This window comes from Paracoccaceae bacterium (genome assembly GCA_019454225.1).
Taxonomy (GTDB): domain Bacteria; phylum Pseudomonadota; class Alphaproteobacteria; order Rhodobacterales; family Rhodobacteraceae.
This window is the reverse complement of the sequence record CP075370.1, coordinates 4037855-4093708: the sequence shown is the minus strand read 5'-3', so window position 1 is coordinate 4093708 and position 55854 is coordinate 4037855. Positions and strand designations below refer to the sequence as shown.

Annotated in this window: 57 protein-coding genes (2 of these 57 only partly in view); 34 read left to right on the top strand and 23 right to left on the bottom strand. The window is 70.0% G+C overall.

Features of this window, described 5'->3' with window-relative positions; genetic code table 11:
* The 5 genes in view from KF887_19540 to KF887_19520 are tightly spaced (at most 53 nt apart) and all read right to left on the bottom strand, a layout consistent with a single transcriptional unit that may run on beyond the window.
* Positions 1-277, bottom strand: the 5' portion of a protein-coding gene (locus tag KF887_19540; protein ID QYK41520.1) for a PTS fructose transporter subunit IIA. It extends 125 nt beyond the left edge of the window; the window shows 277 of its 402 coding nt (coding positions 1-277); it begins with the start codon at positions 275-277; its stop codon lies beyond the left edge, outside the window.
* Between the two features lie 7 nt (positions 278-284).
* Positions 285-1178, bottom strand: coding sequence for an RNase adapter RapZ (gene rapZ, locus KF887_19535; GenBank protein ID QYK41519.1), 894 nt, complete (start codon positions 1176-1178; stop codon positions 285-287).
* A gap of 14 nt (positions 1179-1192) precedes the next feature.
* Entirely contained in the window at positions 1193-1624 is a 432-nt protein-coding gene (locus KF887_19530; GenBank protein ID QYK43670.1) for a serine kinase, read from the bottom strand.
* Positions 1625-1677: 53 nt separating this feature from the next.
* Positions 1678-3360 carry a sensor histidine kinase gene (locus KF887_19525; GenBank protein ID QYK41518.1) on the bottom strand — a complete coding sequence of 561 codons (1683 nt, stop codon included), beginning with the start codon at positions 3358-3360 and terminating at the stop codon, positions 1678-1680.
* Positions 3361-3366: 6 nt separating this feature from the next.
* Positions 3367-4068, bottom strand: a complete 702-nt coding sequence (locus tag KF887_19520) for a response regulator transcription factor (GenBank protein QYK43669.1) — start codon at positions 4066-4068, stop codon at positions 3367-3369.
* A 361-nt stretch (positions 4069-4429) separates the two neighbouring features.
* Between KF887_19520 and KF887_19515 the strand changes: the two genes are divergently transcribed.
* Complete coding sequence (locus KF887_19515) at positions 4430-6028, top strand: phosphoenolpyruvate carboxykinase (protein QYK41517.1); 1599 nt, start codon at positions 4430-4432, stop codon at positions 6026-6028.
* 42 nt (positions 6029-6070) lie between these two features.
* On the opposite strand, the gene KF887_19510 is transcribed toward KF887_19515, so the two are convergent.
* Positions 6071-6829, bottom strand: a complete 759-nt coding sequence (locus tag KF887_19510; GenBank protein QYK43668.1) for a sulfite exporter TauE/SafE family protein — start codon at positions 6827-6829, stop codon at positions 6071-6073.
* Between the two features lie 171 nt (positions 6830-7000).
* Between KF887_19510 and KF887_19505 the strand changes: the two genes are divergently transcribed.
* Positions 7001-8665 carry an acyl-CoA/acyl-ACP dehydrogenase gene (locus KF887_19505; protein ID QYK41516.1) on the top strand — a complete coding sequence of 555 codons (1665 nt, stop codon included), beginning with the start codon at positions 7001-7003 and terminating at the stop codon, positions 8663-8665.
* Positions 8666-8887: 222 nt separating this feature from the next.
* Here the strand turns inward: KF887_19505 and KF887_19500 are convergent, their stop codons facing one another.
* The 4 genes from KF887_19500 to KF887_19485 all read right to left on the bottom strand — a co-directional run bounded on the left by KF887_19500 (position 8888) and on the right by KF887_19485 (position 12808).
* Positions 8888-9547: a hypothetical protein gene (locus KF887_19500; GenBank protein QYK41515.1), complete on the bottom strand. Its 660-nt coding sequence runs from the start codon at positions 9545-9547 to the stop codon at positions 8888-8890.
* Positions 9548-9593: 46 nt separating this feature from the next.
* Positions 9594-10832 (bottom strand): MFS transporter, encoded by a 1239-nt coding sequence (locus KF887_19495; GenBank protein QYK41514.1) that lies wholly within the window; start codon positions 10830-10832, stop codon positions 9594-9596.
* Between the two features lie 90 nt (positions 10833-10922).
* Positions 10923-11891, bottom strand: a complete 969-nt coding sequence (locus KF887_19490; GenBank protein ID QYK41513.1) for a cobalamin biosynthesis protein — start codon at positions 11889-11891, stop codon at positions 10923-10925.
* Positions 11828-12808 carry a pyridoxal phosphate-dependent class II aminotransferase gene (locus KF887_19485; protein ID QYK43667.1) on the bottom strand — a complete coding sequence of 327 codons (981 nt, stop codon included), beginning with the start codon at positions 12806-12808 and terminating at the stop codon, positions 11828-11830. Before KF887_19485 ends, KF887_19490 begins: the two co-directional genes overlap by 64 nt.
* Before the next feature lie 172 nt (positions 12809-12980).
* Between KF887_19485 and KF887_19480 the strand changes: the two genes are divergently transcribed.
* Both KF887_19480 and KF887_19475 read left to right on the top strand, forming a co-directional pair.
* Positions 12981-13331 (top strand): hypothetical protein, encoded by a 351-nt coding sequence (locus tag KF887_19480; protein QYK41512.1) that lies wholly within the window; start codon positions 12981-12983, stop codon positions 13329-13331.
* A complete protein-coding gene (locus KF887_19475; protein ID QYK41511.1) occupies positions 13300-13845 on the top strand; it encodes a hypothetical protein in 546 nt (181 codons plus the stop codon). The genes KF887_19480 and KF887_19475 overlap by 32 nt, the downstream gene beginning before the upstream one ends.
* A 7-nt stretch (positions 13846-13852) precedes the next feature.
* Here the strand turns inward: KF887_19475 and KF887_19470 are convergent, their stop codons facing one another.
* Positions 13853-15025 carry a pyridoxal phosphate-dependent aminotransferase gene (locus KF887_19470; protein ID QYK41510.1) on the bottom strand — a complete coding sequence of 391 codons (1173 nt, stop codon included), beginning with the start codon at positions 15023-15025 and terminating at the stop codon, positions 13853-13855.
* A 221-nt stretch (positions 15026-15246) separates the two neighbouring features.
* Here KF887_19470 and def (KF887_19465) point away from each other — a divergent pair, with 221 nt between their 5' ends.
* The 3 genes from def (KF887_19465) to def (KF887_19455) are packed head-to-tail and all read left to right on the top strand — an operon-like array spanning position 15247 to position 16756.
* Positions 15247-15771 carry a peptide deformylase gene (gene def / locus KF887_19465; GenBank protein ID QYK41509.1) on the top strand — a complete coding sequence of 175 codons (525 nt, stop codon included), beginning with the start codon at positions 15247-15249 and terminating at the stop codon, positions 15769-15771.
* The gene (def, locus tag KF887_19460) at positions 15768-16259 is read left to right on the top strand and encodes a peptide deformylase (protein ID QYK41508.1); all 492 of its coding nucleotides are present in this window, start codon (positions 15768-15770) and stop codon (positions 16257-16259) included. Before def (KF887_19465) ends, def (KF887_19460) begins: the two co-directional genes overlap by 4 nt.
* A complete protein-coding gene (gene def, locus KF887_19455) occupies positions 16256-16756 on the top strand; it encodes a peptide deformylase (GenBank protein ID QYK41507.1) in 501 nt (166 codons plus the stop codon). Before def (KF887_19460) ends, def (KF887_19455) begins: the two co-directional genes overlap by 4 nt.
* Here def (KF887_19455) and KF887_19450 read toward each other — a convergent pair whose 3' ends face one another.
* Positions 16757-17011, bottom strand: a complete 255-nt coding sequence (locus KF887_19450; protein QYK41506.1) for a hypothetical protein — start codon at positions 17009-17011, stop codon at positions 16757-16759. It lies immediately after the preceding gene.
* Between the two features lie 105 nt (positions 17012-17116).
* Between KF887_19450 and fmt the strand changes: the two genes are divergently transcribed.
* Positions 17117-18019, top strand: a complete 903-nt coding sequence (gene fmt, locus KF887_19445) for a methionyl-tRNA formyltransferase (protein QYK41505.1) — start codon at positions 17117-17119, stop codon at positions 18017-18019.
* 61 nt (positions 18020-18080) lie between these two features.
* The gene (locus KF887_19440; protein ID QYK41504.1) at positions 18081-18329 is read left to right on the top strand and encodes a GlsB/YeaQ/YmgE family stress response membrane protein; all 249 of its coding nucleotides are present in this window, start codon (positions 18081-18083) and stop codon (positions 18327-18329) included.
* 2 nt (positions 18330-18331) lie between these two features.
* On the opposite strand, the gene KF887_19435 is transcribed toward KF887_19440, so the two are convergent.
* The 7 genes from KF887_19435 to KF887_19405 form a co-directional block, all read right to left on the bottom strand.
* Positions 18332-18847: a TetR family transcriptional regulator gene (locus tag KF887_19435; GenBank protein QYK41503.1), complete on the bottom strand. Its 516-nt coding sequence runs from the start codon at positions 18845-18847 to the stop codon at positions 18332-18334.
* A gap of 73 nt (positions 18848-18920) precedes the next feature.
* The gene (locus KF887_19430; GenBank protein ID QYK43666.1) at positions 18921-19583 is read right to left on the bottom strand and encodes a TRIC cation channel family protein; all 663 of its coding nucleotides are present in this window, start codon (positions 19581-19583) and stop codon (positions 18921-18923) included.
* Between the two features lie 8 nt (positions 19584-19591).
* Positions 19592-20059: a ribonuclease HI gene (gene rnhA, locus KF887_19425; GenBank protein QYK41502.1), complete on the bottom strand. Its 468-nt coding sequence runs from the start codon at positions 20057-20059 to the stop codon at positions 19592-19594.
* Between the two features lie 44 nt (positions 20060-20103).
* Entirely contained in the window at positions 20104-22260 is a 2157-nt protein-coding gene (locus tag KF887_19420; protein ID QYK41501.1) for a caspase family protein, read from the bottom strand.
* A 220-nt stretch (positions 22261-22480) separates the two neighbouring features.
* Complete coding sequence (locus KF887_19415) at positions 22481-22969, bottom strand: hypothetical protein (GenBank protein QYK41500.1); 489 nt, start codon at positions 22967-22969, stop codon at positions 22481-22483.
* Positions 22970-23030: 61 nt separating this feature from the next.
* On the bottom strand, positions 23031-23984 hold the full coding sequence (gene ispH, locus KF887_19410; GenBank protein QYK41499.1) for a 4-hydroxy-3-methylbut-2-enyl diphosphate reductase: 954 nt from the start codon (positions 23982-23984) through the stop codon (positions 23031-23033).
* A 136-nt stretch (positions 23985-24120) separates the two neighbouring features.
* Positions 24121-24729, bottom strand: coding sequence for an NYN domain-containing protein (locus KF887_19405; GenBank protein ID QYK41498.1), 609 nt, complete (start codon positions 24727-24729; stop codon positions 24121-24123).
* 135 nt (positions 24730-24864) lie between these two features.
* On the opposite strand from KF887_19405, the gene folK reads away from it, so the two are divergent.
* From folK to KF887_19350, 11 genes are all read left to right on the top strand, one after another.
* Positions 24865-26007, top strand: a complete 1143-nt coding sequence (gene folK, locus KF887_19400) for a 2-amino-4-hydroxy-6-hydroxymethyldihydropteridine diphosphokinase (protein QYK41497.1) — start codon at positions 24865-24867, stop codon at positions 26005-26007.
* Positions 26008-26015: 8 nt separating this feature from the next.
* Positions 26016-26927 (top strand): hypothetical protein, encoded by a 912-nt coding sequence (locus KF887_19395; protein QYK41496.1) that lies wholly within the window; start codon positions 26016-26018, stop codon positions 26925-26927.
* Positions 26928-27011: 84 nt separating this feature from the next.
* Positions 27012-27365 carry a DNA-directed RNA polymerase subunit omega gene (gene rpoZ, locus KF887_19390; protein QYK41495.1) on the top strand — a complete coding sequence of 118 codons (354 nt, stop codon included), beginning with the start codon at positions 27012-27014 and terminating at the stop codon, positions 27363-27365.
* Between the two features lie 31 nt (positions 27366-27396).
* Positions 27397-29514, top strand: a complete 2118-nt coding sequence (locus KF887_19385; protein ID QYK41494.1) for a bifunctional (p)ppGpp synthetase/guanosine-3',5'-bis(diphosphate) 3'-pyrophosphohydrolase — start codon at positions 27397-27399, stop codon at positions 29512-29514.
* Between the two features lie 15 nt (positions 29515-29529).
* On the top strand, positions 29530-30210 hold the full coding sequence (locus KF887_19380) for a DUF2062 domain-containing protein (GenBank protein ID QYK41493.1): 681 nt from the start codon (positions 29530-29532) through the stop codon (positions 30208-30210).
* Positions 30211-30263: 53 nt separating this feature from the next.
* A complete protein-coding gene (locus tag KF887_19375; GenBank protein ID QYK41492.1) occupies positions 30264-31022 on the top strand; it encodes a pyridoxine 5'-phosphate synthase in 759 nt (252 codons plus the stop codon).
* Positions 31023-31161: 139 nt separating this feature from the next.
* Entirely contained in the window at positions 31162-31584 is a 423-nt protein-coding gene (gene acpS / locus KF887_19370) for a holo-ACP synthase (protein QYK41491.1), read from the top strand.
* Positions 31585-31640: 56 nt separating this feature from the next.
* A complete protein-coding gene (gene lepB / locus KF887_19365) occupies positions 31641-32429 on the top strand; it encodes a signal peptidase I (GenBank protein QYK41490.1) in 789 nt (262 codons plus the stop codon).
* Positions 32430-32437: 8 nt separating this feature from the next.
* Entirely contained in the window at positions 32438-33136 is a 699-nt protein-coding gene (rnc, locus tag KF887_19360) for a ribonuclease III (GenBank protein QYK41489.1), read from the top strand.
* The gene (gene era, locus KF887_19355; protein QYK41488.1) at positions 33120-34052 is read left to right on the top strand and encodes a GTPase Era; all 933 of its coding nucleotides are present in this window, start codon (positions 33120-33122) and stop codon (positions 34050-34052) included. Before rnc ends, era begins: the two co-directional genes overlap by 17 nt.
* Before the next feature lie 192 nt (positions 34053-34244).
* Positions 34245-34577 carry a DUF1491 family protein gene (locus KF887_19350; protein QYK41487.1) on the top strand — a complete coding sequence of 111 codons (333 nt, stop codon included), beginning with the start codon at positions 34245-34247 and terminating at the stop codon, positions 34575-34577.
* Here the strand turns inward: KF887_19350 and KF887_19345 are convergent.
* Entirely contained in the window at positions 34548-35162 is a 615-nt protein-coding gene (locus KF887_19345) for a Pr6Pr family membrane protein (protein QYK41486.1), read from the bottom strand. The genes KF887_19350 and KF887_19345 overlap by 30 nt on opposite strands.
* 114 nt (positions 35163-35276) lie before the next feature.
* Between KF887_19345 and recO the strand changes: the two genes are divergently transcribed.
* The 5 genes from recO to KF887_19320 all read left to right on the top strand — a co-directional run bounded on the left by recO (position 35277) and on the right by KF887_19320 (position 40060).
* Positions 35277-35996 (top strand): DNA repair protein RecO, encoded by a 720-nt coding sequence (gene recO, locus KF887_19340; protein QYK41485.1) that lies wholly within the window; start codon positions 35277-35279, stop codon positions 35994-35996.
* 96 nt (positions 35997-36092) lie between these two features.
* Positions 36093-37262: a lytic murein transglycosylase gene (locus KF887_19335; protein QYK41484.1), complete on the top strand. Its 1170-nt coding sequence runs from the start codon at positions 36093-36095 to the stop codon at positions 37260-37262.
* Entirely contained in the window at positions 37259-38161 is a 903-nt protein-coding gene (locus tag KF887_19330; GenBank protein QYK41483.1) for a glycosyltransferase family 2 protein, read from the top strand. Before KF887_19335 ends, KF887_19330 begins: the two co-directional genes overlap by 4 nt.
* A gap of 68 nt (positions 38162-38229) precedes the next feature.
* The gene (locus KF887_19325) at positions 38230-39498 is read left to right on the top strand and encodes a calcium-binding protein (protein ID QYK41482.1); all 1269 of its coding nucleotides are present in this window, start codon (positions 38230-38232) and stop codon (positions 39496-39498) included.
* Positions 39499-39505: 7 nt separating this feature from the next.
* Positions 39506-40060, top strand: coding sequence for a hypothetical protein (locus tag KF887_19320; protein ID QYK41481.1), 555 nt, complete (start codon positions 39506-39508; stop codon positions 40058-40060).
* A 130-nt stretch (positions 40061-40190) separates the two neighbouring features.
* On the opposite strand, the gene smc is transcribed toward KF887_19320, so the two are convergent.
* The gene (gene smc, locus KF887_19315; protein QYK41480.1) at positions 40191-43646 is read right to left on the bottom strand and encodes a chromosome segregation protein SMC; all 3456 of its coding nucleotides are present in this window, start codon (positions 43644-43646) and stop codon (positions 40191-40193) included.
* A 210-nt stretch (positions 43647-43856) separates the two neighbouring features.
* On the opposite strand from smc, the gene KF887_19310 reads away from it, so the two are divergent.
* Together KF887_19310 and KF887_19305 are read left to right on the top strand one after the other, a co-directional pair.
* Complete coding sequence (locus KF887_19310; protein ID QYK43665.1) at positions 43857-45068, top strand: hypothetical protein; 1212 nt, start codon at positions 43857-43859, stop codon at positions 45066-45068.
* Positions 45069-45134: 66 nt separating this feature from the next.
* Positions 45135-45593, top strand: a complete 459-nt coding sequence (locus KF887_19305; protein QYK41479.1) for a GNAT family N-acetyltransferase — start codon at positions 45135-45137, stop codon at positions 45591-45593.
* Between the two features lie 37 nt (positions 45594-45630).
* On the opposite strand, the gene KF887_19300 is transcribed toward KF887_19305, so the two are convergent.
* Entirely contained in the window at positions 45631-46128 is a 498-nt protein-coding gene (locus tag KF887_19300) for an SH3 domain-containing protein (GenBank protein QYK41478.1), read from the bottom strand.
* Between the two features lie 281 nt (positions 46129-46409).
* Here KF887_19300 and KF887_19295 point away from each other — a divergent pair, with 281 nt between their 5' ends.
* A complete protein-coding gene (locus tag KF887_19295; GenBank protein QYK41477.1) occupies positions 46410-48791 on the top strand; it encodes a DNA topoisomerase IV subunit A in 2382 nt (793 codons plus the stop codon).
* A 5-nt stretch (positions 48792-48796) separates the two neighbouring features.
* Here the strand turns inward: KF887_19295 and KF887_19290 are convergent, their stop codons facing one another.
* Positions 48797-49339 (bottom strand): cytochrome b/b6 domain-containing protein, encoded by a 543-nt coding sequence (locus KF887_19290; GenBank protein QYK43664.1) that lies wholly within the window; start codon positions 49337-49339, stop codon positions 48797-48799.
* Between the two features lie 91 nt (positions 49340-49430).
* Between KF887_19290 and KF887_19285 the strand changes: the two genes are divergently transcribed.
* The 6 genes from KF887_19285 to KF887_19260 form a co-directional block, all read left to right on the top strand.
* The gene (locus KF887_19285) at positions 49431-50153 is read left to right on the top strand and encodes a CDP-alcohol phosphatidyltransferase family protein (GenBank protein ID QYK41476.1); all 723 of its coding nucleotides are present in this window, start codon (positions 49431-49433) and stop codon (positions 50151-50153) included.
* A gap of 2 nt (positions 50154-50155) precedes the next feature.
* Positions 50156-51745: a sulfatase-like hydrolase/transferase gene (locus tag KF887_19280; protein ID QYK43663.1), complete on the top strand. Its 1590-nt coding sequence runs from the start codon at positions 50156-50158 to the stop codon at positions 51743-51745.
* 71 nt (positions 51746-51816) lie between these two features.
* Complete coding sequence (locus KF887_19275; protein QYK41475.1) at positions 51817-52803, top strand: ABC transporter substrate-binding protein; 987 nt, start codon at positions 51817-51819, stop codon at positions 52801-52803.
* Complete coding sequence (locus KF887_19270) at positions 52745-53599, top strand: ABC transporter ATP-binding protein (protein QYK41474.1); 855 nt, start codon at positions 52745-52747, stop codon at positions 53597-53599. Before KF887_19275 ends, KF887_19270 begins: the two co-directional genes overlap by 59 nt.
* A complete protein-coding gene (locus KF887_19265; protein QYK41473.1) occupies positions 53596-55164 on the top strand; it encodes an ABC transporter permease subunit in 1569 nt (522 codons plus the stop codon). Before KF887_19270 ends, KF887_19265 begins: the two co-directional genes overlap by 4 nt.
* 4 nt (positions 55165-55168) lie before the next feature.
* Positions 55169-55854, top strand: the 5' portion of a protein-coding gene (locus KF887_19260) for a glycosyltransferase family 4 protein (protein QYK41472.1). 346 nt of this gene lie beyond the right edge of the window; the window shows 686 of its 1032 coding nt (coding positions 1-686); its start codon is at positions 55169-55171; its stop codon lies off the right edge, out of view.

Here is a 55854-nt window from a genome sequence, read left to right as displayed (position 1 = left end):
GGTTTGCCCCGTACAGGATGCGCCGTCCGCGACCGACACAGGCCGGCAGCGACAAGTTCGACGGGCTTCCGCCGAACATGTCGGTGACGATCAGCACGCCGTCGCCCTGATCCACCGCATCGGCGGCATCGCAGATCTCGCCCTGCTTGCGCATACGGTCATGGTCTTCCTCGATGGCGATGGCGACCATGCCCTTCTGTCGCCCGACCACGTGTTCGACGGCGGACAGGTATTCCCGCGCGAGGCCGCCATGGGCCACGATGACGATACCGATCACGCCGCGATCATCCTGTCTGCGTGGGGGGGTGGGCAACCGCCCTGCGTTCGAGTTCACGGTGCCGTTTTGACACCGGCCAGCCCGTCTCTGCAAGCCGATAGGCCAGTGTTTCGACCATCATCACCGAGCGGTGTTGCCCTCCGGTGCATCCGAAACCGATGGACAGATGCGCCTTTCCTTCCTCCAGTTGTGCGGGCAGAAGGAATTGCACCATATCGGCGAGCTTCTCGAAGAATGCGGGGAACCGGGGGTCGGCTTTCACATGTTCGGCAACGGGCGCATCCCGGCCGTCCAGATCGCGCAGCGCGGGCAGCCAGTGCGGATTCGACAGGAAACGGCAGTCGAACACCATGTCCAGCCCGCGCGGCAGACCCCGCTTGTACGAGAATGACTGCAGCGACACCGTCAGGCGCGGCCCGGCATCGGCCCCGAACCAGCGGCCGAGGTCGGCCTTCAGGTCGTGCGGCGACATCTCGGTGGTGTCGATCAGGTGGTCGGCGCGCACCCGGATCGGCGCCAGCAGGTCGACCTCGCGCGCGATGCCGTCCTCCGGCGTGTCCGACAGTGCCATGGGATGACGGCGGCGCGTCTGGCTGTAGCGGCGGACAAGCTCGCTCGCGGCGCAGTCGAGATACAGCACCTCGACCGTCACGCGGGGATCGCGCGTCAGCCGGTCGATCAGTTCGATGATCGCCGAGGCCGCGAAATCGCGGTTGCGCACGTCGAGCCCCAATGCCACGGGCCGGTCGAGCGGTGGCCCGTCCATCAGGCGCGGAACCAGGCTCAGGGGCAGGTTGTCGATGACCTCGTATCCCATGTCCTCCAGCGCGTGAATCGCGGTGGACCGCCCGGCGCCGGAGGGGCCGGTGACAAGGACGATGCGGTGTTCTGTCTGGTCCACGACTCGAGTGCCTGTCACGCCTGACGCCCGCCCCTGAGATACTGGATGAGCGCATGGGGAAAATGAGGTGTCGCGGCGCCCTGCACAAGGTCGATTTCGCAACCGCAGAACACGATGCGGCGACGCGGCGGAAGACGCTCAGCCTCGGTCGCGTCAAGGTCGGCGGCCAGCACCACCCGTGCCCGCGCCATCGGGTCTGCCCGCAGGATCCCCACCCCCCGCGCCTCAATCAGCCCCGATATCTCCGCCGGCGCCGCGGCGATCAGGGCGTCACCCTCCCGTCCCAGGATCGTGCGGTCATCGGCCACCAGCCGTGCGCCCAGACCCATCAGCATCAGGGCCAGCGACGACTTCCCCGCCCCCGAGGCGCCCAGCAGCAGCAGGCCCGTCCGCGGCGTCAGCGCGACGCAGGTCGCGTGAACGGTGGTCCGGTCGGCGAGTGGCACGGCCGGGGCGGCGGCGGGCGGGGTCGTGGCGGGCTTGCCGGCCACCCGCGGCGCTAGACCGGCAGGCCCACGACAAAGCGCGCGCCCAGCGGTTCCGAGGTGGCGTCGGCGGTCGTGGGCTGGATGTTCTCGGCCCAGATCACCCCGCCATGCGCCTCGACGATCTGTTTCGAGATGGCAAGCCCCAGGCCCGAATGGTTGCCGAACTGCCCCGGCGGCCGTTCGGAATAGAACCGCTTGAACACCTTCTGCAGTGCCGCGTCGGGGATGCCCGGGCCGGTATCCTCGACCACCACGAGCACGCGGTTCTCGCGCTTGCGGGCCCAGACGCGCACCGCGTCACCCTCCTCGCAGAACGAGATCGCATTGGTGATCAGGTTCACGAACACCTGCGCCAGCCGCGCCTCGAGGCCCCGGATCCGGATCGGTTCCGGCGGCAGGTCGGTGATGAAGTCCACGCCCTTCTCGCCGGCCTGCTTGCCCAGGTATTCCGACAGGTTCGACAGGGTCTTGAGAAGGTCGAATTCCTCTTCCTCCTCCTTGACCAGTTCGCTGTCCAGCCGCGAGGCGTTCGAGATGTCCGATACCAGCCGGTCCAGGCGCCGCACGTCGTGCTCGATCACGTCCAGCAGCTTCTCGCGGTGTTCTTCCTTCTTGACGAAGCGCAGCGATCCGACCGCCGAGCGCAGGCTGGCCAGCGGGTTCTTGATCTCGTGCGACACGTCCGCGGCGAACTGTTCGTTGGCGTCGATCCGGTCGTAGAGCGCGGCAACCATGCCCCGCATCGCCACCGACAGGCGCCCGATCTCGTCGGGCCGGGCGGTCAGGTCGGGGATGCGCACGCGGCCCGGGGCCATCCGCCGGGCGTCGCGGTCGCGGCCAAGCTCGGCGGCGGCGGCAAGGTCCGACAGCGGGTTGGCGATGGTCGAGGCCAGCACCAGCGACAGGCCGATCGACACCAGCAGGGCGATCACGAACATCTGCAGGACCTGCTCGCGCTCGTTGCGCACCAGCCGGTCGATCTCGCCGGCGGCAGAGGTCAGCGCCACCGCACCGGCCACCCGCCCGTCGCGCAGGATCGGCGTCGCGACCGAGAACAGCGCCCCGCCCTGCGCGTCGCGGCCGGTGTTCACCGCCGTCTCGCCCGACTGCGCCGCGGCCAGCAGCGCGCGCGCCATGCCCTCGGCATCGGCCTCGGCGCCGCCGTCCTGGCCGCTGGCCATGATGCCCGACACGCCGTCCCAGATCGCATTCAGGAAATCGGTGATGACGGTGGACCGCCCCGCATCCGGCGCAGTGATCGCGCCGCCCGCACCCCGCGCCACGAGCGTGCCCGCGGCATCGAACACGAACACCTCGACCCCCGGCGCCAGCGTCAGCGCGGACAGGATGCGCGCGGCATCCGCCACCGGGGCCGCATCGGGGCTGCCCGCCGCCTCGAACACGTCGGCGACCAGCTTGGCCTCGGTCACCAGCCCCTGCTCGCGCTGCAGCACAAGGCTGTCGCGGAACGGGTTCATGAACAGGACGCCCGCCACCAGGATCACCAGCGCAAGCAGGTTGAACACGATGATCTTGCGCGCCAGCGGCGACCGGTTCAGCGATACGAGCCCGCGCCGGCCGCGATGGTCGCGCAGCTCGGGTTCGGCGACGTCGGGCGCCACCCAGTCCTCGCCCAGCAGCACCTCGCCGCGGCGGGGCGTCTCGGGGACCGAAAGACGCGGCAGAGCGGTCATCGGCGATTACTCTTCGTTGTAGCGGTAACCGATGCCGTAGAGCGTTTCGATGGCCGAGAAATCGGGGTCGGCGCTGCGCATCTTCTTGCGCAGGCGCTTGATGTGGCTGTCGATCGTGCGGTCGTCCACATAGACCTGATCGTCATAGGCCACATCCATCAGCTGGTCGCGGCTCTTGACGAAGCCCGGGCGCTGCGCCAGCGCCTGAAGCAGCAGGAATTCGGTCACGGTCAGCGATACGTCCTGGCCCTTCCAGGCCACGGCATGACGCAGCGGGTCCATCTTCAGATGCCCCCGCTCCATGATCTTGTTCTCCTCGGTCACCGCGACCTCGCCCGACACGATGGCGTCCTGGCGGCGCAGCAGCGCGCGGATCCGCTCGACCAGCAGGCGCTGCGAGAAGGGCTTCTTCACATAGTCGTCCGCGCCCATCCGCAGGCCCAGAACCTCGTCGATCTCGTCGTCCTTCGACGTCAGAAAGATGATGGGCATCGTCGTCTTCTGCCGCAGGCGCTGCAGCAGGTCCATGCCGTCCATCCGGGGCATCTTGATATCCAGCACCGCCATGTCGGGCAGCCGACGGTTGAAGGCGTCGAGCGCCGTCTGTCCGTCGTTGTAGGTTTCGACCTCGAACCCCTCGGCCTCAAGGGTCATCGAAACGGACGTCAGGATGTTCCTGTCATCGTCCACGAGCGCGATACGCGACATGGTGGGCTTCCCTATACTGCTCATGTTCTTGTCGTTTTCCGCATCATCCCGTTTTGGGGCCGCAGAATCAATCGCTAACTGCGAATCGGCCCGGCTGACGGACTCAGGACAAGTCAAATTTCCGAAGGAATGACTAATTTGCCTCAGTTGTGGCAATCCTCGGCAAAGAACCGCGACCGTTTGCGCTATCGGCAAGTTGGTTGCGCTAACACCGAAAAGCGTCCTGTTCTATCGCAAAAACGTCATTATATAGCGGGCTTAGGCGCAACCTGCAGGGATGCGCAGACGTCACCGCGACGGGCGTGCAGTGACGGATCGTCAACCATCGAGGGATCGCGCGACGCGGTCAGGGAGCCTGCACATGGACCATGGACGCGTCAATCCGGCATTCCGGCTGGAAGATCAGGGCATCGCGGGGCTGGGTTCCGTGCATTACAACCTGATCGAACCCGCGCTGGTCGAGGCTGCGGTGGCGCGTGGCGAGGGCAGGCTGGGCATCGGCGGGGCGTTCCTGTGCTCGACCGGGCAGTTCACCGGCCGCTCTCCCAAGGACAAGTTCGTGGTCCGCACGCCATCGGTCGAAAAGACGATCTGGTGGGAAAACAATGCGCCGATGACCCCCGAGGGCTTCGCGCGCCTCAAGGCCGACATGCTGGCCCACATGAAGGGCCGCGACTACTTCGTGCAGGATCTCTACGCCGGTGCCGATCCGGCGCACCGCCTGGACGTGCGCGTGGTGACGGAACTCGCCTGGCACGGCCTGTTCATCCGCCACCTGCTGCGCCGCCCCGCGCGGGCCGAGCTTGACGGGTTCGTCCCCGGCTGGACGATCATCAACTGCCCGTCCTTCAAGGCCGATCCGGCCCGTCACGGCTGCCGCACCGAAACCGCGATCGTGCTGAACTTCGACGAAAGGGTGATCCTGATCGCCAACACGGCCTATGCGGGCGAGAACAAGAAATCGGTGTTCACGCTGCTGAACTACCTGCTGCCGGAAAAGGGCGTGATGCCCATGCACTGCTCGGCCAATCACGCCGTCGGCGACACCGGCGAGGCTGCGGTGTTCTTCGGCCTGTCGGGCACCGGCAAGACCACGCTGTCCGCCGACCCCGCGCGCATCCTGATCGGGGATGACGAACACGGCTGGTCGGACACGGGCTCGTTCAACTTCGAGGGCGGCTGCTACGCCAAGACGATCAACCTCGATCCGCAGGCAGAGCCCGAAATCCACGCCACCACCTCGCGTTTCGCCTCGGTGGTCGAGAACATGGTCTATGACCCCGAGACGCTGGAACTCGACTTCGATGACGACAGCCTGACGGCGAACACCCGCGTGGCCTATCCGCTCGATGCGATCTCGAACGCCTCGGCCACCGGCCTGGCCGGGCATCCGAAGAACGTCATCATGCTGACCTGCGATGCCTTCGGCGTGCTGCCGCCCATCGCCCGGCTGACGCCCGCACAGGCGATGTATCACTTCCTGTCGGGATTCACCTCCAAGGTCGCGGGCACCGAACGCGGCGTGACCGAACCGCAGCCCACCTTCTCGACCTGTTTCGGCGCCCCCTTCATGCCGCGCCGCCCCGAGGTCTATGGCAAGCTCCTTCAGGCCAAGATCGCCCGCCACGGCGCGACCTGCTGGCTGGTCAACACCGGATGGACCGGCGGCGCCTATGGAACCGGACGGCGGATGCCGATCCGGGCCACCCGCGCACTGCTGACCGCGGCACTGGACGGATCGCTTGCCGGCGGGGCGTTCCGCCGCGATCCGAACTTCGGCTTCGAGGTGCCGGTTGCGGTTCCCGGCGTCGACAGCCAGCTTCTCGACCCGCGCGGCACCTGGGGCGACGCCACCGCCTATGACCGGCAGGCCGCCCGACTGGTGCAGATGTTCGCCGACAACTTCGGCCAGTACGCACCCTACATCGATGACGAGGTGAGGGCCGCCGCCATCGGCTGACGGCCCCGGGGGCGCCGGTTTCCCGCGGGAAACCGGTCCGCCTCAGGCCGCCAGCGCGCTTCGCACCAGGTTCAGCCCCGTCACCACCAGAAGCACCTGCGTCCACCAGCGGAACCGCGCCTGATCCAGCCTGCGCCCGGCCCACTGGCCCAACGCCAGACCCGCCATCGCCGGAACCGCCAGCGCCGCCGAGAACGGCACGGTGTCCGCGTTCATGATGCCGGATGTCAGATGCGCCGACAGCAGCACGATCGCCCCGATCAGGAACACCACGCCCTGCACCCGCAGGGTTTCCGATTTGGGCGCGCCGATCGACAGCAGGTAGACGATCAGCGGCGGCCCCCAGACACCCGAGATCCCGCCGTAAAGCCCGCCGATCACCCCGGCCACCCATTCCGCCCGGCTGCGGTGTTCCAGCCGCAGCGCCAGCGGGCGGCCCGACAGCTGCAGCAGCGCGAAGGCCGTGATCGGCACGCCCAGCAGCAGCAGGAACAGCGTCTGCGGAATCACCGTCACGAACTGGGCGCTGATCACGATGAACACCACCGTCCCGGCCAGGAACCGCCGGTAGCTGCGCGCGCTGTCGAAGGCGGCGGCGGGCCCGTCGCGGAACGCCTGCGCGACATTGGTGACCAACGTGGGCAGGATCAGGCCCGCCAGCGCCACCTGCGGCGGCAGGAAGGCCGAGAATGCCCCGATCATGATCAGCGGCATGGCAAAGCCCACCGCCCCCTTCACGAAGCCCGCGAACACTGTGACGGACACGGCAGCCCAGAACGCCGCCGCCCCCTGTCCGGCCATCAGGAATTCCATCCTGCCCCCCGTTTTGCTCTCCCTTATCGCGGTCGCCGGGGGACTGCACGACCCAATCGTCCGCGACATTTTACGTCGCCCTGTGCTGCGGTTGCGAATTAATATTGCGCTGCACCTGCAAACATCCTAACTGCTTCCGCCAAGCAAAGGAGAGATTCCATGCCCCATGACGGCCAGACCCCGCCCTCCGCCGCAGCCATCCCCGATGTCCTGTCGCTGGCCGCCGCGACCCTGCCCGAGCTTGCCGCGCTCGAGTCGCGGGCGATCGACACCCTGCGCGGGCGGGTCACGCTGGGCGGCAAGGTCAGCGCCGGCCTGATCGACGCTGACCAGCACGCCGCGCATGCCGTTGCCTGGCTGGCGACCTATGCCCAGGCGATGCGCCAGCTTTGCGCATGGGCCGGGCGCCTGGACGAGGCCGGTCGCCTTGGCGCGATGGAAGGGCTGATCCTGCAGATCGGGTTTGGCGAATACCTCGCGCAGATCGCGGGCGGCATCCCGATGAGCCAGGGGGAAATCGCGCGCCTGTCCGACATCGGCTGCACCTGGAACCCGGGGCCCGAGGCCGCCCGACTGATCGCGCAGGGCAATACGCCGGCCGCGCGGGCCCAGCTTGTCGCGCTGATGCGGCAGAACCAGGGGCGGGCCACCTTCGGGGCCACCGGCCTCGATGACGAACTCGAAATGATCCGCGACCAGTTCCGCCGCTTCTCGGACGAAGAGGTGATCCCCTTCGCCCATGACTGGCACCTGAAGGACGAACTGATCCCGATGGACCTGATCGCCAGGCTCGCCGACATGGGCGTTTTCGGCCTGACCATCCCCGAGCAATGGGGCGGCCTCGGCCTCTCGAAGGCCAGCATGGTCGTGGTGTCCGAGGAACTGTCGCGCGGATACATCGGTGTCGGCAGTCTCGGCACGCGGTCCGAAATCGCGGCCGAACTGATCCTCTGCGGCGGAACCGACGCGCAAAAGGCGAAATGGCTGCCCGGACTGGCCAGCGGCGACATCCTGCCCACGGCGGTCTTCACCGAACCCAACACCGGCTCCGACCTCGGCAGCCTGCGCACTCGCGCCCGCAAGGCAGGCGACGGCTGGTCGATCACCGGCAACAAGACCTGGATCACCCATGCCGCCCGGACCCATGTGATGACCGTGCTGGCCCGGTCGGTCGAGGGCACGACCGATTATCGGGGCCTGTCGATGTTCCTGGCGGAAAAGACGCCGGGAACCGACGCGCAGCCCTTTGTCGACCCCGGCCTCTCCGGCGGCGAGATCGAGGTTCTGGGCTATCGCGGCATGAAGGAATACACGGTCAACTTCGACGACTTCCCGGTTGCCGCCGACAACCTTCTGGGCGGGGTCGAGGGGCAGGGGTTCAAGCAGCTCATGCAGACCTTCGAATCCGCCCGCATCCAGACCGCCGCCCGGGCGGTTGGTGTGGCGCAGTCGGCGCTGGAAACCGGCATGCAATACGCCGAAGACCGCAAGCAGTTCGGCCGCGCGCTGATCGAGTTTCCCCGGGTGGCAGGGAAACTGGCGATGATGGCGGTCGAGATCATGATCGCCCGCCAGCTCACCTACTTCAGCGCCTGGCAGAAGGATCACGACCGGCGCTGCGACCTCGAGGCCGGCATGGCCAAGCTTCTGGGTGCCCGCGTCGCCTGGGCTGCGGCGGACAACGCGCTGCAGATCCACGGCGGCAACGGATTTGCGCTGGAATACCGCATCAGCCGTATCCTTTGCGACGCCCGCATCCTGAACATCTTCGAAGGTGCCGCCGAGATTCAGGCCCAGGTCATCGCAAGGCGGCTGCTGGACTAGGGGCGCTGCGGGCCCGGGGTGGGCGCGCAGCGGTCGGCCCTCCTCCGGCAACCGGGACACCGGCCGGGATCGCGCGGGCCCGTCTGTCGCGGGGTGCGGTTCGCGGCTCTTGCGCCCCCGATGCGGGGCCAGCGGAGGCCGGAACCTAACAAAGGGTTAAGGACCCCATCCTAACCCATTGAAAATGCTTGGGCCCGCGCATGTCCCATCGTGGGACGCCCCTCAGGGTGGCAGCAGCCCGTCGTCCCAGACCGCGACCGCCTCGCAGGGCATGGATGGCAGCGCCCCGTCCATGTTGCGCCCCTCGTCACACAGGCGCAGCGCCTGCGCCGCCGCCGCATCGGCGGTCTCCCCGACGGCCGCCCCCCAGGCCCCGTCGACCGACCGGGCAAAGGCGCGCGGACCCAGCAGGCCCTGGACCCGGCGATACCCCTCGGCCTGGTCGAACGAAAGGGCCTCCGGCGAATCCACCCGGTCGCCCAGCGGCAGCACCTCGGCCACCACGGTGCAGTTGGTGCCGTGCTTGCCGCAGATCGCCAGCGCCGCCGCCCGCGCGGCGGCCCGGGTGCCGAACCCCCGCGACCAGCCATAGGCCCCCTCGTCCCCCACCGCATGCGCCGCGAAATAGGGCGCGTCGGTCATCGCCTTGTCCATCTCCACGCTTTCCTCGGGTCGCAGCCGTGCGATGTCGCGGACGATCCGGCGTGTGGCCTCGGGCATCAGCACGGGCGGGCCGGGCGGCGCGGGCGCCGCCGCCACGACCGGATCGGGTTCGGCTGGCGTCGCCAGCGGCTTGGCCATCTCGATCCCTGCCACCAGGGCAAGGCCGCCGATCACGATCAGCCAGTCGCGGGGGGAAAGGCGGGACAACAGGCGCAGCATGGCCCGACCCTACCGCCGCGCGACCCGCCGGTCTACTGCGGCGCCGTCACTCGGCGGGGCGCAGGCTGCCGGTCCCGCCACGCGACGGCCGCATCGCCCCGAGGCGCGGATGCAGTCGCCCCGCGACCGCCCATGACGCCGCAAGGCCAACGCCGCAGGCGGCAAAGATCGCCGGCAGCGGCGCCACCAGCAGAACCAGCCACGCTACCCCCGGCGTCAGGATGCCCGACACATCGCGGAACGAGGAATAGACCGCCGCCATGTCCACCCGCTGCGACGGCTTCACCGCCATCAGGAACGGCAGGCCGCCGATGACATCCAGCAGGACCAGAAAGACCGACGCCACCATGATCACCGCCACCGTCACCCATGGCAGCGGCGACACCACCGTCGCCAGCAGGAACAGCACCGCACAGGCACCGAACCCCGTGCGGACCGCCTGACGCACCGAACGCCGCCGCGCCCAGGCCAGCATCAGCGGCGTGGTGAACAGCATCGCGTTCGACAGCGACAGGGCGATCCCCGCGATCTGGTCGCCCAACCCGTTCTCGACACAGAAGATCGGAAGGTAGACGACATAGACCCACCAGCCGCAGGACCGCAGCACCGCGAACAGCCAGCCCGCGATCAGCCGGGGTTGGCGCAGGAAGGGGCCGATGTAGGCCAGCGGATTCGGGGCAGGCCCCTTCGCCCGGGCGATCTGCCGCCCGTTGCCCATCCTCAGCACCCAGAACACCACGATCAGCGTGACGGCGAACACCCCCGCCAGGATGAACGGCGCGGGCGCCCACAGGCTGCGCAGCCAGACGCCCAGCACCGGCCCCGCCGCCCACGGTGCCGCCGCATAGAGCATCTGCGTGGACTGGCTGCGCCCGAGGTTCGCGCGGTCCACATAGTCGAGCACATAGGCGTTCAGGCAGACGAAGGTGGTGGCGGTGGCTATCGCCCCGGCCAGCAGCCCCAGCGGCACCAGGATCGGCCCGCCCGCCGCCGCGCAGGCCATGCCGACAAGGTACAGGCTGGCCCCGCCCGTATAGGTCCAGCGGCGCGGCACGAAGCGGGTGGCCCATGGCACCATCAGCCCCCAGAGCAGCGCCACGACACCGACACCGAAATAGATCTGGCTGGTGGCCGCCGCAGAGCCGAGCGCATCATAGACCGCGAGCGGCATGACCGAGATCAGCGTACCCCTGACCGCGGCCTCAAGACCCGACAGAATGGCGAAATGCTCGACCCGCGGGGTCGGGCTGTGGCGCAGGAACAGAGGAAGGTACCGGGTCGCCATGATACGACCCCATGTCGCGCCGCGACCACGGGGCCGTCTCGCGCCTTTGCGACAGGTTCAGGTCGCGCACGGATACCGCAGGCAATACCGTCAGATCAGCGCCAGCAGGACCGTCGCCGCCAGGCAGCCGGCCCAACTGCGCCAGAGCACCGTCACGGCACGATCGATGTCGGCGGGCCCCGCGTCGCGCCGCCCTTCCGGCAGGACAAAGGGATAGTCCCGCCGCTCGCCGTTGTAGGCGCGCGGCCCCGACAGGGCGACGCCCAGCACCACGGCCATGGCGGCCTCGGGCCAGCCCGCGTTCGGGCTGCGGTGCAGCGGGGCGTCGCGCAGGATCGGGCGTGCCTCGGTCCGGCCCGAGGTCAGAGCGATCAGCACGGCGGTCAGCCGCGCGGGAATCCAGTTCAGAACATCGTCCAGCCGCGCTGCCGCCCAGCCGAATGCTTCGTGCCGGGGGGTGCGATGGCCGATCATGCTGTCGGCGGTGTTCACCGCCTTGTAGACCAGAATGCCGGGCAGCCCCGCCACCAGGAACCAGAAGGCGGGCGCCACCACCCCATCCGACAGATTCTCGGCCGCACTCTCGATGGCGGCGCGCGACACCTCGGCCTCGGTCATTGCGGCCGTGTCGCGTCCGACGATCCGCGCAACCGCCCGTCGCCCTTCGGCGACCGACAGGCGCAGCGCATCGCCCACCGCCTGGACGTGATCGACCAGCGACCGCTGCGCAAGCAGGATCGCAGCAAGCAGGATTTCCAGCAGGCCCGCATCGGGGACCGCCGCGATGACCCAGCCGAGGAGCGCCGCACCCAGCACCAGCACTGCCACCGCCGCCACGCCGCGGAGCCGCCGCGCCGTGCCGATGTTCAGCCGCGCGTCCAGCCAGCCGACCGCGCGCCCCATCAGAACGGCCGGATGCGGCACCCGGCCCCAGGCCCAGCGGGGCTCGCCCAGGGCGGCATCCAGCAGCAGCGCCGGGATCAGCAGCGCGGCGCTCACAGCGCGGCCTCCAGCCGTGCCCAGGCGGCCGCCGAACCGGGCAGGCCGAGGCGCAGCCATTCGCCGCTGTAGGGGAAGACGCGGGACAGGACATGTGACCGGCCGAACCGGTCCTGCCAGGCCAGGGCGTCGTCCACGCGATAGAGGCGGAACAGCGTTGTGCCCCCGGCCACCGCAGCGCCGTGCGCCAGCATCAGCGCGTCAAGCCGTGCCGCGTCGCGCGCCAGCCGGTCGCGCGCCGCGGCGGCCCATGCGTGATCCGACAGCGCCCGTGCGCCGATGTGCAGGGCGGGCCCCGACACCGGCCACGGCCCCAGCATGTCGGCCATGCCGGCGGCGTCCAGCGGCGCCAGGGTGCGCGGATGCGCGACGGCAAACCCCAGGCGCAGGCCGGCCAGCCCCCAGAACTTGCCGAAGCTCTTGAGCACCACCACCCCCTCGGCCTCGGTCAGGGCGATGTGGCTGTCATCGGGCGACGCATCGCAGAAGCTTTCGTCGATGATCGTCAACGGTCGCCCCGCCATCGCCGAGACCGGCCACAGCCGCCCGTCCGGGTTGTTCGGATGCACATAGACATGGACCGGCGCCGAGGGGTCGTCAGGGCCTGCCGTGCCGCCCGCCGCGCGAAAGGCGCGGGCGTGCTCGTTGTAGGTGGGGCCGGGAACATGGGCCCTGCCGCAGCCTGCCAGATGCGGCATCCGGGCGATCAGGGCCGAGGCGCCCGGTGCCGCCAGGATCGCCGCGCCATCCGGCACCCGCCAGAACCGCCGCGCCGCGGCCAGCAGACGCTCGGTCGCCCCGGTGTCGGGCAAGGCGGTCCAGACCTCGGGCGGCAGGTCGCCCACGGGATAGGGAACGGGGTTGATCCCGGTCGACAGGTCGATCCAGTCGGCCCGGTCGCCACCCCAGCAGGCGACACCCGCGTCGATGCCGCCGCCGTGGTCTGTTCCTGCCGTTCTGGCCTGCCCGCCGTCCACATCCGCCTCCGTCGATGCCCACAGCACAGAAACCCCATCCTGCCCCGCGGCGCAACCATGCCGCAGCCGCAGCCGTTGCCGCGGCGCCACCCCGAAAGTGTAAACGCATTATTTCCCTTGTTTGTCTTGAATTTGGCGCAATGCATCGCATCCTCGAGGGCAGGGGTGTGCCATGCTCGAGATTCTGCCGCAGGAAATCAGGGACGGGCTTGACGCCGCGCGGCGGCGGGCCGATCGGCGCCGGTCGCGCATCCGGGTCCAGGTTGGCGATGCGGTGTTCCCGGTCCTGCGTCTGTGGGACGAGGGGATGACGCTGGATGCCGGGCTGACGCCGCACCTGCGCGGCCATGTCGATGTGTTCGACGGCGCACGCCACCTGTTCCGCGCCCTGATCGTGGCCTCGACCACCGAGAACGGCGAACTCGTGTGCGAGTTCAAGCGGGCAACCGCCGTTGCGGATCGGGCGCCGCTGGACTTCTGCGTGGAAGACGATGCGCCGGTTGCCCTTCTTCCGCGCGGCTAGCGGGGCGGCGCTTTGCCTCTGGCCGGCCTGCGGTGTCGCGGAATGCCGCGCCCTGGGGGCCGTCTATGAACTTGCCGCGTCCGACACCCCGGCGGTCGTGCTGCGCCTGGCCGAGGCGCCGTTTCCCGGACCGGCGGGCGGTCTGCTGGTCGAACTGACGCGGCCCGCCACCCCGCTACCGCCCTACCTGCGACTGCAGCCCGTTCCGGCCATGGGTCACGGCGGGATTCGCCTGTTCCCCGCCCCGGATGCCACCGACGCGGGCATGCCGCTGCCCGGCGAGTCGGACGATGGCGTGATGCCACCCCCCGGCCTGCCGGTCATCGGCCTGGTCGAGGGCGCTGACGGGCGGCTATATCCGCTGCCGGATGGTCTGCCGCAGCCTGCCGACCCCGCGCCCGACGCGATCGTCGTTGCCGGACTGGCAGCGGAACTGTGGTATGCGACCAACGGCGGCGACACACCCGTGGCGATCACCGATGGTGTCTGGTATCTGTCAGGCTGCGGTCGCTGACACCCGGCTATTGCAGGTCGCCGAAGGCCGTTGCCAGCCGTTCCACCGCCTGCACCACCTGCGCGCGCGGGCAGGCGATGTTGAACCGCAGGAAGCACTCGCCACCCAGACCGAAGCTCGTGCCGTGGTTTGCGGCGATGCGGGCACCCTTTTCGACGCGGGCGATGAACTCGGCAGGGGCCATGCCGGTGCCCGCGAAATCCACCCAGGCCAGATAGGTCGCCTCAAGCGGCATCGAGCGCAGGCCCGGAATGGCGCGCAGACCCGCGTCGAACACCTGCCGGTTCCCGTCGAGATAGACCATCAGGTCGTCGACCCAGGCCGCCCCTTCCGGCGAATAGGCGGCCGTCGCCATGTGCATGCCGAAACTGTTGGGCGATATCCCCATCGCCGCCATCCGTGCCGCAAAGGGCGCGCGCAGGGCGTCATCCTCGATGATGACATTGCCGATATGGGCGCCTGCGATGTTGAAGGTCTTGGTCGTCGCCGTCAGCATCACCGTGCGGGCCCGCGCCTCGGGCGCGGCCAGCGGCATCGGCAGGTGCCGCTGGCCCGGAAAGACCAGATCGTGATGGATTTCGTCCGACACGAGGATCAGGTCGTGGCGCTCGCAGAATTCGGCGGTGGCGCGCAGTTCCTCGGCGGTCCAGACACGCCCGCCGGGGTTGTGCGGCGAGCAGAGGATCAGCATCCGCTCTCGCCCGGTCATCCGCGTTTCCCAGGCGTCGAAATCCATCCGGTAGCGCCCGTCCTCGACGGCAAGCGGCAACTCGCGCACCTCGCGCCCGGCGGCGCGGATCACGCGGGCAAAGGCGTGATAGACGGGTGTCATCAGAACGACCGCATCGCCCGGTGCCGTCCAGGTATCGACGCAAAGCGCCGTGCCGTTCACCAGCCCATGCGTGGTGAAGATGGCCTCCGGCGCCACCTGCCAGCCGTGACGGTTCGCCATCCACCAGCGGATCGCGGCGAGATAGGCGCGGTCGTCCCCGAAATAGCCATAGATGCCATGCGCCGCCATCCGCTGCACCGCGTCCTGCACGGCCTGCGGCGGGCGGAACTCCATGTCGGCGACCCACATCGCCAGCCCGTCCTGCGGCGACACGCCGTAGAGGCGTTCCATCATGTCCCATTTCACGCAGTGGCTGCCGCGACGGTCGACGGGGGTGTCAAAGCTCATGCTGGGGGTCCTTGTGGCGGGATGCGCGCCTGTCTAGCAGGAAGGGACGACAATTCCAATATTCCTGACTAGATCCGCACAAAATTCTGCATGTTGCAATCATGATGGCACAATGTTCCACGCGGCAGAAGATACATGGAAGAATGTCCCAAGATCGCCCCGCTTCCCTGCGCAACCGTGCCGCCATTGCGCCGTTTCGGGCCATGTCGTAAATCCGGCGCATGCTGCGTCCCATCCTGATCCATCCCGACCCGCGCCTCAAGAAGCCAGCCGATCCGGTGGGCGCCATCACGCCCGAAATCGGGCGCCTGGCCGAGGACATGCTTGCCACGATGTACGATGCGCCCGGCATCGGGCTGGCGGCGCCGCAGGTGGGGGTGGGCAAGCGCGTCCTGGTCATGGACTGCGTGAAGGACCCGGCGCTGGCACCTCGCCCCATGGTGCTGATCAATCCGGCCGTCACATGGCGATCCGAGGATACCTCGACCTATGAGGAGGGGTGCCTCTCGATCCCCGACCAGTATGCCGAGGTGTCGCGCCCTGCCGAAGTGCGGGTGCGCTGGACCGCTCTGGACGGAACCGAGCAGGAGGAACAGTTCGCGGGCCTCTGGGCAACCTGCGTGCAGCACGAGATCGACCATCTGGATGGCCGCCTGTTCATCGACTACCTCGGGCCGCTGAAGCGCCAGATGATCACGCGCAAGATGGAAAAGCTGAAGCGGGAACGGGCGCGGTCCGGCGAATGACGGTGCTGCCCATCCTGCGCTGGCCCGATCCGCGCCTGGCCACCGCCTGCGCCCCGGTCGAAAGGCCGGAGGATGTCGCACAGCTTGCCGCCGACATGCTGGAAACCATGTATGCCGCGCCGGGCCGCGGTCTTGCGGCGCCGCAGGTCGGTGTTCTGAAACGCCTGTTCGTGATGGATGTGTCGTGGCGCGACGGAGCGCCGGACCCGGTGGTTTGCATCAATCCCGTGATTCTCTGGCGGTCCGACGAGATGGCGGAAGGGCCCGAGGGCTGCCTGTCGATCCCGGGACCGACCACGCTGGTCGCCCGTGCGGTTTCGATCCGGCTGGCCTGGACCGACCTTGCCAATCAACGGCACGAGGCCGCATTGAAGGGGTTCGCCGCGATCTGTGCACAACACGAACACGACCATCTGGATGGCATCGTCACCCTGGACCGGCTGACGGCCGAGGCGCGCGCCACCGCCATCGCGGGGATCAGCGCATGACGGTTCGCGCCTGCCTGCGCTGGCCGCATCCGGTGCTGCGCACCCCCGCCGCGCCCGTCGGGGCCGTGACCGCGCAGGTCCGCGCGATCTGGGACGACATGGTCGACACGATGGAGGCGATGCCCGGCTATGGCCTGGCTGCCCCGCAGATCGGCATCGCGCTGCGCCTGGCGGTCGTGGATTGTTCGGCGGCGCGCGGCCAGGCGGTGCGCATGGCCGATCCGGAAATCCTGTTGCTGTCGGATGACCTGTTCGCCCATGACGAGGCCAGCCCCAACCTGCCCGGCATCCACGCGCGGCTGGAACGCCCGCGCCGCGTGACGCTGCGGTTCCTGAACGCCGCCGGGGAACACGAGACCCGCGCGTTCGAGGGGCTCTGGTCCACCTCGGCCCAGCACCAGATCGACCATCTGGAGGGGCGGATGTTCTTTGACCGCCTGTCGAGGCTCAGGCGCGACATGCTGCTTCGCCGGGCCCGCAAGGCCGAGCCGCGCTGATCAACCCCGGCGCGCCCGCGCCCGCGCCGCCAGCCCGAGGGCCAGCAGCAGGCCAGCCAGCCCGAAGGGTACAAGGACGGTGTAGACCAGATCCTCGCGTCCCAGTTCCCAGGGCATGCGCAACCGGCAATGACCCCCGCCCATCGCGCCGGTCACATGGCCGCAGGCCGTATCCTGCACCCAGGAATAGAACACCGCGCCCGCACCGGCCACGACAGCAGCCAGCCCGATCAGCAGCCATGACAGAATGCGCATGTCCCGACCCCGCGCCCCACGCCGATGTTGCACCTTGCCGCCCCCCGGGGCACATGACAACCGCAATGGCGTGCCGCACCCGGCCGCCGCAGCAGGGGCCGAACGATGCGACTGGTCTTCATGGGCACACCCGCCTTTTCCGTCGCGGCGCTGGATGCGCTGGCCCCGCGGCATGACATCCTTGCCGTCTACACCCAGCCCCCGCGCCCCGCGGGCCGGGGCCAGCATCCCCGGCCCTCGCCGGTCCATGCGCGCGCGCTCGAACTCGGGCTGGCCGTGCGCCACCCGGCCAGCCTGCGCGATCCCGCCGAACAGGCCGCCTTCGCCGCACTGGATGCCACGGTCGCCGTGGTGGTTGCCTACGGGCTGATCCTGCCCCGCGCGGTGCTGGACGCGCCGCGCGACGGTTGCCTGAACATCCATGCCTCGCTGCTGCCGCGCTGGCGCGGGGCCGCGCCGATCCATCGCGCGGTGATGGCGGGCGATGCCGAGACCGGCATCTGCATCATGCGGATGGAGGCCGGGCTGGATACCGGGCCCGTCCTGCTGCGCGCCGCGCTTCCCATCGGCGCCACGGATACCACGGGCGACCTGCATGACCGGCTGGCCGCCATGGGCGCCGGCCTGATCCTGCGCGCACTGGCTGACCTGCCCGCCCTGCACCCCGAACCCCAGCCCGACGCCGGCGTCACCTATGCGGCCAAGATCGACAAGACCGAGGCGCGGATCGACTGGCAGCGGCCCGCGGCAGAGGTCGATCGCCTGATTCGCGGGCTGTCCCCTGCGCCGGGGGCGTGGTGCGACATCGCGGGGGAACGGGTGAAACTGCTGCGCAGCCGTCTCGTGCCGGGCCACGGCACGCCCGGCGCCCTTCTGCCCGGGCCCGGCCTTGCCGTCGCCTGTGCGACCGGCGCCATCGAGATCACCGAGTTGCAACGCCCCGGGCGCCGTCCGATGGCCGTGGCACAGGCGCTGCACGGCTGGGCGTTGCCTGCGACGCTGGGGTGAACCCGGCATTCACAAATGCACCCCCGATGCCTATCTTGACGGCAACGCTAGGAGGCCACCCATGCCCGCCATCCTGTTCATCGTGATCGTCGGCGCCGCTGCGGGGTTCCTGGCAACCCGGTTCATGCGCGTGCAGACCGACGTGCCCACGACCATCGTGATCGGCATCGCGGGTGCCATCGTCGGCTGGCTGGCGCTGCGCGTCCTGCTGGCCGTGACCGGCTGGGTCCTGTGGTCGCTGGGGGCCGTGGCAGGTGCGGTCGCGGTGATCTGGCTGTGGCAGACCTATGGTCCGCGCCCCCGCCGCTGAGGTCACGACAGGCGCTTGACCGCATCCTTCAGGCGAAAGCCCTTGCCACCCGCCGACTGCCACAGCATCTGGCCCTGCCATGCGGCGAACAACATGGCGGCCGCCTCGCGCGCCCTGGCGCCGCTGCCCAGGCGCGCGGCCAGCCCGGCCTCGACCCGCGTGCGCCAGCCTTCGGCACGCGCCCGCAGGTCCGCATCGCGGAAGTCGATCGCCATGGGCGACAGATCCGTCGCGGTGCCGCTGCCCAGGGCCTTCAGCATCGCCTGCGCGCCCTTCGGACCGGTGCCGGCCACCGTCTCGGCCGCAGCGGTGGCGTCATCCAGCGCATCCCAGGCCGACAGCATCGCGGCGCGCACCATCCCCTCGCGGCTGCCATAGCGCTGCACCAGTGTTGGCGCGGCAAGGCCCGTCGCCCGGGCCACCGATCCGAAGGCCACGGCCTTGTCGCCACCCTCCGCCAGCAGGCGGCGGATCGCGGCAAAGACATCGGCATCGGGTATGGTGCGGCTGCGCGGCATGGCGCCTATGTAACCTGTTGTTCGTTTACGCTCAACAGGCCTGCGCCCGACAGGCTGCGGATCTCTGCGCAGCCTACTCCTTGGGCGGGTTCACCGGATGCCGCTTGGGTGCCTCGGGCCGGGGCGGGCGGGCACGATAGGCGGGAAGACGCCAGCCAAGGGCAAGGCTGCCCGCGCGCAGCCCCACCACCACCGCGCCGCACAGCCACAGCGCGGCAGGCTCGGCCATGCCCGCCGCCATCGCGGCCACCGCCGCCGCCGATCCGGCAAAGGCGCAGGTGACGTAAAGCTCGCCCTCCTTCAGGACCAGGGGCACCTCGTTGCAGACGACATCGCGCATCAGCCCGCCGAGGCAACCGGTGATCATGCCCATCACAAGCGCCACCGGCCATGCTGCGCCCAGTTCCAGGGCCACCGCCACCCCGGCCGGCACCGCCACGCCAAGGGCCAGGGCATCCAGCCACAGCAGCAGGCGATAGCGGCTTTCGACCCGGTGCGCGGTCAGGAACACCAGAACCGCCGCTGCCGTCGCCACCGCCAGATAATGCGGCTGCGCGATCCAGAACACCGCCTCGCGGTTCAGAAGCACGTCGCGCACCGTGCCGCCGCCCACCGCCGTCAGGCAGGCAACGAAGATGAACCCCACGATGTCCAGCTGCGACCGGCTGGCGACCAGGGCACCGGTCAGCGCAAAGACCGCGACCGACGCAAGGTCAAGCAGCGGCAGCGCGGCCAGCGCGGCGATCATGCCGCGCCCTTCCCCGGCTTCCACGGCGCCATCCCGGCACGGGCCAGGGCATCGGCCCGTTCGTTCTCGGCATGGCCGGCATGGCCCTTGATCCAGCGCCATTCCACCCGGTGCCGTGCCTGCGCCTCCTCCAGCCGCTGCCACAGCTCGACGTTCTTCACGGGCTTGCCGTCGGCCGTCCGCCACCCGTTGCGCCGCCACCCGTGGATCCAGGTGGTCACGCCGTTCTTCACATAGGCGCTGTCGGTCACCACGATCACCTGCGACGCCCGGGTCAGCGATTCAAGCGCCGAGATTGCCGCCATCAGTTCCATGCGGTTGTTGGTGGTCAGCGCCTCGCCGCCCGAAAGCTCGCGTTCCTTCACCACCGCTGCGCCGTCGCGCGCCTGCAGCAGCACACCCCAGCCGCCGGGGCCGGGGTTGCCCGAACAGGCGCCGTCGGTGAATGCATAGAGTTCCGGCATGGCGCCCCCTTTTGCGCCGGGTCTAGGCAGCCCGGGTGCGGCGGTCAATCCGCCGCGCGGCCCATCCGTGCCAGCACGACATCGCCGCCCTCGTGCCCCGACCGTTCGATGGGGCGGTACTGCGGTTCCTGCGCCGCCTGTCCCACCACCATCGGCAGCAGGTAGCGGTCGAACAGCTCGCGTGCGGTAAAGGCGTCCTCATCCATCTCGGCCAGACCGGTCAGCAGGGCCCGCGCAAAGACCGAGTGGCCGTCGCCTCCGCCGTCCAGCACCGGCTCGTTCCCGCCAGAGGCAATGACGATGCGCGATCGCCGGTCGGCCAGCCGTTGCAGCGCGCGCAGCCGGTCGGCATCGTCCACCGTGTCTGCGCCCCCCTCGCCGCGCAGAAGTGCCCCGGAATAGCAGCTGTCCGAGATCACCAGCACGTTCCCCGCCCCGATCCGCAGGATCGCGTCCGAGATCGCAGCGGCGGGCAGCCAGGTGAACGGCATCCCCGCCTGTGCATCCACCGGCAGCCAGAACGCGCCCTGCGTCGCCTGTTCATAGACGCCATGGCCCGCATAGAAGATCAGCACCGTGTCCCGCGCACCCGCAACCCGCCCGATCTGGAACAGCGCGGTCTCGATCTGCAGGCGCGTCGCATCCTTCAGGAACAGGTCCATCCGGCTGCCGTCGGGCAGCGCCGCCTCGGTGACAAAGCCATATCGGTCGCGCAGCAGCGCAGCCAGCGCATCGGCATCGCCATGCGGCGTCGCAAGGCGGGAAATCCCCGATCCCTCGGCATAGCCCTGGTTGGCGATCAGCAGCGCATAGCGCGTGCCGTCGCCCAGCAGCGCCTGCATGTCGCCCTCGAAGAACAGCTCGAACGAATGGGTGACCGGCTGGTTGTCGCGGGTCATCGCCAGCACGTCTATCCGGTTCACCCCGGCCGTCAGCTCGATGTCGTGGCTGAAGCTGCCATCGCGGCGCGACTGTGCCACCGCCCCGTTCACCGTCACGATGATCGTGTCCGCGGCGGCCTCGACCTGGCCGCGCAGCGTCAGCCGCGCGGTGTCCAGCGGCGCGGCGGCGCGCGTCGGCGCGGGGTCGATGATGCGGATGATGCCGCGCTGCACCGGAGCCTCGGGGGTCTCCTCGGCCACCAGCGGGTGATCGGCATCGGTGGTCGAGAACACATAGGTCCAGCGGCGACGCTGTTCGACCTGCGGGTCGGTGGCGGTGATCAGGCGCGAGATGGCGGCCGGCGTCGCCACATCGGCCTGCAGAAGCGCCGCCGCAAAGGCGAACGAGAACAGGCCGTAGTAGCGCGCGCCGGGGTCCCCGCGCGGCAACCGCATCTCGACCGTCAGTTCGCCCGAGGCCGTGCCATAGAATACTGCCAGGCCCCCGGCCTGCGTCGACAGCAGCACCGGCGGCGTCTCGGCGCCCTCGCCCGGCACGATCCGCGCCCGCCACAATCCCGTGGGATCGACCTGCGCCTGGCGCGCCTCCAGCGCCATGTCCTCGGCCGTCGAGGTGTCCAGCACCACGGTGACATGCGCGCCCCGGTTCCGCAGCCGCGTGACCAGATCGGACAGGGCGGCGGCGCTCAGCACTTCGGCGGTGCCGGGGTCCGGGGCGTTCAGCATCAGGAACGGCCCCATCCGGGCGATCCTTTGCGCCTCGGTCGTGTCCAGCCGCATCGCCCCCAGGTCGGCCAGCGTCGGGGCCGACGACATCTCGGCCAGTGGCGGCGCGCCGTCATCCGTGGGGGCCAGCATGTCGGCGCCAAAGACCCAGCCCGAGGCGTGCAGGATCACCGAATCGCCGCATCCCGTGGCCGCCAGCAGGTCGGACGCCGCCCGCGCCAGACCGGCATGCGTGGCCTCGGGCCCCAAGAGGACGCGCAGGTTCGCCGCCTCCGCCCCCCGCGCCGCCAGCGCATTGCGGATCAGCGCCACATCGTTGTCCGGCCCCGCCAGATGCCCGCGCGGATCGGCCGTCCATTCCTGCGCGGCGACCAGCAGACCGCGGGTCTGCCCCCGCGCGCCGCCACAGGCAGCGGGCGGCGGCGGATCGGCCAGCGGCAGCAGGGCATCAAGCCCGATGACCTGCGCCCGCAGCATTTCCAGCACCGGGTCCGTGCGCGGCGTCACCTCGGCCCGCAGCGGCAGGGCCATCAATGCCAGCATGGCCACGGGGATCAGGGCAGAACAACGCATCGGGCGGGCCTCCGGTTTGCCCGAAGGCTAGGCACGCCCTGCCGGTCTGTCACATGAAATCGGCCGTCATCCGCAGGGCGCCGGCGCCGCGACCATGCCCGTTCAGGCGCCAGCCGCGCGCCCGGCGCGGCCCGCGGCGCATCGGCCATCCCGACCCCGGGCGAGATGCCGACGACGAAGGCCGCCGGCAGGAACCCGGGTCACGGCGTTGCGTCTCGCACTATGGCAGGTCTGCGTCCGCAGGCTGCGCCTGTCCGCCCGGCGGTATCGCGGTCGCGATCGCATGCAGCACATCCGCAACCCGCCTGCGATCCTCCTCGACCGGAAAGGCGGGCAGCATCACGGTCTCGCCATCCAGCGTGACCGATCCGTGGACCGATCCGCCGCCCACCGGCACCATGGCATCCGACACCGGCGGCCGGGCAAAGATCTCCGCCGCAACCGCCGCGGCAAGGATCGCGGCGACCGCCCCTTCGGGCGCCTCGCCTGCGCTGATGCGGCAGGCCGGGCCGGTCTCGTCATAGCCCTGGCAGGATCGCATCGTCACCCAGCCCGCGCTGTCGATCTCGGCCCGCAGGCTGCGGCGATACGCGGGCGGCAGCGTGCCATTGTTCGCGGCCCAGGTGGCAACCGGCACCGCAGGCTCGTCCGCAAACCCGGGCAGGGCGCAGAACGCCATGGCGGTCAGGGCGGCGATGGGTCTGGCCATGATGGCCCTCCGCTTGCGCAGTTCCACACCTATCGCGCGAAAACCTGGGCAGAGAAAGCCCTCAGGCCGGTTCACGCAGGATGCGCGGCACCTTGAACTCGACATTCTCCTGGGCGGTCTCCACCAGTTCCACGGTCACCGCATGGCGGGCGCGGAAGGCGTCGATCACCTCGTTCACCAGAATCTCGGGGGCCGAAGCCCCCGCCGTGATGCCCACCGACCGGATGCCCGCCAGCGCGCGCCAGTCGATGTCGCCCGCCCGCTGGACCAGTTGCGCATAGGCGCAGCCCGCCGCCCGCCCCACCTCGACCAGCCGCAGGCTGTTGGACGAATTCGGCGCCCCGATCACCAGCAGCGCATCGATCCGCCCCGCCACCGCCTTGACCGCAGCCTGCCGGTTGGTCGTGGCATAGCAGATGTCCTCGCGGTGCGGTCCCAGGATGGCGGGAAACCGCGCACGCAGCGCCGCCACGATTCCGGCGGTATCGTCCACCGACAGCGTCGTCTGGGTGATGAAGGCAAGTCTTGCAGGGTCGCGCACCTGCAACCCCGCCACATCCGCCTCGGTCTCGACCAGCAGCACCTCGCCCGGCGGAAGCTGGCCCATGGTGCCCACGGTCTCGGGGTGGCCCGCATGGCCGATCATGATCATCTGCAGCCCGTTCTCGTGATGGCGCGCGGCCTCCATGTGAACCTTGGTCACCAGCGGGCAGGTCGCATCCACGGCGATCATGTTGCGCCGGCTGGCCTCGGCCGGAACCGCCTTTGGCACGCCATGGGCCGAGAACACGACGGGCCGGTCGTCCGGGCAGTCGTCCAGTTCCTCCACGAACACCGCGCCCTTCGCGCGCAGGTCATCGACCACATAGCGGTTGTGCACGATCTCGTGCCGCACATAGACCGGTGCGCCCCATTTCTCGATCGCAAGCTCGACGATGCGGATCGCGCGGTCGACACCCGCACAGAACCCGCGCGGCGCAGCCAGGTACAGCGTCAGGGGCGGCAGGTCGGTCATGCGGTCCTCGCGGGCGGTCCTGCATCAGGGATAAGCACTGGCGCGTCCGCCGTCCACCCCGCGAACGGAAAGGGCCGGGGCGTCCCCACGCCCCGGCCCCGGCGCAGACCCGAAGGTCCGCGTTCCGCGAGTGTCCCTATTTCGCCGCGACCGTCGCACCCGGCTCCTCGCGCTCGGGCGCCGACCGCATGTCGGGGCGCGGGTCGACGCGCGGCTCGCGCGGCGGGCGCCCGATGACCTCGCGCAGGTCGTCCAGTTCGATGAAGTTGTCGGCCTGGCGGCGCAGTTCGTCCGCGATCATCGGCGGCTGGCTGCGGATGGTCGACACCACCGACACCCGGACCCCCTGGCGCTGCAGGCTTTCCACCAGCGGCCGGAAGTCGCCATCGCCCGAGAACAGCACCGCGTGGTCCATCCGGGGCGCAAGCTCCATGGCATCGACCGTCAGCTCGATGTCCATGTTCCCCTTGACCTTGCGACGCCCCTGGCTGTCGGTGTATTCCTTGGCCGGTTTCGTCACCATGGCAAAGCCGTTGTAGTGCAGCCAGTCCACCAGCGGGCGGATCGGCGAATAGTCGTCGTTCTCCAGAAGCGCGGTGTAATAGAACGCCCGGATCAGCTTGCCGCGCCGCATGAACTCCTGCCGCAGAAGCTTGTAGTCGATGTCGAACCCCAGCGCCTTGGCCGCCGCATACAGGTTCGATCCGTCTATGAACAGCGCAAGCCGTTCGTCCTTGTAAAACATTGGTCTTCCCCTCAAATCGCCTTCGCGTACGCAACATCGATGAGTGAACGAATTTCGACTATTCCGAACGCGAATTGACCAAAGTATCTAGTCTCCTCCGACACAGCGCAAGCGCGCCTATACGAAAGTGTAACATTGAGCGGCGACACCTCGCTTCCCGTCCTGGTTGCGCTGGGCGCGAACCTGCACAACGGGCAGGATGACCCTGCGTCAACGCTGCGCAAGGCGCTGGCTGCCCTGCCCGGTCAGGGCCTGCATGTCGAGGCCGTCAGCCGGCTCTACGCCACGCCCTGCTTTCCGGCGGGCGCGGGCCCCGACTATGTCAATGCCGCCGCCCGGCTTTCTGCCCCGGGCATGGATGCGGCCGCCGTGCTGGCCGCGCTGCATGCGGTGGAACGCGCCTTCGGGCGCGAACGGACGCAGCGCTGGGGGATGCGCACGCTCGACCTCGACCTGATCGCGATGGGCGACGCGGTGCTGCCCGACGCCGCGACTGCGGCCGAATGGCGCGCCCTGCCCGTCGAACGGCAGATCGCCCGCACCCCGGACCGGCTGATCCTGCCGCATCCCCGGATGCAGGACCGCGCCTTCGTGCTGGTGCCGCTGGTCGAGGTCGCCGCCGGCTGGCGCCACCCCGCGACAGGCCGCACCGTCACGCAGATGCTCGACGCCCTGCCGTCGGCCGACCGCGATGCCGTCGTGCCGCTGGCGGCCCCGGGCGCGGGCGAACGCCGGGAACCGTTCGATGCCATCTTCGCCGGCCGGACGGTGGCGGTGGTCGGCAACGCGGCCTCGCTGCTCGGCACGCGGCACGGCGCCGCGATCGAGGCGGCGGATTGCGTCGTGCGGATGAACCTCGGGGTGCCCGTCGATCCGGTGGCGCAGGGGGTTCGTACCGATGTCCTGGCGTTTTCCACTGCCGCGCTCGGGCTCGAACGTCTGGCCGGGTTCGCCGCGCCCGTGCATGTCTGGATGTCCCCCAAGGGCCGCGGCGGCGCGGCGGCAGCGACATTGCCGCGCCTTCTCCACTATCCGCTGGACTGGTGGGCCGAACTGAACGCGGCGCTTGGCGCAAGGCCCAGCACCGGGGCGATGGTGATCGACCTTGTAACGCGGTGCGGCGCGCGCGAGGTGGTGCTTTTCGGCTTTGACTGGAAACGCAGCCCCACCTTCTATCAGGACGCACCACACATCGGGCCGCACGACTTCGCGGCCGAGGAACGCCTCGCACGTTCCCTTGCCCGGGCAGGCCAACTGCGCATATGTGAAGCGGAATAGGGCCGGGGTTGGCGTACATGAAGTTCGGCGTTTTGTCGTTTAGCTACGCATCCCCCGACCGGCCCGAACACAGAACGTCCGACCTTCGGCGCGATGGCATCAATCTGGGAGACTATGTGCAGGCGCTTGCGGTGCGCCGGCTCTATGCCGAATTCGGCATCGCCGTCGCGGATGTCATATCGGTCGATCGTGACACGCTGCCAGACTATCGGGGACCGTCGGTTATTCTGCCGATGAACGCCTGCTTCACCGACCGCTCCTTTCCGCTGCCGCCCCAGATCCGACCGGTTTTCGTAGGGTTCCAGGCCGCGCCGCCGGTAGTCGCGCGGCAGGCTGCGTGGCTTCGACAGTATCAGCCGATCGGCTGCCGCGACCATGCGACCGCTGCCGCCTGCCGCGCCGCTGGAATTGCGGCAAATGTGACAGGGTGCCTGTCGCTGACCTTTCCTCGGCGCACAAGCACGCCACGGCAGCCCTGCGTCATGGCAATCTTTGGTAAGGGCGCAGGTGCGTTTCCGGCTGAAGTGCTGCAACGAATGCCCGAACGGCTGCAGCGTTCAACAGTGTTCGTCTACCAGCGTCTGCCCGTCGCGCGCCTTCCCCTTGACGCCGAGGCCTGCACGGTGGCCGAACTGCAGAGTGCAGCGATGCTATCCGATTACCGCGACAGGGCTACACTGGTCGTCACACCGCTGCACCATGCCGCGGCACCCTGCCTTGCCATGGGCATTCCAGTGGTGCTTGCTCGCCGCACCGCGAATGATCGCTTCTCGGTGCTGGCCCGACTTCTGCCGTTGCACCTTCCCCCTTTCGAGGCGCCGATCAATTGGAACCCTGCTCCGGTAGACACGGGACCGCTGGCCGAACGCCTGATCCGCCGCCTTCGCCGCGGCCTGGCTGCCGCGAACGCCTCTGTCTGACGCGCGTGCGCCACTTTCGCGCTTGTCAAGACAATTCGCACACCTTAGATAAGCCATTCCCGCCCCCACTGGAAAGGTTCCCCCATGGCCCGCGTGACGGTCGAAGATTGCGTTGACAAGGTGCCGAACCGGTTCGAACTGGTGATGCTGGCCGCCCATCGCGCGCGCGAAATCCAGTCGGGCTCGCCGATCACCATCGACCGCGACAACGACAAGAACCCCGTGGTGGCGCTGCGCGAGATCGCCGAGGAAACCCAGTCGGCCGAAGTGCTGCGCGAGCGCATGATCGAAAGCCACCAGACGCAGATCGAAGTCGACGAACCCGAGGATGACCAGATGGCGGCCCTGATGGGCTCCGACATGGATCGTCCCGCGCTCGACGACATGTCCGAGGAAAAGCTCCTGCGCGCGCTGATGGAAGCGCAGGGCGCGAACTGACGGCCCCGGGACCGGGGCGGCAAGGCTTGCGATGATCGACGTCGAAGACCTGGTCGCCCTCGTCCGCAACTACAATCCGCGCACCAACGCCGATCTGATCCGCCGGGCCTATGCCTATGGCCTGCGGATGCACGAGGGCCAGTTGCGCAAGTCGGGCGAACCCTACTTCACCCATCCCGTCGCGGTCGCCGCCATCCTGACCGAGCAGCGCCTGGATGACGCGACCATCGTGACCGCGCTGCTGCACGACACGATCGAGGACACCAAGTCGACCTATGGCGAGATCGCGCGCCAGTTCGGCGACGAGATTGCCGAACTGGTGGACGGCGTCACCAAGCTGACCAACCTGCAACTCTCCTCCGCGCAGAGCCAGCAGGCCGAGAACTTCCGCAAGCTCTTCATGGCGATGTCCCGCGACCTGCGGGTGATCCTCGTCAAGCTGGCCGACCGCCTGCACAACATGCGCACCATCCGCAGCATGTCGCCCGAGAAGCAGGCCCAGAAGGCGCGCGAGACGATGGAGATCTTCGCCCCCCTCGCGGGTCGCATGGGCATGCAGTGGATGCGCGAGGAACTGGAGGACCTGTCCTTCAAGGTCCTGAACCCGGAGGCCCGCAACTCGATCATCCGCCGCTTCCTGACCCTGCAGAAAGAGGCGGGCGACGTGGTCCACAAGATCACGGCCGACATCCGCCTGGAGCTTGACAAGGTGCAGATCGAGGCCACCGTCTACGGCCGCGCCAAGAAACCCTATTCGATCTGGCGCAAGATGCAGGAAAAGGACCTGGCCTTCTCGCGCCTGTCCGACATCTACGGCTTCCGCATCATCTGCGCCGATGTGGCCGACTGCTACCGCATCCTCGGCGTGATCCACCAGCGCTGGAAGGCCGTGCCGGGCCGGTTCAAGGACTACATCAGCCAGCCCAAGAACAACGGATACCGCAGTATCCACACCACCGTCTCGGGCCGCGACGGCAAGAAGGTCGAGGTGCAGATCCGCACCCGCCAGATGCACGAGGTGGCCGAGGCCGGGGTGGCCGCGCACTGGTCCTACCGCGAGGGCGTCCGCGCCGAGAACCCCTTTGCCGTCGACCCCGCCCGCTGGATCGCCGCGCTGTCCGACCGCCTGGGCGAGGAGGACACCGACGACTTCCTCGAGAACGTCAAGCTCGAGATGTTCTCGGACCAGGTGTTCTGCTTCACCCCCAAGGGCGATGTCGTGCAGCTTCCGCGCGGCGCCACGCCGCTCGACTACGCCTATGCGATCCACACGCGCATCGGCAATTCCTGCGTCTCGGCCAAGGTCGACGGCATCCGCGTGCCGCTGTGGACCCGGCTGAAGAATGGCCAGTCGGTCGAGATCATCACCGCCGAGGGTCAGCGCCCGCAGGCGTCCTGGATCGACATCGTCACCACCGGCCGCGCCAAGGCCGCCATCCGCCGGTCCCTGCGCGAGGAGGATCGCGGCCGCTTCGTCAAGCTCGGGCACGAACTGGCGCGCGCCGCCTTCGAACATGTGGGCCGCAAGTCCACCGACAAGGCCCTGCGCACCGCCGCCCGGATGCTGGGCCTGGCCGACGAGACCGACCTTCTGGCCCGGCTCGGCAGCGCCGAGATCACCGCGCGCCGCGTGGTCGAGACGCTCTATCCCGAACTGGCCACCGTGCCCGGCGATACGGTCGATGCCGCGCGCCCGGTGGTCGGCGTCGCCGCCGATACCACCTTCCGCCGTGCCCCCTGCTGCCAGCCGCTGCCCGGCGAACGCATCATCGGCATCACCTATCGCGGCAAGGGAGTCGTCGCCCATGCCGCCGACTGCCCCGCGCTGGCCGAATTCGACGACCAGACCGAACGCTGGGTCGACCTGCACTGGAAGCCCGGCCGCCACCCCGCAGCCTACACGGTCTCGCTGATTCTGACGATTTCCAACGACGCGGGCGTTCTGGGCCGCGTCTGCACCTTGATCGGTCAACAAAAAGCCAACATCTCGGACCTGAACTTCCTTGATCGCAAGCCCGACTTTTACAAAGTCATGGTTGATGTCGATCTGCGCGATGTGGAGCATCTGCATATGGTGATGACGGCGCTTGAGGCCGAGACGGATGTGGCCGAGGTTGCGCGCCGTCACGATCCCCGGGCAAAGCCGTAGGGGGTCGCCGGGGGAATGGTTTTCAAGCGGCGCACCAAACGCAGCTGGCTGCAATGGCTGTCCGAGGGCTTCTGGCCGAAATCCGGATGGGGCCGCGCGCTGATCTACATCCAGCATCGCCTGCGCCGCCTGCCCGATGCCCCCCACCGCATCGCGCGCGGCATCTTCGCGGGCGTGTTCATCAGCTTCACACCGCTCTTCGGGCTGCACTTCTTCTTTGCGGCGGGCATCGCCTGGCTGATGCGCGGCAACATCATCGCGGCGCTGATCGCCACCGTGGTCGGCAACCCGATCACCTTTCCGTTCATCGCGGCGCTGTCGGTCGAACTGGGCAACTGGATTCTCGGCCATGGCGGCGAGATGACGCCACTCCAGATCGCCGCCGCCTTCGGCCAGGCGGGCGCCGAGCTTTCGGCGAACTTCTGGGCGCTGTTCGACGCCGACACCCCGGCCCGCTGGGAACGGCTTCACCGATTCTTCCACCGCGTCTACTGGCCCTACATGATCGGCGGGCTGATCCCCGGCATCATCGCGGGGCTGGTCGGCTATTACCTGTCGCTGCCGGTCATCGGCGCGTATCAGAAGCTGCGCAAGAAACGCCTCGCCGACCGGTTCGAAAAGCAGCGCGCCGCCCGCGCCGAGGCGCGCGCCCGCGCCGCAGCGGCAGGGGGTGACGACGGGTCGGGAAGGCACTAGGCTTCCCCCCAGGGGCCGCGTCGGACGGTCCGGGGAGCTGGGGAAGCACCGCCATGAGACCATTGGGCCGCCTGCGCCTTGGCGTGAACATCGACCATGTGGCGACCGTCCGCAACGCCCGTGGCGGCGCGTGGCCCGATCCGCTGCGCGCCGCGCTGGTGGCCGAGGCGGCAGGCGCCGATGGCATCACCGCGCACCTGCGCGAAGACCGCCGCCATATCCGCGATGCGGACATCGAGGCGCTGATGGCGGGCATCCAGGTTCCGCTCAACTTCGAGATGGCGGCGACGGCGGACATGCAGGCCATCGCCCTGCGCCACCGCCCCCACGCCGCCTGCATCGTCCCCGAACGGCGCGAGGAACGCACCACCGAGGGCGGGCTCGACGTGGCGGGCGACGCCAACCGCCTGACCGGCTTCGTCGCCAGCCTGCGCGAGATCGGCATCCGCGTGTCGCTGTTCATCGGCCATGATCCCCGCCAGATCGAGGCCGCCGCCCGCGTCGGCGCCCAGGTGGTCGAGTTCCACACCGGGCATTACTGCGACCTGGTGGCCGACGGGCAGGATGCCGAGGCCGCCCGCGAACTGGATGCCCTGCGCCAGGCCGCCCGCCGTGCCCACGATCTCGGGCTCGAGGTGCACATGGGCCACGGACTCGACTACGAGACGGCGGCCCATGTCGCGGCCTTCCCCGAGGTGATGGAACTGAACATCGGTCACTTCCTGGTGGGCGAGGCGATCTTTCGCGGCCTCGGCCCGGCGATCGAGGAAATGCGCCGTCGCATGGATGCCGTGCGGGCAGGGATGGCATGACGGGCGGTCCCCGCGCGCACCGCACCGGCGCCTTCCGGGGGGGGCGCCGCCGTTGCGCGGCCCGCGTTGCGACCGCGCGCCCTGTCGGGACGGATGCCATACGCGGAACCGACGCCTGCGGGACGGCTGCGGGACGGCCATGATCCTCGGAATCGGCACCGATCTGGCGAACATCGAGCGCATCGAGGCGACCCTCGCCCGCTTCGGAGACCGCTTCCGCAACCGCGTCTTCACCCCCCGCGAACAGGCCACCGCCGAACGGCGCGCCCAGGTCGCGGCCACCTATGCGAAACGCTGGGCCGCCAAGGAAGCCTGTTCCAAGGCGCTTGGCACTGGCCTGCGCATGGGCATCGCATGGCGCGACATGGCGGTGTCGAACATCCGCACCGGCCAGCCGGTGATGCACCTGACCGGCTGGGCAGCCGAGCGGCTGAAGTCAATGACGCCAGAGGGTTACACGGCGCATGTCCATGTCACGCTGACCGATGACCACCCTTGGGCGCAGGCCTTCGTGGTGATCGAGGCCCGCCCCGCCGGGCCGCGCCCGCCCGGCCTCGCTTGACTCCGCCCCCCGCCCCGCGCATGTAGCCGCGACCCGCAATCCCGAAAGCAGACCCAATGGCCAGCAAGGCAAAGACCGACGGCGGCATCATGGAAACCATCAAGACGGTGGTCTACGCCCTTCTGATCGCAGGGGTTTTCCGCACGCTGTTCTTCCAGCCGTTCTGGATTCCCTCGGGCAGCATGAAGGACACCCTGCTGATCGGCGACTTCCTGTTCGTCAACAAGATGGCCTATGGCTACTCCCGCCATTCCTGCCCCTTCGGCCTTTGCCCCTTCCCCGGCCGCCTGCTGTTCTCCGAACCCGAGCGCGGCGATGTCGTGGTCTTCCGCCACCCGGTGAACGGATCGGATTTCATCAAGCGTCTCATAGGGTTGCCGGGCGATACCGTGCAGATGCGGGGGGGTGTTCTCTACATCAACGGCGCCGAGGCGCCGCAGACCCCCGACGGCATCTTTGCCGAAACCTATGAACCGCAGGGCCCGCTCGGCCATCTTCCCCGCTGCGAGAACGGTCCGGTGGGGCAGGGCGGCACCTGCCAGAAATCGCGCTTCCGCGAAACCCTGCCCGAAGGCCGCAGCCACGCCATCCTGAACATCGACGACAACGGCTTCGGTGACAGCACCGACGTCTTCACCGTCCCCGAGGGGCATTACTTCTTCATCGGCGACAACCGCGACAACTCGCAGGACAGCCGCTATGGTCAGGCCGTGGGCGGGGTCGGCTTCGTGCCCGCGGATCACCTGATCGGGCGGGCAGACCGGATCATGTTCTCGTCGGCGGGACGATCGATGCTGTATTTCTGGACCTGGCGGTCGGATCGGTTCTTCAAGGCGGTGGAGTAACGGCTGGCGTGAAGATCGCGCGGGAAATCAGTGACTTCGAAGATCGCATCGGCCACCGCTTCGCGCGCCCCGAGCTTCTGATCCGCGCCCTTACCCATGCCTCGATCGCCGCGCCGTCGCGCCCGTCGAACGAACGGCTGGAATTTCTGGGGGACCGCGTGCTGGGCCTTGCCATGGCCGAGGCGCTGTTCACCGCCGACACCGGTGCCGCCGAGGGCAAGCTGGCGCCCCGCTTCAACGCCCTTGTCCGTCTGGAAACCTGCGCCGAGGTCGCGCGCTCGGTGGGCCTGGGCGACGTGCTGCGCCTCGGGCGGTCCGAGATGCTGTCGGGCGGCCGGCGCAAGGACGCGCTGCTTGGCGACGCGCTCGAGGCGGTGATCGCCGCGGTCTATCTGGACGCGGGGTTCGAGGCCGCGAAGGCCATGGTGCTGCGCCTCTGGGCCGACCGGATCGACAACGTGGCCGAGGATGCCCGCGACGCGAAATCGGCGCTGCAGGAATGGGTCCAGGCCCGCGGCCTGCCGCCACCGACCTATGCCGAGACGGGGCGCGACGGCCCCGACCATGCCCCCGTCTTCACGGTCGAGGTCGTGCTGGCCACCGGCCAATCACTGGCCGCCCGGGCCGGATCGAAACGCACCGCCGAACAGGCGGCCGCCGCAGCAATGCTGGCGCAACTGGAGTCAGACCATGACAGCGGCACATGACGCGGGCGCCACCCGCGCGGGCTTCGTCGCCCTGATCGGAGAACCGAACGCGGGAAAATCCACGCTTCTCAACCGCATGGTGGGTGCGAAGGTCAGCATCGTCACCCACAAGGTGCAGACCACGCGCACCCGGATCCGGGGTGTCTGCATGGCCCGGGACAGCCAGATCGTGTTTGTCGACACGCCGGGCCTGTTCCGGCCGCGCCGCAGGCTTGACCGGGCGATGGTCGCCGCCGCCTGGGGCGGAGCGGCCGATGCCGACATCGTGGTCCTGCTGATCGAGGCGCATCGCGGCCTGACCGAGGGCGTCAGCGCGATCATCGACCGGATGCGAGACCAGATGCCCCGCGACCGCCCCGTGGCGCTGGCGATCAACAAGATCGACCGCGTCAAGGCCGAGACGCTGCTGGCGCTTTCGGCCAAGCTGAACGAGGCCTATCCCTTTGCCCGCAGCTTCATGATCTCGGCCGAAAAGGGTTATGGCGTGGACGACCTGCGTGACTGGCTGGCAGGTGAACTGCCGCCCGGTCCCTGGCTCTACCCCGAGGATCAGCTGGCCGACCTGCCGATGCGCATGATCGCCGCCGAGATGACGCGCGAGAAGCTTACGCTGCGCCTGCATGAGGAACTGCCCTACCAGCTGACGGTCGAGACCGAGAAATGGGAGGACAAGCCCGATGGCTCCGCCCGTATCGACCAGATCGTCTATGTCACCCGCGACGGCCACAAAGGCATTGTGCTGGGCAACCGGGGCGAGACGATCAAGGCCATCGGCCAGGCCGCCCGGGCGGATATCAAGGAGTTCCTCGGCCGCGAGGTGCATCTGTTCCTGACCGTCAAGGTGCGCCCGGGCTGGCTGGACGAGGCCGAACGCTATTCCGAGATGGGCCTCGATTTCCGTGATGGCGACGCCTAGCCGCGCCGCCCGGCGCGTGGCCCCGGCACGAACCGGACAACGCCCGCCCGGTTCGCGGGCCAACCCCCGAGGCGTTCGACACGAGCATGACGACGACACCGATGAACGGGCGGACGCGGCGGGCGGGGCCTTGCAGGCAATCCGCAACATGGCGGCGCGGGACATGAAGAACACCGTCACCGGAGCCCGGCAGTGACCCGGCTGGCCGCAGGCATCTGGGTTTCGGCCTATCTGGCGCGGCTGCGTCTGGCCGCGATTCCAGTCTATGTGACCGCGCGCGGCGATGCGACCTCGGGTTCCGTCGTCGTGAAATGCGCCACGCTGGACGGCCGCGCACTGGCCTACCAGCGATCCTTCGACCCGATGACCGGCGAACGGCTGTGGACCCTTCTGGCCGAGGGAGAAGAGGCCGCAGTCGACGCGGCCCTTGCCCGCGCGCGATCGCGCGACCGCGACCTCTGGCTGATCGAGATCGAGGATCGCGCGGGCCGCACCCTACTGGACGAGGACGGGCTGTCGGGATAGCCCCCGCGCCGCCAGCAGGATCGCCGCCCCCAGCACGGCAAACGCCAGGACCATCCCCGCCAGGTTGCCCGCCACCGCAGGCCAGCCCAGCTTGTCCGCGTTCAGGAACGGATAGGGCCAGAACCCCGTCGCGATGCCCCGCGCCACGGCGTAGACTCCATAGACCACCGGATAGACCAGCCATTCCGGCAGATCGCGCCACGCCAGCCCCTTCGGCGCGAAGATCGCCCACCACAGGGCCATGCCGACGGGCACCGCGGTATGCAGGCCCTGGTCTGCCCACCACGCGGCGCCCTGGGGCGACCACAGCCCTGCCAGCAGCAGGTGATAGACGATCCCCACGGCGCCGATCGCCAGCAGCAGCCCGGCCGCCCGCGATGCCCCGATCCGCCAGCCGGCCGCTACCGCCGCCATATGCGCCGCCACCAGGGCATTGGTCAGCACCGTGAAGAACCCCGCCATGCGCCAGACGGTCGCCACGACATCGCCGTTCTCTGCCGCCAGCGACAGCCGGAAGCGCAGGACCAGCGACAGCGCGGCCACGAGGCACAGCACAAGGGCGGAAAGACGGGCAGTGGCCGACATCGCGCGGACCTTTCATGGTGAAGGCAATGGTCGCAGAACGCGGCGGGTTCGCGCAAGTTTCATGCGACGGTGCCGTCCTCTTGCCCGCCCCACGGGTCCGCGCGATGGTCGCGCATGGACTGGCAGGACGAAGGCACGCTGCTTGCCATGCGCCCGCATGGCGAAACCTCGGCAATCGTCGAGGTCTTCACGCTTGCGCATGGGCGCCATGCAGGCGTGGTGCGCGGCGGCGCGGGGCGCCGCATGGCACCGGTGCTGCAACCGGGCGCGCACCTGGCGGTTGCGTGGCGCGCGCGCCTGTCCGATCACCTGGGCGCCTTCACGGTGGAACCGCTTCGGTCGCGTGCCTCTGTCATGGCGGATGCCGACCGGCTGGCCGTCCTGTCTGCGGTCTGCGCGATGTTGCGCATGGCCCTGCCCGAACGCGAGGCGCATCCGGCGCTTTGGTCAGACACCACCGCGTTGCTGGACGGGCTTGCGGAGGGGACGGCGGGCCTGCCCGCCTATCTGCCCTGGGAAATGCGGCTGCTCGCCGATCTGGGCTTCGGCCTGGACCTCGGGAGCTGCGCCGTCACCGGATCGCGCGACGATCTGGCCTTTGTCAGCCCCCGGACCGGCCGGGCGGTCAGCCGGACAGGCGCGGGCGACTGGGCCGACCGGTTGCTGCCGCTGCCCGATGCGGTTCGGCGGGGTCTTGCCTCCGATCCGGCCGAGATCCTGCAGGGCCTTGCCATCACGGGTCATTTCCTGCTGCGCGAGATGGAGCCCCTGCGCCCCGGCCCCGGCCTGCCCGAGGCACGCGCACGGCTTGTCGCACGGCTGTCCCGCCGCTGAGCGCACCTGACGCGGGCGTGACCCCGGCGGCCGCGTTTTCCCTTCCCCGGAAGGGGCGCAGCGCCTAACATGCCGAAAAACCGGACGGACATTCCCATGCGCCTTGCCCCGCTTGCCATTTCCCTTGCTCTTTCTGCCGCTCCTGCGATCGCCGCCCCATGTGGCGGCCCGTTTCCTGCCTTTGTCGACGCGATGAAGGGCGAAGTGATGCGCGCGGGCCTTACGCGCGATGAGGCGGACAGGTTCTTCCGGGGGGTCAAGCGGGATGACCGGGTGATCAAGGCCGATCGGTCTCAGGGTGTGTTCCGCCGCAGCTTTACCGAGTTCTCGCGGATGCTGATCAGCCAGAGCCGCATCAACAACGGTGCCGCGAACCTGAAGAAGCATCGTGCGGTGTTTGACCGGGCGCGGCGCGACTATGGCGTGTCGCACGGCATCCTTCTGGCCTTTTGGGCTTTCGAGACCGATTTCGGCGCGGTGCAGGGCGATTTCAACACGGTCAACGCGCTTGTCACGCTTGGCCATGACTGCCGCCGCCCCGGCCTGTTTCAGCCACAGATCATTGCCGCCGCGCAGTTGTGGAAACGCGGGATGCTCGATCCGGCCACCACCACCGGCGCCTGGGCAGGAGAGATCGGCATGGTGCAGATGCTGCCGGGCGACATCCTGGAACGCGGCGTCGATGGCGATGGCGATGGTCGTGTCAGCCTGAAGACCTCGGCGCCCGATGCGCTTCTGTCGGCGGCCCGGATGCTGCAACACCACGGCTGGCGTGCGGGCGAGCCCTGGCTGCAGGAGGTGACGGTGCCCGCCGACCTCGACTGGTCGAAATCGGGCCTCGATACGCAGCTGTCGGGGGCGGACTGGTCGCGCATGGGGGTAAGGGCGCGCGACGGGTCGATCCCGGGCAGCCTGCGTGCGTCGCTGCTGCTGCCGGAGGGGCGGAAGGGTCCGGCGTTCCTTGCCTATCCGAACTACCGGGTGCTGTTCGACTGGAACAAGAGCTTCGTCTACGTGACAACCGCCGCCTATTTCGCAACGCGGCTCGAAGGCGCGCCGGTGTTCCAGCCCGGCAGTCCGGACCCGCAACTGTCGGGCGACCAGATGAAGAGCCTTCAGCAAAAGCTCAAGGCGCGCGGGCATGATGTGGGGGCGGTCGACGGCATCCTGGGCGCATTGACACGCGCGGCGGTGCAGAAAGAGCAGCTGCGCGCGGGTCTGCCCGCGGACGGTTGGCCGACCCGGGCGCTGCTCGATCGGCTATGACCGGCTGGGGACTGGTTGCCACCGTCAAGGCGCCCGCCGATCAGGTGCTGGCCTTCGTGGCGCATCATCTGTCGCTTGGCGCGTCGCAAATCTGGCTGCATTTCGATGATCCCGCCGATCCCGCGGCCGACCGTGCCGCGCGCCTGCCCCGCGTCACCGCGATCCGCTGCGATGATGCCTATTGGCAGGGTCTGATCGGCCGTCGTCCGGGCAAGCATCAGCTGCGCCAGTCGCGCAACGCCGAGCGGGTCTATGCCACCGCGCACCTGCCCTGGATCGCCCACATCGACGTGGACGAGTTCCTTTGCCCCGCCCGCCCGGTGGCGGAGGTGCTGGCGGCGGTGCAACGCGACCGGCCGCTTCTTCGCATGGCACCCTGGGAGGCGCTGCACGACCCGGCATTGCCCGATGACATCTTCACCGCCCGCCACTTCCGCGGCCCGATGCGCGGCCCCGAGATGGAGGCACTGCGCCGCGCCGCCTTTGGCGATCATGCCGACCTGCTGGCCGCCGGATCGCTGAGCCACGCCGTCGGAAAGTGCTTCTACCGCACCGGCGTGCCCGGCCTGCAACCGCGCATCCATACGGCGGTGATGAACGGCGAGAAGATGAACGGCGGGGCCTTTTCAGCCGATATCCGGCTGCTGCATTTCCACGCACAGGATCCGGCGGCGTGGCATGCGCGGCTGGCCTTCCGGCGCACCCGGGGCGCCTATTCGTTCAACCTGCCGCTGATGGCCTTTCTCGGCACCGCGACCGAGGCCGAGGTTGCGGCCTTCTATGATCGGACACAGGTTGCCCACCCCGCCGTGCTGGCGGACCTGCGCGCCGCCGGGGCGCTGTTCGAATGTGACCTGCACCTGCGCAGCAAGGTGGCAGAGCTTGATGCGCGGCTGTGAGATGAGGGATTAACGCATCGCCGGGGCCATGCTATTTTCGCCAGTATTTTGATCACCTGGCGAGAATCATGCCCCTCAATCCCATCGACGGCACAGCTGAAGGCGACACCCTGCCCGGCACCAACGAGGCGGACCACGTCATCGGCTACGGTGGCGACGACCAGATCAACGGCTATGGCGGCAATGACCTGATCGAGGGCGGCGACGGCAACGACCAGTTGTTCGGCGATACGGGTCGCGACACGATCTATGGCGGCGACGGCAATGACCGCATCGAGGGCGGCCCCGGCAATGACCGGCTGTATGGCGATGCCGGCGACGACAGCTTCGCGATCTATTCCTTTTCCGGCGCCGGGATCGACCGTGCCTATGGCGGACAGGGCAATGACCGGATGTATGTCGGCGAACAGACCAGTGCGTATTTTCACGGCGGCACCGGAACCGATCTGTTCTGGCTGTTCTGGAACAACATCGGGCATGCGGTGTCGGGCAGCGTCTCGTCCGGGTTTGTGGCGGGACCGCACGTCATCACGCTGCGAAGCGTCGAACAACTCTACATCACGACCGGCAACGGCGACGACAGCATCACCGGCGGCAGGCTGAACGACGAGATCGTGGTGCTGGGCGGTGCGAACACGGTGGATGCCGGGGCAGGAAACGACCATGTCGCCTATCTCGCAGGGTCGGTGAACCATCTGGATGGCGGGGCTGGCAATGACCAGTTGCGCGCGGTCCTGAATGCCGGTGGCTCGGGTACCGGATTTGCATTCGATGCCTCGGGGCCGGTCGTCACCGACGGGTTCGGTTCGACCATCCTGAACTTCGAGCGCTACTGGCTGGGCGGCAGCTACTATCGCGACAGCCTGACCGGCGGCGACCTGCGCGACAAGCTGGACGGCAACGACGGGGACGACATCCTGTCGGGCATGGGTGGCAACGATGTGCTGCGCGGCGGTCGCGGCAATGATCAGCTGTTCGGGGGGGACGGCAACGACCGCCTGTCGGGGGCGCAGGGGCTCGACACCATGGCGGGCGGGGCGGGTGCGGATACGTTCGTCTTCGGCAGGCCCGACGGCCAACCCGACCTCATCGAGGACTTCTCTGGCATCGAAGGCGACCGGATCGAGCTTGCGGCGCACTGGTTCTATCTGGCACCGGGGGGTGCCGCGCCGCTTTCCCATGATGTGGCAAGCGGCACCGGCGCGCAGTTCGTCTATGAAACCACGACCGGCCTTCTGTATTTCGACTCGGACGGCGTGGGCGGCGGGGCGTCGGTGCAGATTGCGGTTCTCGCCGGGGCGCCGGTGCTGACCGCCGCCGATCTGGTCCTGGTCTGATCACCCGATGACACCCTCGGCCAGGACGCTTGCGATGGCCCTGCCGCATGTGCTGGCCGCACCGCGCGATGCCGGCCCGGTCACGCTGCTGTGCACGCGCCCCGGCATCGGCCTGCGGGTGTTTCCCGATCGCCTGCGGTTGACGCGCGCCCAGGGCATTCCGGGCGACCGATGGCTGACGATGCCATGGCTGCGCCTGCCGGATGGCAACCCGGACCCCGACATCCAGGTCTCGATCCTGCCCGCCCGCGTGCTCGATCTGGTCTGGCACCCCGGCGATGCGGTGCCCCATCCGGGCGATCCTCTTGTGGCAGACCTGGACATGACCGAGGCGAACCTGCCCACCGGCATGCGGCTGCGCGCCGGGACGGCGGTGCTGCGCGTCTCGGCAATCTTCAACGACGGCTGCGTCAAGTGGAAGGCGCGCTATGGCGCGGATGCCAAGGCCTGGATCACCGCCCCCGGCCACCCCGCGCTGCGCCTGCGCGGCATCCTCTGCGCCGTCGTCGCGGATGGAGAGGTGGGCCTGGGCGACCGGTTGACGAAGCTGGGTTGCCCATAGCCGCGCCGCGCGTCCGGACCGAGGCTCAGCATCGCTCCGGAGATCTGGCGGCACAGGCGTTCAGGTCCGCGATACCCATCCGCCGCGCAGCCTCGGCGCGGCAACGGGGCGGGCGACATCGCGCGGACACTCAGGCCACCATCGCCTCGGCCCGTCGCAGGTCAACGCTGACCAACTGGCTGACGCCCTGTTCCGCCATGGTCACGCCGAACAGGCGGTCCATCCGCGCCATGGTAACTGCATGATGCGTGATGATCAGAAACCGCGTGTCGGTGCGCCGCGTCATCTCGTCCAGAAGGTCGCAGAACCGCGTCACATTGGCGTCGTCCAGTGGCGCATCGACCTCGTCCAGCACGCAGATCGGCGCGGGATTGGCCAGGAAGACGGCAAAGATCAGCGCCATGGCCGTCAGCGTCTGCTCGCCACCCGACAGCAGCGACAGGATCGACAGCTTCTTGCCCGGAGGCTGGCACATGATTTCCAGCCCCGCCTCCAGCGGGTCGTCGCTTTCCACCAGCACCAGCCGCGCCTCGCCACCGCCGAACAGCGTGGTGAACAGCGTTCCGAAGTTCCCGTTCACCTGTTCGAACGCGGTCAGCAGACGCTCGCGCCCCTCGCGGTTCAGCCCGGCGATACCGGCGCGCAGCTTTGCCACCGCCTCTTCCAGATCGGTCTTTTCTGTGGCCAGGGTATCGTGTTCCGCCCCCACCTGCGCCAGATCCTCCTCGGCCCGCAGGTTCACGGCGCCCAGGGCCTCGCGCTGCCGCTTCAGCCGCGCCACCTCGATCTCGAGCGCTTCGGCATCCGGCATCGCGTCGGGATCAGCGCGCAGGCTGGACAGCAGCTGATCCACCGTCATGTCGGCGACCTCGCGGATGCGCAGCCCCGCCGCCGCACGGACCTCGCGCGCTGCATCCACCCGGGCCTCGGCGCGCGCGCGCCCCTCGCGCGCCTCGCCTGCGGCGCGCTCGGACTCGCGTTCGGCGGTCTGCACCATGCGCAACGCGGCCTCTGCTTCGGCAAGCGCATCCGCAGCCCGGGCGCGCCGGGCCTCGGCATCGGCCATGGCATCGGCAAGCTCGTCGGCCTTCGCCGCGATCTCCTCGGGGGCGGCCATGGCATCATCCAGTTCCGCGACCGTGGCCGCCCGGCGATCGGCCAGTTCCTGCGCGCGCCTTTCGGCGGTGGCCAGCCGTTCCTTCCAGCCCGTCAGGTCGCGCGCCACATCCTGCCGCCGCTTGCGCCGGGCCTCGGCATCGCGCCGCGCCTCGCCTTCTGCGGTGCGCCGCGCGATCATGGCGATCCGCGCGGCCTCGACGGTCGCCTTGGCGGCCTCGACCCCGGCGCGCGCGTCGTCCAGCGGCGGCAGGTCGTCGGCAGCGGCCGTCGCCTCGTCCAGCCTTGCGCGGGCATCCTCGGCCTCTTCACCGAACCGGGCCACGGCCAGCCGCGCGCCCTCCTGCCGTCCTTCGGCAATCGACCGGTCGGCCTCGGACCGCGCCAAGGCCCGGTTCGCCTCGGCCACCCGCGCATCCGCGCCGCGCCGCGCCTCGCGCGCCATCCTCTCGGCCTGCGCCAGCATCTCGATGCGGCGGGCCAGCGTCTCATGCGCCTGCGCGGCCCCGGCGGCCCGTGCCGCGACCTCCTCGAGATCGCGCTTCAGCCCGACCAGCCGGTTCATCTGGCGCAGGCGCTCGGCTGCGGCCGACGGGGCATCCTCTGCCGCGATGCGGAACCCGTCCCAACGCCACAGGTCGCCGTCCACCGACACAAGCCGCTGGCCCGGGCGCAGCGCCGCCTGCATCGCCGCTCCGCGCCCGCGCGGCACCACCCCGACCTGCGCAAGCCGCCTTGCCAGCACGGCGGGGGCCGCCACATGCCGGGCCAACGGTTCTGCCCCCTCGGGCAGGTCCGGGGCCGCATCGTAGGGTGGCAGAGCCACCCAGCCCGACCGTTCGTCGCCCGGAACTTCCGGCGCCCGAAGATCGTCGGCGAGGGCGGCCCCCAGAGCTGCCTCGTATCCGGGTGCCACGGACAGCGCGTCAATCACCTGATGGCCAGCCTGCGCCTCGCGCGCCACCAGCCGCGCAAGCGCCGCCACTTCCGACCGCAGCGCCTGCGCCTCGCCCTCGGCTGACGACCGGGCCGCGCGCGCCTCGGCCTCGCGGCCCGCCGTTTCGGCCCGCGCGCCCTCTGCCTCGGCCAGGGCCATCTCGGTCTCTTCGGCCAGGGCCACGGCCGCCTCATGCGCCTCGACCGCCTCGGCCTGTGCCTCGGCCGCGCGCTCGACCGCAAGGCCGGCGGCGCGTTCCGCCTCGGCCGCCCGCGCCGTCTCGGTCTCGGCACGCGCCAGTGTCGCCCGCACGTCCGACAGCATGCGGGCGGCCGACTGGTGCCGTGCGGCCAGCCGCGCGGCATCCTCGGTCATCCGGGCAAGCCCGCCCTCCGCCTCGGCCAGGGCGGCGCCCGCCTCGCGCGCCATCTCGGCCGCCTCGGCGATCCGCTCCTCCTCGCCCTCGGCGGCCCGGGTCAGCGCGTCGGCCTCCCATTCCAGCCGCGCGATCATCTCGCCCGCATCACGGTTCAGCCCGGATTCCCGATCGGCATCACGGTCAAGCTGGGCGATCCGTCCGCGCAGCGCCTCGATGGCGGCCCGCGCCTGCGCGGCCTGTGCGGCCAGCGTCTCGCGTGCCACGACCAGCCGCTGCACCACGGCTGCTGCGATCGCCTCTTCCTCGCGGCGCGGAGGCAGCGCATCTTCGGCCGCCTCGCGGGCCGCCATCGCCGCCCGTGCCGCCGTCTCGGCCTGGCCAAGCGCCACAAGGCGCGCACGCAGGCCGCCCTCGGCTTCGGCCACGGCTGCATCGGCCTCGCGGAACCGGCGGTACAGCAGCATCCCCTCGGCCCGCCGCAACGCCTCACCGATCTCGCGATAGCGCGCCGCCTGCCGGGCCTGCCGGGTCAGGGTCGCGATCTGTTCCGACAGCGCGCCCAGCACGTCATCCACCCGTGCCAGGTTGGTCTCGGTGGCGGACAGCCGCAGTTCCGCCTCGTGCCTGCGGGCATAGAGCCCCGAGATGCCCGCTGCCTCTTCCAGGATGCGCCGCCGGGACTTGGGCTTGGCCGAAATCAGCTCGGCAATCTGGCCCTGCCGCACCAGGGCCGGCGAATGCGCCCCGGTCGAGGCATCGGCGAACAGCATCTGCACGTCACGCGCCCGCACTTCCTTGCCGTTGGCGCGATAGGCAGAGCCGGCATCCCGGGTGATCCGCCGTACGATCTCGATCTGGTCCTGGTCGTTGAAACCGGCAGGCGCCAGCCGTTCGCCATTGTCGATGACCAGGGCCACCTCGGCGAAGGCGCGCGCGGGCCGCGTGGCCGCCCCGGCAAAGATCACGTCCTCCATTCCGCCGCCACGCATCGCGGTCGGCCGGTTCTCGCCCATGACCCAGCGCATCGCTTCCAGAAGGTTCGACTTGCCGCAGCCGTTCGGCCCCACCACACCCGTCAGCCCCTCGTGGATGATCAGGTCCGTGGGGTCCACGAAGCTCTTGAAGCCATTCAGGCGCAGGCGGGTGAATCGCATCGGGCTCGGCTCCCTTCGATCCTGCATCGTCGGGCCGGCCCGTGCGCGAGTCAACCACTCTGCCCTCCATCTGGTTTCGGGCGCCAAGTTGTCCCCAAGATGTTGAGGATCGCGGCGCGCGTTGCGGCACGCCGCCGCAGCCGCTTCCAGGGCATTGCAATCTGAACCGTCTGGTTCATATTCTGATTACAGAATTTGATGGAGATCGCCATGCCCTCCCCTGCCGCCCGCCCCGCCGACCGCTGGTCGCCGCTCTACTTCCTCGCCTCCGTCGGTGCCGGTGGCCTGGTCGCCACGTTCTTCATGTGGCTCTACATGTGGGTGCCGCATCCGGCGCAGCCCGTTCCGCTCTATGAGGACATCGCGCGCGCCTTCGCTTCGGGGTCCGTCCCGATGCGCGCGATGATCGTGGCGGCCGCCCTCGGCATCGCCGCCTTCGCGTACCTGAACATCCGCCTGCTGATCTGGAACCTCGGCCAGCTGTCGCGATTCCGGGGAACCGAGGCGCAGGCGCGACTGATGTCATCGAATGCCGAGACGCAGATGACGGCGCTGCCACTGGCCCTGGCCATGTCGATCAACGTCGGCTTCATCCTGGGCATGGTCTTCGTGCCCGGCCTCTGGGGGGTGGTCGAATGGCTGTTCCCGCTGGCCATGGCCGCCTTCGCGGCCACCGGCATCCTTGCCCTGCGCCAGATCGGCCGGTTCCTGGCCCGGGCCACCACGAAAGGCGGCTTCGACTGGGCGGCGAACAACTCCTTCGCGCAGGTTCTGCCTGCCTTCGCCCTTGCCATGGTGGGTGTCGGCCTGTCAGCCCCGGCCGCGCTGTCGGCCAACCCGGCAACCGCCGCAGTCTCGGTCGTGCTGGCGACGATCTTTCTTGTCCTGTCGCTGACGCTCGCGGCGATTGCCGTGGTGCTGGGCATCGCATCGATGCTGCAGCACGGCGCCAATGCCGAGACCGCGCCCACGCTGCTGATCGTGGTGCCCCTGGCCACGGTGCTGGGCATCCTGATGCTGCGCCTCGACCATGGCCTGCACACCCACTTCGGCGTCCACGCCGAACCGGGCGAAAGCCTGGTCCTGCTGACCCGGCTGATCGCGGTGCAACTGGCCTTCGGTCTCGCAGGTCTCGCCGTGCTTGCCCGGCAGGGCTACGCCGCGCGCTTCCTGACCGGTGCGGACACCTCGGTCGGCTCCTATGCCCTTGTCTGCCCGGGCGTCGCCGCCAGCGTGCTGATGCAGTTCTGGATCAACAAGGGCCTGGTCGGGGCGGGCGTGATCGCCAAGTTCGGGGCGGCCTACTGGGTGCTCTCCGGCATCGCCCTGGCCTTCCAGATCGCGATGATCGCCCTGGTGCTGGTGCTGAACCGCCGCCACTTCCGCCCCGCGCCGGCCGCGCATGCGGTGGCTGCGGAGTGATCCCGACGGGGCGGGCCGCAGGGCCCGCCCCTTGTCCTGCCGCCCCTGCCGCGCTTTCATGGCGCCATGACCCCCGAACGCGCGACCGATCCGCATGACTGGCCCGCCCTCCTGTCCCTGATCCGCCGGGCCTTCGCCGGGATGGAGGGCCGGATCGACCCGCCCTCGTCCATGCATCGCCTGACCGCCACCGACATCGCCCGGCAGGCCAGGGACGGCGAGGTCTGGGTGGTCGGACAGCCCGCGGTGGCCTGCATCTTCCTCACGCCAGAGCCCGATGCCCTGTATCTGCACAAGCTTGCCGTCGATCCGGCTGTTCAGCGGCGCGGCCTCGCCCGCCAGTTGATCGGCCTGGCCGCCCTCCGGGCGCGCGCCCTGGGATTGCCGCGCCTGCGCCTGCAGACCCGGGTGGAACTGGTCGAGAACCACGCGACCTTCCGCGCCCTGGGCTTTCAGCAGACCACCGCGAGCGCGCACCCGGGCCATGACCGGCCGACCTCGCTCACCTTCGAACGCGCCGTCTAGGGCAATCGTCCCGTCTTCGGCGGACGGAGATCAGGCATCACGGCTGTGGCTTTGAGAGGAGTCTTTCAGCGACGTATCCCTGGATTCCGTCGCCTTCGATCTTGATGAGGACCCATCCGTTTTCGGGGTTTTCGACGACGGTTACGGCCTCGTTTCGTGTGAGGCGTCCGATGACGGGTTCGGTGGTGGAGGGTCCCTGGCGGACGTTGACGGCGTTTGCGGAGACGTAGCGGAGGGGGAGGGGGTCGGCGGTGGGCGCGGTGGCGGCGGGTGCGGCTGCCGGGGGTGTGGCGGCGGGCGGTGTGGCGGGGGTGAAGCTTGCGGGGGTGAGGCTTGCGGCGAGGCGGCCGGGCGCCGGTTCGGGGGCGCGGGCTGCGGGGACGGCGGCGGGGGCGGGGCGTGCGGGGGGCAGGTCGGCATAGGCCTCGGGGGCGTAATGCCCGGCCAGGCCGAAGCGCGCCTGGCCGTGGTCGCGGCCCCCGATCAGCAGGACCAGGAACATCGCGGCGGCGAGAAGGCTGAGCAGTCTGACCATGGGCGGCAACCGATTCCGGACGATTTCCGTTCGTTTACCATGCTTTCGCGGCGCGGCGGGCCAAAAAAGCGGCAGGCTGCGACGGCCCCCCCCGAGCATGCCCCGAGCGGACCCCCGAATGCCCGCCGTGCGCCCCCCGGGGCGCGCCGCCGGGTGGCCGCCCCGGAACGGCCTCCCGAAGCGGACCCCGGACCGTGCCGCGGGGCCCGCGGTGCGGGGTCCGGGCCCGCGGCGCGCAATCCGCACTGGACCGGTCCGCGCCCGCGCCTTACACCACCGCCATGCCCGCCCCGCCCGACAGCCCCCCGCCTGACACTCCCGGGCCCGACAGCCCCCCGCCCGACACGCCCGGGCCCGACACGCCCGGGCCCGACAGGTCCGGGGCCGCGCCCGCGGACCTGGCCGAACCGCTGCGCCGCGCCATCGGCGAGCGCTATCTGACCTATGCGCTGTCCACGATCATGCACCGCGCGCTGCCCGATGCCCGCGACGGGCTGAAGCCGGTGCACCGCCGCATCCTCCATGCGATGCGCGAGCTGCGCCTGTCGCCCGCGGGCGGGTTCCGCAAGTCGGCCAAGATCTCGGGCGACGTGATGGGCAACTACCATCCGCATGGCGATGCCGCGATCTATGACGCGATGGCGCGGCTGGCGCAGGACTTCAACCTGCGCTACCCGCTGGTCGACGGGCAGGGCAACTTTGGCAACATCGACGGCGACAACCCGGCGGCCAGCCGCTACACCGAGGCCCGCCTGACCGCGATCGCCGAGACCCTGATGGAGGGGCTGGCCGAGGATGCGGTGGACTTCCGGCCGAACTACGACGGCACGCTGGAGGAACCCGTGGTCATGCCCGGGGCCTTTCCGAACCTGCTGGCCAACGGCGCGTCGGGCATCGCGGTGGGCATGGCCACCAACATCCCGCCGCACAACCTGCACGAGCTGGTCGATGCCTGCCTGGCGCTGATCCGCGATCCGGAGATCGCCGACGACGCCCTGGCCGACCTGGTGCCCGGCCCCGATTTCCCCACCGGCGGGGTGCTGGTGGAACCGCCCGAGAGCATCCGCGAGGCCTATCGCACGGGCCGCGGCGCGTTCCGGCTGCGCGCCCGCTGGCATGTCGAGGATCTGGGGCGCGGTGCCTGGCAGGTCGTGATCACCGAGATCCCCTACCAGGTGGCGAAGTCGCGGCTGATCGAGCGGCTGGCCGAGCTGATCGTGACGCGGAAGGTGCCGCTGCTGGCCGATGTGCGCGACGAGAGCGCCGAGGACCTGCGCATCGTGCTGGAGCCGCGCGCCCGCACGGTGGACCCCGAGATGCTGATGGGGCTGCTGTGGCGCAGCTCGGACCTCGAGATCCGCTTCAGCCTGAACATGAACGTGCTGATCGACGGGCGGGTGCCGAAGGTCTGTTCGCTGAAGGAGGTGCTGCGCGCCTTCCTCGACCACCGCCGCGCGGTGCTCCTGCGCCGCAGCCGCCACCGGCTGGAGCGGATCGACCACCGGATGGAGATCCTCGCGGGCCTGCTGGTCACCTACCTGAACCTCGACCGGGTGATCGACATCATCCGCTACGACGCCGATCCGAAGGCCGCGCTGATGCGCGAGACCTGGGGGCGGAGGCATCGCCGCGCCACCTCGGAGGCCGATTACCGCAGCCCGGGGCCGGGGCCGGGCGAGCTGGGCGAGGTCCAGGTCGAGGCGATCCTGAACATGCGGCTGCGCGCGCTGCGGCGGCTGGAGGAGATGGAGCTGCTGGCCGAGCGCGACGCGCTGCGGGCCGAACGCGCGGGGCTGGCCGCGCTCGTCGCCGACCCGGCGCAGCAATGGGCGCGCATCGCCGGGGAACTGGCCGGGACCCAGGCGCGCTTCGGCCGCAGCGCCCCGGGCGGCGCGCGGCGCACCACCCTGGCCGAGGCGGGCGGGACGCCCGAGGTCGCGCCCGAGGCGCTGATCGAGCGCGAGCCGGTCACCGTGATCTGCTCGCGCATGGGCTGGGTGCGGGCGATGAAGGGGCACCAGCCGCTCGACCTCGAGCTGAAGTTCAAGGATGGCGACGGGCCGCGCTTCGTCTTCCATGCCGAGACCACCGACCGCATCCTGGTGGCCGGCTCGAACGGGCGGTTCTACACGCTGGGCGCCGGCAGCCTGCCCGGCGGGCGCGGCATGGGCGAGCCGCTGCGCCTGATGGTCGACCTGCCGAACGAGGCCGAGATCGTCGAGATGCTGATCCACCGCCCCGGCGAGCGGCTGCTCGTCGCCTCCGACGCCGGCGACGGCTTCGTGGTGCCCGCCGACGAGGTGCTGGCCCAGACCCGCGCCGGAAAGGCCGTGGTCACCCTCGCCCCCGGCGCCCGCCTCGCCCTCTGCCGCCGCGTCGCCGGCGACCATGTCGCCGTCATCGGCGAAAACCGCAAGATGCTCGTCTTCCCCCTCGCCGACCTCCCCGAAATGGCCCGCGGAAAGGGCGTCCGGCTCCAGAAGTACAAGGACGGCGGCCTCGCCGACGCCACCACCCTCACCCTCGACCACGGCCTCGCATGGAAAGACCCCGCAGGACGATCCAGAACCGAAACAAACCTCCGGGAATGGACCGCAAAACGCGCAACCCCAGGAAAAATGGCACCAAGAGGCTTCCCCAGAAACAACAAGTTCAACGGATGAGCGGGCTATTCCCCGCGCTGCGGCCACATCCGCGAGAACACCCCGTCGCGCCGGACGATGCCGTGGAAGGCCGCCGCACCGACATGGGCCAGGATCAGCAGCACCAGCGGGATGCGCACCCACCAGTGGATCGCCTTCGCCGTTCCGGCGAGCGCGTCCGAGCGGGGCACGATGCGCGGAACCCCCAGGGCGTCGAGCGACTCCAGCGGAAAGCCCCCGGCGACGACCCGCACGTAGCCCGACACGGCCATCACGACCAGCAGCAGATACAGCAGCCCGTGCACCGCCTCGGCCACCCGGGCCTGGACCGGCGGCACGCTGGCGGGCAGCGGCGGCGGCGGATGGCGCCAGCGCAGCACCAGCCGCGCCAGCACGACCAGCAGGATCACCACGCCGACGTTCTTGTGCCAGATGTACATCGGGTCCTGCACCGCGCGGGGCCAGCCTTCCTGCACCATCAGCGCACCGACCGGGATCGTCGACAGAACAAGAAGGACGGTCAGCCAGTGCAGGGCGCGGGATGCAGGATGGTAGGCGGCGGCGGGCATGGCACGGCCTCGGGCAAGCGGCATCTCGTGATCTAGCACGGTCCCCCCGCCGATTGACAAGCGAAACCTCTGCATCCTTCATCAACCGGTCATGATCAGGCCCGCCCCGTCCCCACCGGCATCGCTGACCGCCCTGTCCCTTGCCGGGGCCGGGCTTCTGGCGCTTGGCGGATGGGCGGTCTCGGGCGGCACCGGCCTGCCGCTCGTTGCGCCGCCCCTGGCCTTTCTGACGATCGCCGCCCTTGTGGCGCGGAGCCTGTCCCGGGCCGCATCGGCCCGGCACCTTGGCGCGGCGAATGCCGTCACGCTCGGCCGCGCCGCCGTCGCCTGCCTGATGCTCGCCCCGATCCTGATGCCCGGCGGATTGTCGGGGCGCGAGGCGGCGGGCTGGGCGCTCGTCGCGCTTGCGCTCGGGGCGCTGGCGCTCGACGGGGTCGACGGCTGGCTCGCGCGGCGCCGGGGCGAGGCGACAGCCTTCGGCGCACGCTTCGACATGGAGACGGACGCGCTGATGGCGGCGGTGCTGGCGGTGCTGGCCCTGGTCTCGGGCAAGGCGGGGGTCTGGGTGCTGGCGCTCGGCATGATGCGCTATGGCTGGGTGGCGGCGATGCCGGTCTGGCCCTGGCTCGGCGGGGCGCTGCCCGAACGCCGGTCGCGCAAGACGGTCTGCGTGATCCAGATCGCCGTGCTGACCGCGCTGATCGCCCCGCCGGTGGTGCCGCCCCTGTCCACCGCCCTCGGGGCCGGCGCGACGGGGCTGCTCATCTGGTCATTCGGGCGCGATCTGTTGTGGCTGCGGGCGCGGGCGGGATGATCCTGCCGCGACTGGCCGCTGCGGCGGTGTTCCTGCATCTGGTGCTGATCCTGCCCAACCACCCGGGTGCCCTGACGCTGCGCGCGCTGCTCCTGTTCCCGCTGGAACTGCCCGTCATCCTGCTGCTGCTGCTGGCGCTGCCGCCGGGGCGGCCGGCCCGCATCGCCTGCATCGTGCTGACGGCGGTTCTGGTGGTCCTGACCCTGCTCAAGGCGGCCGACATTGCCACCCATCTGGCCTATGACCGGCGGTCGAACCCAATGGCGGACTGGCCGCTGGTCGGCGCCGGATGGAACCTTGCCCGCGGCATGCTGGGCGGCGGTCCGGCCGCGCTTTTGCTGGCGGGGGTGGCGGCGGGGCTTGCCGCCCTCGTGGCGCTGCTCTGGGCGTCGCTGCGCCTGTGGTCGCGCGTGTCGCTGCCCGGTGCCGCGGCCCGGGCGGCGGGGATCGGGGCGGCGCTGGCCGGGGTGGTCGCGCTGGCCGAGGCGGGGCAGGCGATGCGGCTGTGGACCTTGCCGCAGCGCCCCCCGGGCGCCGCCTTCACGCTGCGCAGCGGGGTGGAACATGCGCTTTACGCCCGCCGCGCCGCTGCCGACCTGCGTGCCTTCCGGCAGGCCGCGCTCAGCGATCCCTGGGCTGCCCGCACCGGCGTTCTGGACCGGCTCGGCGGGCGCGAGCTGCGCATCGTCTTTGTCGAAAGCTACGCGCGCAGCAGTTTCGACAATCCGCTCTATGCCCCCACGCACACCGCCACCCTGCGGCGGGCCGGATCCGCATTGTCGGCAGCCGGGCTGGCCGCAGGCACGCTCTGGCTGCAATCGCCGATCGAGGGCGGGCAAAGCTGGCTTGCCCATGCGACCCTGGCATCCGGCCTGACGGTAAACGACCTGTCGCGCCATGCGGCCCTGGTGGCCAGCCCGCGCCGCACCCTGTGGCAGTTCGCGCAGGATGCCGGATATCACACGGTCGCCGTGGCGCCCGCCATCACCCGGGCCTGGCCCGAAGGCGTGCGGCTGGGCTTCGACACGCTGCTTGACCGGGATGCCATGGGGTATCGCGGGCTGCCGTTCAACTGGGTCACGATGCCCGACCAGTTCACCCTGGCCCGCTGGCCGGATCGGCTGCCGCCCGATCCGCGCCCGGTCTTTGCGCAGGTTGCGCTGATCTCGTCGCATGCGCCCTGGGTGCCGGTGCCGCGCCTGATCCCCTGGGACGCGGTGGGCGACGGCACCGAATTCGATGCCATGGCCGCCGGTGACCCGCCCGAGGTGGTCTGGCGCGATCCCGACCGGATCCGCGACCAGTATCGCCAGTCGCTCGACTATGCGCTGTCCGCCGCACTTGCCGATGCGGCGCGGCAGGGCGGGGCAGATGCGCCGCTGATCCTGATCCTGGGCGACCATCCCCCCGCCGCCTTCGTCAGCCAGACCGGCAGCCCCGATGTTCCGCTGCATGTCATCGGGCCGCCCGAGGCGCTTGCCCCGCTGGCGGGCTGGGGCCTGACGCCCGGCCTGATCCCGGGCCCCGATACGCCGCGATGGCCGATGGCGGATTTCCGCGACCGGTTCCTTGCCGCCTTCACGACACCCTGACACAACCCGCACTGCCATTGAACACGCCGCGCCGCCTGCTACCCTTGCGCGGCAAAGGGAGAATTCCGCCGATGACCTCGCTCCTCACCCGCCGCCGCCTCATGTCGGTCGCCACCGCGGCGTTCGGCGCCGGGGCACTCGTTCGCCCCGCGCGCGCCGAGACGCGGGTCGCGCTGCAACTGTCCTGGCTGCATTCGGTGCAGTTCGGCGGCAGCTATATCGCCGCCGACCGGGGCTACTGGCGCGAGGCCGGGCTGGAGGTCGCGCTGAACCCCGGCGGGCCCAATGCCCCCGTGGAACCGCCCGTCGTGTCGGGGCAGGCCCTGGTCGGCATATCGGCGGCCGACTATACCGCCGCGGCCGTGGCGCAGGGCGCGCCCTTCCGCATCATCGGCGTGGCGATGCAGAAGAACCCCTTCGCCATCGCATCGCTGCCGGTCAATCCGGTGCGCAGCCCCGCCGACCTGCCGGGCAAGCGGATCGGCATGGCGCTTGCCAACATGCCGGTGCTGACCGCGCTCTGCACCCTGAACGGGATCGACGTGAACAGCATTGCCGTCGTCCCCACGCTCTATGACGCGGCCCCCCTGATCTCGGGCGAGGTCGACTGCCTGCTGTGCTGGGCCACCGACCTGCCCGTCGCCATGACGCAGCGGGGCATCGCCAACGAGGTGATGCTGATGGCCGATCACGGCTATGCCCTGCATTCCCAGACCTATATCGCGACCGACGACAGCCTGGCCAACCGCCGCGCCGATCTGGTGGCGCTGATGCGGGGCGAGCTGCGCGGCTGGACCGACTATCGCGCCGACCCTGCCGCCGCCGCCGCGCTGACCGTCGCCCTGCATCCCGATCAGGGCCTCGATCTGCCGACGCAGGAACTGCAGGCCGCGCGCCAGGTGCCGCTGATGTTCTCGGACCTGACCGATGCCATGGGCTTCGGCTGGTTTACCGACGAAACCGTCGCGGCCAACATCCAGACGCTTGCGCTGCTGGGCCATGCGGTCACGCCTGACCTGTGGGACCGCTCGATCCTCGAAGAGGTGCGGGGTGCCTGACCACCCCGCACCGCCCGAGGTCCGGATATCGGATCTGTCGATGGCCTGGGGGCAGGGGCAGGGCAGGGTGCAGGCCCTGTCGCCGCTGACCCTGTCCTTCGCGGCGGGCCGGACCACCGCGCTTGTCGGTCCGTCAGGCTGCGGCAAGTCCACGCTGCTGCGCCTGATCGCCGGGCTCGACGTGCCGACGACGGGCACGGTCGCCATCGGCGACGAAACGCCTGCGCAGGTCACCACGCGGGCGGGGCTTGCCGTCGCCTTCCAGGACGCGGCGCTGCTGCCCTGGCGGACGGTGCGGGGCAATGTGGCGCTTGCCCTGACCCTGTCGCGCCGCGCGCCCGATCCGCAGGCGGTGGACCGGCTGATCCATCTTGTCGGGCTGCAGGGCTGGGAAGACCGGCGTCCGGCCGAGCTTTCAGGGGGCATGCGCCAGCGCGCCGCCATCGCCCGCTGCCTGGCCACGGCGCCCGGCCTGCTGCTGCTTGACGAACCCTTCGGGGCCGTCGACGAACTGACCCGCCTGCGCCTGAACGAGGATCTGCCGAAACTGTGGGAGACGCGCGGCACCACCACGCTGCTCGTGACGCATTCGGTGGCCGAGGCGGTGCTCCTGTCGGACCGGGTGATCGTGTTCTCGGCCCGCCCGGCCCGCGTGGTGGCCGATATCGCCATCGACCTGCCGCGCCCGCGCGCCCGCGACCTGACACGCACCCCCGGCTTCCACGACCTCGTCGACAGGGTGTCGGCGGCGCTGTGGGACGGCGCGGCGGGCGACCGGCCGCTGGCCGCCGAATGACGGCGCGGGCGATCGCTGCCGCCGCTGCCGGCGGGCTGGCCACGCTCGTCCTGTGGGAAACCGCGGCCCGTGCCTTTGCGGGCCTCGCCATGATCGCCGGTCCGGTCGAGGTTGCGGGCTGGCTGTCGTCGCATGCCGGGCTCGTGGTCCGCGCCACGGCGATCACCCTGCAGAACGCGGCCCTGGGATTCGTGGCGGGCAATCTTGTGGCCGTGGCGCTGGCCGCGCTGTGCCTTGCGGTTCCGCGGGTGGAACGGCTGGTGGGCGTGCTGGCGCTGCTGGTGTTCTGCCTTCCGCTGGTCGCCACGGGCCCGATCCTGCGCGCGCTCTGGGGCACCGGCGCCGGGCCGCAGGTGACGCTGGCGGCGCTTGCCGTCTATTACACCACCTTCCTCGCCCTGATGGTCGGCCTTCGGGCCGCCCCCGCCGCCTGGTTCGATCTGGTGCGCAGCTATGGCGGCGGACGGCTGGATGAACTGTGGCGCATCCGCGCCGCGGCGGCGCTGCCCTATCTGGTGGCCGGTCTCCAGATCGCCACCCCGGCGGCCGTGCTGGGCGCGATGGTGGGTGAATTCACCGGGGCCGAGCGCGGCCTGGGCGTGCTGACCATCCGCGCCATGCGGGAAATCGACGTGGCGGGTCTCTGGGCGGTGGCGGCGGTGGCGGCGGGCCTGTCGGTTGCGGCCTATGCTGCAGTGGGCGCGGCGGGCGCCCGGCTTGCGGTGGCGCCGCCCGCGCTGCTGATGGCTCCGCCGCCCGCCCATGCGGCGGCCTCGGGCGCCGCCCGCGCCCTTCGCGGGATGCTTGGCCTTGCCATCGCCGCGGTCGCCGCCGTCGCGCTGTGGCATGCCGCGATGGAGCTTGCGGGCCTGCACCCGTTCTTTGCCAAGCGGCCCGCCGATGTCTGGGCCTGGCTGGTCACCGCGCCCGGGGCCGCCGCCCACCGGGCCACGCTGGCCGCCGCCTGGGCGCAGACCATGGTGCTGACCGTTCCGGGCTATCTTGCCGGGCTGGCGCTTGGTGCGGGGCTGGCGCTGGCGATCGCGGCGCGCCCCGGTGTCGGTGCCGTCGCCATGCCGCTGGCCATCGCCCTGCGCGCCGTGCCGATCCTGACCACCGCGCCGCTGATCGTGCTGGCGCTCGGGCGCGGCGCCGTCGGCACCATCGCCATTGTCGCCACGATGATCTTCTTCCCCACGCTCGTCGCCTGCCTCTCGGGCCTGTCGCGTGTGCCGCCGCCGTTGCGCGACCTGCTGGCCAGCTATGCCGCTCGCCCGCTGCACCGTCTGTGGCTGGTGCAGGTGCCCGCCATGCTGCCCGCCTTCTTCGCCGCCGCCCGCATGGCGCTGCCCGCCGCGATCCTGGCCGCCACCACGGCCGAATGGCTGGCAACCGGCATCGGCATGGGCGGGCTGATGGCGCTCACCCCCTCGACCTCGGGCTGGACGCAGATGTGGGCCGCCGTCGCCGTCATGGCGCTGACTGCCGCGGTCGGCTATGCGGCCGTCGGCAGGGTGGAACGCCGCGTCCTGCTGCGGTTTGCGCCCGAACAGCTGCACAGGTGATCCCATGCGCCCCGCCGCCTTTGCCATCCCCGGTGACATCGACCGCAAGACCGGCGGCTTCATCTACGAAAAGAACCTGCTGCTGTCGCTGCGCGCGCAGGGCCGCCCGGTCGCGCATGTCGAACTGCCGGCCGGCTTTCCCGATCCCACGCCCGCCGACACCGCCGAAACGGTGCGCACCCTTGCCGCCCTGCCGCCGGATGCGCCGCTGATCCTCGATGGCCTCGTCTATGGTGCCATCGACACCGCCGGTCTTGCCACCGTGGCCGCGCCGCTGGTCGCGATGATCCATCACCCCCTCGGTCTCGAAACCGGCCTGCCGCCCGCCCGCGCGGCCGAGCTGCTGCGGCGCGAGGCCGCCAATCTCGCGCTTGCCGCCCATGTCGTCGTGCCCTCGCCCCACACCGCGCGCATCCTCGCCGCCGATTTCGGCGTGGACCCCGCCGCGATCAGCGTGGCGCTTCCCGGCTTCGCCGCGCCCGACCCGCGCCGCGCCCCCCTCGACCCGCCGCTGATCCTGTCGGTGGGCCTGATCGCCGCCCGCAAGGGGCATGACGTGCTGATCGACGCGCTGTCGCGCATCGCCGACCTGCCCTGGCAGGCGCAGATCGTGGGCGGCACCCACGATCCCGCCGTGCGCGCGGCCCTGGCCGCGCAGGCCGCGCCCCTCGGCCCCCGCCTGACCTTCCG

Bases quoted from the DNA above. Each gene is read 5' to 3' on its own strand.
- KF887_19525 (QYK41518.1), bottom strand. From the start codon at position 3,360: ATGACCGCTCTGCCGCGTCTTTCGGTCCCCGAGACGCCCCGCCGCGGC.
- KF887_19520 (QYK43669.1), bottom strand. From the start codon at position 4,068: ATGTCGCGTATCGCGCTCGTGGACGATGACAGGAACATCCTGACGTCC.
- KF887_19515 (QYK41517.1), top strand. From the start codon at position 4,430: ATGGACCATGGACGCGTCAATCCGGCATTCCGGCTGGAAGATCAGGGC.
- KF887_19510 (QYK43668.1), bottom strand. From the start codon at position 6,829: ATGGCCGGACAGGGGGCGGCGGCGTTCTGGGCTGCCGTGTCCGTCACA.
- KF887_19505 (QYK41516.1), top strand. From the start codon at position 7,001: ATGCCCCATGACGGCCAGACCCCGCCCTCCGCCGCAGCCATCCCCGAT.
- KF887_19500 (QYK41515.1), bottom strand. From the start codon at position 9,547: ATGCTGCGCCTGTTGTCCCGCCTTTCCCCCCGCGACTGGCTGATCGTG.
- KF887_19495 (QYK41514.1), bottom strand. From the start codon at position 10,832: ATGGCGACCCGGTACCTTCCTCTGTTCCTGCGCCACAGCCCGACCCCG.
- KF887_19490 (QYK41513.1), bottom strand. From the start codon at position 11,891: ATGGCTGCGCCTCGGCCTGCCCGGTTCGGCGGCCGCCTGGGCACGGCT.
- KF887_19480 (QYK41512.1), top strand. From the start codon at position 12,981: ATGCTCGAGATTCTGCCGCAGGAAATCAGGGACGGGCTTGACGCCGCG.
- KF887_19475 (QYK41511.1), top strand. From the start codon at position 13,300: ATGCGCCGGTTGCCCTTCTTCCGCGCGGCTAGCGGGGCGGCGCTTTGC.
- KF887_19470 (QYK41510.1), bottom strand. From the start codon at position 15,025: ATGAGCTTTGACACCCCCGTCGACCGTCGCGGCAGCCACTGCGTGAAA.
- def (QYK41509.1), top strand. From the start codon at position 15,247: ATGCTGCGTCCCATCCTGATCCATCCCGACCCGCGCCTCAAGAAGCCA.
- def (QYK41508.1), top strand. From the start codon at position 15,768: ATGACGGTGCTGCCCATCCTGCGCTGGCCCGATCCGCGCCTGGCCACC.
- def (QYK41507.1), top strand. From the start codon at position 16,256: ATGACGGTTCGCGCCTGCCTGCGCTGGCCGCATCCGGTGCTGCGCACC.
- KF887_19450 (QYK41506.1), bottom strand. From the start codon at position 17,011: ATGCGCATTCTGTCATGGCTGCTGATCGGGCTGGCTGCTGTCGTGGCC.
- fmt (QYK41505.1), top strand. From the start codon at position 17,117: ATGCGACTGGTCTTCATGGGCACACCCGCCTTTTCCGTCGCGGCGCTG.
- KF887_19440 (QYK41504.1), top strand. From the start codon at position 18,081: ATGCCCGCCATCCTGTTCATCGTGATCGTCGGCGCCGCTGCGGGGTTC.
- KF887_19435 (QYK41503.1), bottom strand. From the start codon at position 18,847: ATGCCGCGCAGCCGCACCATACCCGATGCCGATGTCTTTGCCGCGATC.
- rnhA (QYK41502.1), bottom strand. From the start codon at position 20,059: ATGCCGGAACTCTATGCATTCACCGACGGCGCCTGTTCGGGCAACCCC.
- KF887_19420 (QYK41501.1), bottom strand. From the start codon at position 22,260: ATGCGTTGTTCTGCCCTGATCCCCGTGGCCATGCTGGCATTGATGGCC.
- KF887_19415 (QYK41500.1), bottom strand. From the start codon at position 22,969: ATGGCCAGACCCATCGCCGCCCTGACCGCCATGGCGTTCTGCGCCCTG.
- ispH (QYK41499.1), bottom strand. From the start codon at position 23,984: ATGACCGACCTGCCGCCCCTGACGCTGTACCTGGCTGCGCCGCGCGGG.
- KF887_19405 (QYK41498.1), bottom strand. From the start codon at position 24,729: ATGTTTTACAAGGACGAACGGCTTGCGCTGTTCATAGACGGATCGAAC.
- rpoZ (QYK41495.1), top strand. From the start codon at position 27,012: ATGGCCCGCGTGACGGTCGAAGATTGCGTTGACAAGGTGCCGAACCGG.
- KF887_19385 (QYK41494.1), top strand. From the start codon at position 27,397: ATGATCGACGTCGAAGACCTGGTCGCCCTCGTCCGCAACTACAATCCG.
- KF887_19380 (QYK41493.1), top strand. From the start codon at position 29,530: ATGGTTTTCAAGCGGCGCACCAAACGCAGCTGGCTGCAATGGCTGTCC.
- KF887_19375 (QYK41492.1), top strand. From the start codon at position 30,264: ATGAGACCATTGGGCCGCCTGCGCCTTGGCGTGAACATCGACCATGTG.
- acpS (QYK41491.1), top strand. From the start codon at position 31,162: ATGATCCTCGGAATCGGCACCGATCTGGCGAACATCGAGCGCATCGAG.
- lepB (QYK41490.1), top strand. From the start codon at position 31,641: ATGGCCAGCAAGGCAAAGACCGACGGCGGCATCATGGAAACCATCAAG.
- era (QYK41488.1), top strand. From the start codon at position 33,120: ATGACAGCGGCACATGACGCGGGCGCCACCCGCGCGGGCTTCGTCGCC.
- KF887_19345 (QYK41486.1), bottom strand. From the start codon at position 35,162: ATGTCGGCCACTGCCCGTCTTTCCGCCCTTGTGCTGTGCCTCGTGGCC.
- recO (QYK41485.1), top strand. From the start codon at position 35,277: ATGGACTGGCAGGACGAAGGCACGCTGCTTGCCATGCGCCCGCATGGC.
- KF887_19335 (QYK41484.1), top strand. From the start codon at position 36,093: ATGCGCCTTGCCCCGCTTGCCATTTCCCTTGCTCTTTCTGCCGCTCCT.
- KF887_19330 (QYK41483.1), top strand. From the start codon at position 37,259: ATGACCGGCTGGGGACTGGTTGCCACCGTCAAGGCGCCCGCCGATCAG.
- KF887_19325 (QYK41482.1), top strand. From the start codon at position 38,230: ATGCCCCTCAATCCCATCGACGGCACAGCTGAAGGCGACACCCTGCCC.
- KF887_19320 (QYK41481.1), top strand. From the start codon at position 39,506: ATGACACCCTCGGCCAGGACGCTTGCGATGGCCCTGCCGCATGTGCTG.
- smc (QYK41480.1), bottom strand. From the start codon at position 43,646: ATGCGATTCACCCGCCTGCGCCTGAATGGCTTCAAGAGCTTCGTGGAC.
- KF887_19310 (QYK43665.1), top strand. From the start codon at position 43,857: ATGCCCTCCCCTGCCGCCCGCCCCGCCGACCGCTGGTCGCCGCTCTAC.
- KF887_19305 (QYK41479.1), top strand. From the start codon at position 45,135: ATGACCCCCGAACGCGCGACCGATCCGCATGACTGGCCCGCCCTCCTG.
- KF887_19300 (QYK41478.1), bottom strand. From the start codon at position 46,128: ATGGTCAGACTGCTCAGCCTTCTCGCCGCCGCGATGTTCCTGGTCCTG.
- KF887_19295 (QYK41477.1), top strand. From the start codon at position 46,410: ATGCCCGCCCCGCCCGACAGCCCCCCGCCTGACACTCCCGGGCCCGAC.
- KF887_19290 (QYK43664.1), bottom strand. From the start codon at position 49,339: ATGCCCGCCGCCGCCTACCATCCTGCATCCCGCGCCCTGCACTGGCTG.
- KF887_19285 (QYK41476.1), top strand. From the start codon at position 49,431: ATGATCAGGCCCGCCCCGTCCCCACCGGCATCGCTGACCGCCCTGTCC.
- KF887_19275 (QYK41475.1), top strand. From the start codon at position 51,817: ATGACCTCGCTCCTCACCCGCCGCCGCCTCATGTCGGTCGCCACCGCG.
- KF887_19270 (QYK41474.1), top strand. From the start codon at position 52,745: ATGCGGTCACGCCTGACCTGTGGGACCGCTCGATCCTCGAAGAGGTGC.
- KF887_19265 (QYK41473.1), top strand. From the start codon at position 53,596: ATGACGGCGCGGGCGATCGCTGCCGCCGCTGCCGGCGGGCTGGCCACG.